The sequence below is a fragment of the Mesorhizobium sp. M0590 genome, from assembly GCF_040320905.1.
Classification (GTDB): Bacteria; Pseudomonadota; Alphaproteobacteria; order Rhizobiales; family Rhizobiaceae; genus Mesorhizobium.
Genome location: NZ_JAMYQN010000029.1, coordinates 1 through 46,093 on the forward strand (window position 1 = coordinate 1; position 46,093 = coordinate 46,093).

39 protein-coding genes and 5 pseudogenes are annotated in these 46,093 nt (G+C 60.7%); 21 read left to right on the plus strand and 23 right to left on the minus strand.

The window, feature by feature from the left end:
* Window positions 1–161 precede the first annotated feature (161 nt).
* Both NKI52_RS29970 and NKI52_RS29975 read right to left on the minus strand, forming a co-directional pair.
* The gene (locus tag NKI52_RS29970) at window positions 162–1,238 is read right to left on the minus strand and encodes a glycosyltransferase family 4 protein (protein ID WP_352700551.1); all 1,077 of its coding nucleotides are present in this window, start codon (window positions 1,236–1,238) and stop codon (window positions 162–164) included.
* 911 nt (window positions 1,239–2,149) lie between these two features.
* Window positions 2,150–4,222 carry a polysaccharide biosynthesis/export family protein gene (locus NKI52_RS29975; protein WP_352700552.1) on the minus strand — a complete coding sequence of 691 codons (2,073 nt, stop codon included), beginning with the start codon at window positions 4,220–4,222 and terminating at the stop codon, window positions 2,150–2,152.
* A 1,224-nt stretch (window positions 4,223–5,446) separates the two neighbouring features.
* Between NKI52_RS29975 and NKI52_RS29980 the strand changes: the two genes are divergently transcribed.
* From NKI52_RS29980 to NKI52_RS29990, 3 genes and pseudogenes are all read left to right on the plus strand, one after another.
* Complete coding sequence (locus NKI52_RS29980; RefSeq protein WP_352700553.1) at window positions 5,447–6,286, plus strand: LuxR C-terminal-related transcriptional regulator; 840 nt, start codon at window positions 5,447–5,449, stop codon at window positions 6,284–6,286.
* A 102-nt stretch (window positions 6,287–6,388) separates the two neighbouring features.
* Window positions 6,389–6,765: pseudogene (locus NKI52_RS29985) on the plus strand (PIG-L deacetylase family protein); the annotation flags it as partial.
* A gap of 204 nt (window positions 6,766–6,969) precedes the next feature.
* Window positions 6,970–7,266 (plus strand): hypothetical protein, encoded by a 297-nt coding sequence (locus tag NKI52_RS29990; RefSeq protein WP_352700554.1) that lies wholly within the window; start codon window positions 6,970–6,972, stop codon window positions 7,264–7,266.
* Window positions 7,267–8,249: 983 nt separating this feature from the next.
* Here NKI52_RS29990 and NKI52_RS29995 read toward each other — a convergent pair.
* From NKI52_RS29995 to NKI52_RS32820, 6 genes are all read right to left on the minus strand, one after another.
* Window positions 8,250–9,002, minus strand: coding sequence for a LuxR C-terminal-related transcriptional regulator (locus NKI52_RS29995; protein WP_352700555.1), 753 nt, complete (start codon window positions 9,000–9,002; stop codon window positions 8,250–8,252).
* A 944-nt stretch (window positions 9,003–9,946) separates the two neighbouring features.
* A complete protein-coding gene (locus tag NKI52_RS30000; RefSeq protein ID WP_352700556.1) occupies window positions 9,947–10,651 on the minus strand; it encodes a Crp/Fnr family transcriptional regulator in 705 nt (234 codons plus the stop codon).
* 801 nt (window positions 10,652–11,452) lie between these two features.
* The gene (locus NKI52_RS30005) at window positions 11,453–11,797 is read right to left on the minus strand and encodes a phosphoheptose isomerase family protein (RefSeq protein WP_352700578.1); all 345 of its coding nucleotides are present in this window, start codon (window positions 11,795–11,797) and stop codon (window positions 11,453–11,455) included.
* An 11-nt stretch (window positions 11,798–11,808) separates the two neighbouring features.
* The gene (locus tag NKI52_RS30010; protein ID WP_352700557.1) at window positions 11,809–11,931 is read right to left on the minus strand and encodes a hypothetical protein; all 123 of its coding nucleotides are present in this window, start codon (window positions 11,929–11,931) and stop codon (window positions 11,809–11,811) included.
* Window positions 11,932–12,087: 156 nt separating this feature from the next.
* Window positions 12,088–12,762, minus strand: a complete 675-nt coding sequence (locus NKI52_RS30015; RefSeq protein WP_352700558.1) for a protein-L-isoaspartate(D-aspartate) O-methyltransferase — start codon at window positions 12,760–12,762, stop codon at window positions 12,088–12,090.
* Window positions 12,763–12,802: 40 nt separating this feature from the next.
* Window positions 12,803–13,177, minus strand: a complete 375-nt coding sequence (locus NKI52_RS32820; protein ID WP_502894685.1) for a recombinase family protein — start codon at window positions 13,175–13,177, stop codon at window positions 12,803–12,805.
* Window positions 13,178–13,325: 148 nt separating this feature from the next.
* Between NKI52_RS32820 and NKI52_RS30025 the strand changes: the two genes are divergently transcribed.
* Together NKI52_RS30025 and NKI52_RS30030 are read left to right on the plus strand one after the other, a co-directional pair.
* Window positions 13,326–13,715, plus strand: a complete 390-nt coding sequence (locus NKI52_RS30025) for an MbcA/ParS/Xre antitoxin family protein (protein WP_352700559.1) — start codon at window positions 13,326–13,328, stop codon at window positions 13,713–13,715.
* A pseudogene (locus NKI52_RS30030) lies at window positions 13,712–14,229 on the plus strand (RES family NAD+ phosphorylase). Before NKI52_RS30025 ends, NKI52_RS30030 begins: the two are co-directional and overlap by 4 nt.
* A 37-nt stretch (window positions 14,230–14,266) precedes the next feature.
* On the opposite strand, the pseudogene NKI52_RS30035 reads toward NKI52_RS30030, so the two are convergent.
* Window positions 14,267–14,567, minus strand: a pseudogene (locus NKI52_RS30035) (site-specific integrase); the annotation flags it as partial.
* Window positions 14,568–14,631: 64 nt separating this feature from the next.
* Between NKI52_RS30035 and NKI52_RS30040 the strand changes: the two are divergent.
* Window positions 14,632–15,093: pseudogene (locus tag NKI52_RS30040) on the plus strand (AI-2E family transporter).
* Window positions 15,094–15,182: 89 nt separating this feature from the next.
* Here the strand turns inward: NKI52_RS30040 and NKI52_RS30045 are convergent.
* Window positions 15,183–16,172: a Tim44 domain-containing protein gene (locus tag NKI52_RS30045; RefSeq protein WP_352700579.1), complete on the minus strand. Its 990-nt coding sequence runs from the start codon at window positions 16,170–16,172 to the stop codon at window positions 15,183–15,185.
* Window positions 16,173–16,540: 368 nt separating this feature from the next.
* Here NKI52_RS30045 and NKI52_RS30050 point away from each other — a divergent pair, with 368 nt between their 5' ends.
* The 5 genes from NKI52_RS30050 (at window position 16,541) to NKI52_RS30070 (ending at window position 21,413) form a co-directional block, all read left to right on the plus strand.
* Window positions 16,541–17,260, plus strand: coding sequence for a FadR/GntR family transcriptional regulator (locus tag NKI52_RS30050; RefSeq protein WP_352700560.1), 720 nt, complete (start codon window positions 16,541–16,543; stop codon window positions 17,258–17,260).
* Between the two features lie 14 nt (window positions 17,261–17,274).
* On the plus strand, window positions 17,275–18,480 hold the full coding sequence (locus tag NKI52_RS30055) for a mandelate racemase/muconate lactonizing enzyme family protein (protein ID WP_352700561.1): 1,206 nt from the start codon (window positions 17,275–17,277) through the stop codon (window positions 18,478–18,480).
* Window positions 18,481–18,519: 39 nt separating this feature from the next.
* Complete coding sequence (locus NKI52_RS30060; RefSeq protein ID WP_023678770.1) at window positions 18,520–19,503, plus strand: sugar ABC transporter substrate-binding protein; 984 nt, start codon at window positions 18,520–18,522, stop codon at window positions 19,501–19,503.
* Window positions 19,504–19,698: 195 nt separating this feature from the next.
* Window positions 19,699–20,679 carry an ABC transporter permease gene (locus NKI52_RS30065; RefSeq protein WP_352684039.1) on the plus strand — a complete coding sequence of 327 codons (981 nt, stop codon included), beginning with the start codon at window positions 19,699–19,701 and terminating at the stop codon, window positions 20,677–20,679.
* Window positions 20,680–20,681: 2 nt separating this feature from the next.
* The gene (locus NKI52_RS30070) at window positions 20,682–21,413 is read left to right on the plus strand and encodes an ATP-binding cassette domain-containing protein (RefSeq protein ID WP_352700562.1); all 732 of its coding nucleotides are present in this window, start codon (window positions 20,682–20,684) and stop codon (window positions 21,411–21,413) included.
* A gap of 52 nt (window positions 21,414–21,465) precedes the next feature.
* On the opposite strand, the gene NKI52_RS30075 is transcribed toward NKI52_RS30070, so the two are convergent.
* The 11 genes and pseudogenes from NKI52_RS30075 to NKI52_RS30125 form a co-directional block, all read right to left on the minus strand.
* Complete coding sequence (locus tag NKI52_RS30075) at window positions 21,466–22,464, minus strand: sugar-binding transcriptional regulator (protein ID WP_352700563.1); 999 nt, start codon at window positions 22,462–22,464, stop codon at window positions 21,466–21,468.
* 98 nt (window positions 22,465–22,562) lie between these two features.
* Entirely contained in the window at window positions 22,563–23,618 is a 1,056-nt protein-coding gene (locus tag NKI52_RS30080; RefSeq protein ID WP_352700564.1) for a hypothetical protein, read from the minus strand.
* A complete protein-coding gene (locus tag NKI52_RS30085) occupies window positions 23,619–24,701 on the minus strand; it encodes an ABC transporter ATP-binding protein (protein WP_352700565.1) in 1,083 nt (360 codons plus the stop codon).
* 77 nt (window positions 24,702–24,778) lie between these two features.
* A complete protein-coding gene (locus tag NKI52_RS30090; protein ID WP_352700566.1) occupies window positions 24,779–26,104 on the minus strand; it encodes an iron-containing alcohol dehydrogenase in 1,326 nt (441 codons plus the stop codon).
* The gene (locus NKI52_RS30095; protein ID WP_352700567.1) at window positions 26,097–27,626 is read right to left on the minus strand and encodes a xylulokinase; all 1,530 of its coding nucleotides are present in this window, start codon (window positions 27,624–27,626) and stop codon (window positions 26,097–26,099) included. Before NKI52_RS30095 ends, NKI52_RS30090 begins: the two co-directional genes overlap by 8 nt.
* 65 nt (window positions 27,627–27,691) lie before the next feature.
* Complete coding sequence (locus tag NKI52_RS30100; RefSeq protein WP_352700568.1) at window positions 27,692–29,221, minus strand: ABC transporter substrate-binding protein; 1,530 nt, start codon at window positions 29,219–29,221, stop codon at window positions 27,692–27,694.
* Between the two features lie 47 nt (window positions 29,222–29,268).
* On the minus strand, window positions 29,269–30,168 hold the full coding sequence (locus NKI52_RS30105; protein ID WP_031212286.1) for a carbohydrate ABC transporter permease: 900 nt from the start codon (window positions 30,166–30,168) through the stop codon (window positions 29,269–29,271).
* Window positions 30,168–31,079, minus strand: a complete 912-nt coding sequence (locus tag NKI52_RS30110; RefSeq protein WP_023678780.1) for a carbohydrate ABC transporter permease — start codon at window positions 31,077–31,079, stop codon at window positions 30,168–30,170. Before NKI52_RS30110 ends, NKI52_RS30105 begins: the two co-directional genes overlap by 1 nt.
* A 344-nt stretch (window positions 31,080–31,423) precedes the next feature.
* Complete coding sequence (locus tag NKI52_RS30115) at window positions 31,424–32,470, minus strand: NAD(P)-dependent alcohol dehydrogenase (RefSeq protein WP_352700569.1); 1,047 nt, start codon at window positions 32,468–32,470, stop codon at window positions 31,424–31,426.
* A gap of 666 nt (window positions 32,471–33,136) precedes the next feature.
* A complete protein-coding gene (locus tag NKI52_RS30120) occupies window positions 33,137–33,976 on the minus strand; it encodes a hypothetical protein (protein ID WP_352700570.1) in 840 nt (279 codons plus the stop codon).
* Between the two features lie 680 nt (window positions 33,977–34,656).
* Window positions 34,657–34,791, minus strand: a pseudogene (locus tag NKI52_RS30125) (IS110 family transposase); the annotation flags it as partial.
* A 24-nt stretch (window positions 34,792–34,815) separates the two neighbouring features.
* Here NKI52_RS30125 and NKI52_RS30130 point away from each other — a divergent pair.
* Both NKI52_RS30130 and NKI52_RS30135 read left to right on the plus strand, forming a co-directional pair.
* Window positions 34,816–35,157 carry an AbrB/MazE/SpoVT family DNA-binding domain-containing protein gene (locus NKI52_RS30130; protein ID WP_502894688.1) on the plus strand — a complete coding sequence of 114 codons (342 nt, stop codon included), beginning with the start codon at window positions 34,816–34,818 and terminating at the stop codon, window positions 35,155–35,157.
* The gene (locus tag NKI52_RS30135; protein ID WP_023678785.1) at window positions 35,154–35,552 is read left to right on the plus strand and encodes a type II toxin-antitoxin system VapC family toxin; all 399 of its coding nucleotides are present in this window, start codon (window positions 35,154–35,156) and stop codon (window positions 35,550–35,552) included. The genes NKI52_RS30130 and NKI52_RS30135 overlap by 4 nt, the downstream gene beginning before the upstream one ends.
* Window positions 35,553–35,712: 160 nt before the next feature.
* Here NKI52_RS30135 and NKI52_RS30140 read toward each other — a convergent pair whose 3' ends face one another.
* Window positions 35,713–36,504, minus strand: coding sequence for a class I SAM-dependent methyltransferase (locus NKI52_RS30140; RefSeq protein ID WP_352700571.1), 792 nt, complete (start codon window positions 36,502–36,504; stop codon window positions 35,713–35,715).
* Between the two features lie 143 nt (window positions 36,505–36,647).
* On the opposite strand from NKI52_RS30140, the gene NKI52_RS30145 reads away from it, so the two are divergent.
* Genes NKI52_RS30145 through NKI52_RS30155 form a run of 3 tightly spaced genes read left to right on the plus strand, consistent with a single transcriptional unit; the run spans window position 36,648 to window position 39,659 of the window.
* Entirely contained in the window at window positions 36,648–37,757 is a 1,110-nt protein-coding gene (locus NKI52_RS30145) for an ABC transporter substrate-binding protein (protein ID WP_352700580.1), read from the plus strand.
* The gene (locus tag NKI52_RS30150) at window positions 37,747–38,826 is read left to right on the plus strand and encodes a FecCD family ABC transporter permease (protein WP_352700572.1); all 1,080 of its coding nucleotides are present in this window, start codon (window positions 37,747–37,749) and stop codon (window positions 38,824–38,826) included. The genes NKI52_RS30145 and NKI52_RS30150 overlap by 11 nt, the downstream gene beginning before the upstream one ends.
* A complete protein-coding gene (locus NKI52_RS30155) occupies window positions 38,820–39,659 on the plus strand; it encodes an ABC transporter ATP-binding protein (RefSeq protein ID WP_352692436.1) in 840 nt (279 codons plus the stop codon). Before NKI52_RS30150 ends, NKI52_RS30155 begins: the two co-directional genes overlap by 7 nt.
* Before the next feature lie 88 nt (window positions 39,660–39,747).
* Here NKI52_RS30155 and NKI52_RS30160 read toward each other — a convergent pair whose 3' ends face one another.
* Window positions 39,748–40,626, minus strand: coding sequence for a GNAT family N-acetyltransferase (locus NKI52_RS30160; protein WP_352700573.1), 879 nt, complete (start codon window positions 40,624–40,626; stop codon window positions 39,748–39,750).
* A gap of 241 nt (window positions 40,627–40,867) precedes the next feature.
* Here NKI52_RS30160 and argE point away from each other — a divergent pair, with 241 nt between their 5' ends.
* The 5 genes from argE to NKI52_RS30185 all read left to right on the plus strand — a co-directional run bounded on the left by argE (window position 40,868) and on the right by NKI52_RS30185 (window position 46,012).
* Window positions 40,868–41,992 (plus strand): acetylornithine deacetylase, encoded by a 1,125-nt coding sequence (gene argE / locus NKI52_RS30165; RefSeq protein ID WP_352700581.1) that lies wholly within the window; start codon window positions 40,868–40,870, stop codon window positions 41,990–41,992.
* A 16-nt stretch (window positions 41,993–42,008) separates the two neighbouring features.
* Window positions 42,009–42,932, plus strand: coding sequence for a 2-hydroxyacid dehydrogenase (locus NKI52_RS30170; protein WP_352700574.1), 924 nt, complete (start codon window positions 42,009–42,011; stop codon window positions 42,930–42,932).
* A gap of 14 nt (window positions 42,933–42,946) precedes the next feature.
* The gene (locus NKI52_RS30175) at window positions 42,947–43,303 is read left to right on the plus strand and encodes a cupin domain-containing protein (RefSeq protein ID WP_352700575.1); all 357 of its coding nucleotides are present in this window, start codon (window positions 42,947–42,949) and stop codon (window positions 43,301–43,303) included.
* A gap of 171 nt (window positions 43,304–43,474) precedes the next feature.
* Complete coding sequence (locus NKI52_RS30180) at window positions 43,475–44,518, plus strand: tartrate dehydrogenase (protein ID WP_352700576.1); 1,044 nt, start codon at window positions 43,475–43,477, stop codon at window positions 44,516–44,518.
* Between the two features lie 18 nt (window positions 44,519–44,536).
* Window positions 44,537–46,012: an NAD-dependent succinate-semialdehyde dehydrogenase gene (locus NKI52_RS30185; protein ID WP_352700577.1), complete on the plus strand. Its 1,476-nt coding sequence runs from the start codon at window positions 44,537–44,539 to the stop codon at window positions 46,010–46,012.
* Window positions 46,013–46,093: the final 81 nt, after the last annotated feature.

The window sequence follows — 46,093 nt, forward strand, 5'->3', positions numbered from 1 at the left end:
TTGCGGCAAGATGGCGTCAGACATTTCTTCCGATAGGAAGACGGAGGCGCTCGCGATGTGGCCGCGCTTACGATCGGGTACCAATCGTTAGATCTACTAAGTTTCGTCAACGATTTCGAGATGCACAACAGCACTGCCGAGCGCAGGAAAGGGCAACAAGATCATGCCAAGTAATAATCATGAACTAGCGTCTCTACTAACTTTTCACCCTGGAACATTTCCTTATAACGCCTATAGCCTGCCTCTCCCATCCTCTTCCAAGCCTCTGGTTGCCTGAGCATGTCCCGGATTGCTTTGGTTAAGCTGTCCACATCATCGGGTGTACATAAGACGCCAGCTTCGCCAGCTTCTCCATCAGACATAAGTCCTACTCGAGTCGTCACGATGGGCAACTTCAATGCCATCGCCTCCATTACAGCTATCGGACCCCCTTCCGATCGAGAGGACTGAACATAGACATCGGCTGCAGTTAAAACCTTCCAGCCTTCGTCCCGAATGCCCGCCCAATGAACATGGTAGGCTATTCCTAAATCCCTTGCCAAAGCCGGCAATTTCGATGTCTCAGAATCTACACCGATAATGATCAAGCGTACCTCAGGGCAATCTCCGTGTACTTTCTGAAAGGACTTTAGCAAGATATCTAAGCCTTTGACTGGAGAATCGAAGGCGATACACGCAAGGACTTTCTCCTGGCCAGAAATTCGAAACTCACCTCTGAATTTGACTCTTAATTGCGCTGAGTTTGCTGAATTTAAAAACGCACCGTGAGATAATGTCGATAAATTACTGCTAACACCAGAATAGCTCATTATATTTCGTATTTCATTCGAAACACAGATAACCTTATCGTAAAGGCTTAGAACATATCTTCTCATTATGGGACTTGACACGCAATGCTCAGTATCAATTAACTTATTAACTCTCAACAGCCTGGCAATAATTGCAATTTCTAATAGAAGAGCTGAATTCGCAAAATTTACATGAATAATGTCTGGCTTCGCAGTGAAAATTAGTTTTAAGATTTTCAGAGGATTCCATTTCAATGTTACCGTGACAATGTCAACGTCCAGATCCTTTAGATCGTATAAATAGGCGCTGCTTCTAGGCAGGTCCTGATATTGCACAACAGTCCTGTAACCCAACTGGCGGCATTGGCGGGCCGTCTCAAGAAAAAAATGTTCTCCTCCTCCGTATTTGGTGCTTTTCGAACAGGTTATATACAGAACGGTTTTTTCCATAGTGTTCCTCAATTTCTTGAAACAGATTTGGCGCGCTGCTTATCCGCCGCGGCTTGACGATCGCGAAGACCAAGGTTCGGTACATCTGCAGCCTGCTTCTGAGGAGTCCGATCCACGCTTGATCGAGCACATGGCGATGGCGGTGATCGCACAGCCACCGACGAACAGTGGTCCTGCAAACGAACTCTCGGAGAAGAACCGACCGAGCAGTGAGAGCGAACTCGCCAGAAGACAATAACTGACCCAAAGCATAATGAGGCCATGCACGCGCCCTGGATGCGCCGCGTTTCGCCGAGCAGCAGGGTGCCGAGCCCGAACTCCCCCAGTTGAGCCAATAGCACCAATAAGAGCCGACGCCGAGCCAGTCGCCTCAGCCGAAAGCGAACGTGCGGTCAACCACCAGTATAGGAACCCCAAAGCGGCGTTAGTACAATTTCCGGTCGCTATAGCACCGGAATTTAGCTCGAAGACGGCATTTGCACTCACCGCAATCCGCAGGAATTTGGCGGTAGTTGAAAGGCCGAGCGTTCCTTGCCCGGTCGTTAGCGGACAATCGTGCGTTGAAGGCATCCGAGCGCTTTGATCAGCATTCATCAGCTAAGCCGCCAGACCTTTCTCGATCTGAGATGAGCAATAAGTTCTCAGGCGTCCGCGAGTCGCGATACAATTTCAGAATCTTTGACCAATGCCGCTTGATGGGCACCGTTGTCCCGTTCGAATTCATCTGACTGCGCTCGTGCCAGTGCTCCGAATCCCTCTGCGGAAGCGGACATGCTTGTTCACGAGGTCCTCCGATGGGAACCTCCTCATCCCTAGTCCTCCTCATTCCTGGTTGGGTCCCAACGGAGTTATCCATGTAGATGAAGCCCATTCACCAATCTCCTTGCCGGGCATCAATTCGGACCCACCCTCTACTCCCTCACGACGCGGGAGAGCTCGACATCGTTGGAGTTGGATGCGGCCGGCAAGCTCTCGCTGGTCGGCGACGAGGTCGGGACCGGCGAACCGGCCGGCTCGCTTGGCCCGTTTTCGCCCACGATGATGTTGACGAGGTCACCTGGCTGCAACAGGGTCATCCCGACGGACTCAATGCTGACCGGCCCCGCTGCCGATTGCCGCACGATTTGATAGGTTGCGCTGTTCGCGTCCTTGGCAAACTGGACGCGGGTCACCGGCAACGTGTACAGGACGCCTTCGCTGACGTTAAACTCGCGCACATTGGCCGCGATCTGGCTCTCCGTGGTCTCGATCTCGACCTCCAGATCGTTCCTGAGGTCGGCCCGGGTCCGCAACACCTCAGATTCCAGCGAAGCGAGGCGCTGATTGGCGCTCGCGTATTGGTTGAGGGCATCCTGCCGACGCTGTTCCGCGTCGGACAACTCACTCTGGATCTGATCCATCACCGCCATGCTGAGCACTTTGCGGTCCACGAGCGTGCGCATGCTGTTGACGCGCTCCTGGCGCAGCTTGACGAGTTTGTCGAGCGACTCCGTGCGTCCATAAGCGACAACATCCTGCCTGGCCGCCTCCAGCGCCCGCAGGTTCGCGCGCTCGCGATCCTTGTGCGCCGTGGCGACGGCCTTGCGCCGCTCGCTCTGCTCGTTGACGAGGTTAGCCGCTTCGGTCGCGCCGGCCAGTTCAAGCAACTGGCGCGGGATAGTGGGTGCTGTACCGTCGCGCTCGGCCTTCAGCACTGCCGCGCGCGCGAGCAATTTCAACAAGGCATCGATCGCCCCGCTCCGCTTCTGGGTCTCACGCACGGCTTCGATCTTCTGCCACGGCTCGCTCTCGGCCCGGTCGAGTCCGCCGGCCAGGGCGATCGCGTGGAGGACCGTCATGCCGGGCGCGTACTTGAACGAGCCTGGATTCTTGACCGGCCCCAGCACGTAAATGGGCGGGCGCTCCAGCGGCAGGATGTTGACCAGCCCCTTGCGGCCCAGCAGTTGATCGAAGGTTTCCACCAGGTCGGCCTGTACCTGTTGCGTTGACCGGTTGGCGACCGGAATGGAGCCAAGCAAGGGCAGGGAAATCGTGCCGTCCTCTTGGACAATATATTCGCCGCTCAGTTCCGGACGCTGCAGGATGCCGTGCAAGGCCGAGGACGCGCCCCCCCACTTGTCTTCCTCGACGTCGACGCGCTCGTAGAATGCGACCTTGAGGCGGTCGCCGACGCCGAACAGGGCTCCGGTTGGCATGCCTGGCGCGTTGCTGAGGGTTTTGGGGCGCTCGGCACTGGTGGGGACGGCAGGGACGACGGTCCGCTCGACCAACGCCGCGGCCGATGCATCCGGTCCCGTGCTGAGGATTTTGGGGGGCTCGGCACTAGTGGGGACCGCAGGGACGGCGCTCCGTTCGACGAACGTCGCGGCCGACGCATCCGGTCCCGACACGATCGCACGGGAGGGTTCGGCCATGGCTTGAACCGGTTGTTCTTGCCAGCTATCGATAGCAGCAGACACCTTCTGCGCCACGGCTCCGGAGACATCCTGGACCCCCTGCACCACGGTTCCGGAGACATCCTCGACCTTCTGCGCCACGGCTGCGGAGACAGCCTCGACCTTCTGCGCCACGACTGCGGAGGCAGCCTCGACCTTCTGCACCATGGCTGCGGAGGCATCTTCGACCTTCTGCACCATGGCTGCGGAGGCATCTTCGACCTTCTGTACCATGACTGCGGAGGCATCTTCGACCTTCTGTATCACGGTTCCGGAGGCATCCTCGACCTTCCGCATCACGGTTCCGGAGACATCCTCGACCTTCTGCGCCACGGCTCCCGAGGCAGCCTCGACCTTCTGCGCCACGGCTCTGGAAACAACCTCGATGGGTTCCCAGTTGATGGGTTCCCAGTTTCTGACTGCTCCCGCTCCCAGGACGGCGACCCCGGAGACCCCCAAGACAAGCAGGACGGCCTTCATTCCCCTGCGGCGGGCCGCCTGTGACGAGGGAGTGACGGGCTCGGAATTGTGTTTTGCATCCATGACCATGGCGCGTGGCTTTCACTTTTATTGGGTGGCCAGCCCGTCCCGAACTGGCGAGCATCGGTCGACGAGGAAGGCTCTGCCTTATCGTGACCCTTCACCGCCAGCGGCACAACTATCCCTTTGTAGGCACTCCTTCCGGATAAACACCCCCTCCGGCGAACCCGTCCAATGAGCAGATTGCTGCGCTGAAGGAGAACCTCTTTGATGGCAAACGGGACAAAGGCGATCGAACGCAACGAAGAGCCGGAAATAGTGGTCCGACGCAGCGTCTCGAACCCTCTGCGGCCCCAACATGCGTTCGCAGAATGGCTGGGCCGTCTCCAACTTCGTCGTCCAGGCCCTGGAGAACGAGCCAGTCACGACCTCAGACTCCTAGCCGCAAACCCGATCATTCTGCTATGTCGATGACCTGATCGACGGCTTGACTCGCCTGATGAATGAAGAGGCGACCTCGACGAAGCCGCAATCTTGGCAACCCTATCGAGGTAGCAATAGCAGAACTGGCCCGCCTCATCATTTCTCTCGCCGGATCTCACCAGGCTCGAATTTCGGCCTCAGCCACGGGACTTCCCCGGCAGCGCTGCCCCGATATGGGCCGCCCCAGGGGCCGCGGCAGGCAACTCCTCTATTGCTCGCTGCAGGTGCAACGCAAGGAAGGCAGACCATCGCCCATTTCGATGCCCGGAAGGTATCCGTGCTGTTGTGCGCGCTGCGGCTCATCGCGCTGGCCCACACCCAGTCGCCACGCCAGCTGTGGCACGTTGCTCCTCAAGCTGGTGAAGCTCGGGCGCTAGTCAGGATCAGCGCGCGCCGCGCCAAGATCGCCTTCTCCTCGGCCTGCGCCGTCATCCCAAAATGGCGGCTGGTCGCGGCGCGGCCCCCTGGGCCCGCGGTTCTCCCGCCTGACAGGCCGCGCCGCCCCGCGCCAGACCGGCGGCACCACCCACGCCCCACGGGAGACCAAGTCCGGCAACTCTCGCGGTCCGCGCATGTGGCGCCACGATGGTGCTGGCTGCCGCCCGGAGCGGCTGAAACCCAGGGCTCGCACTCCTCACTAAGGCCTCGGGCTTGAAAATCCGGGGTACCCATCGACGAAGTTACCCTACGCCTAAAGAGGGTGTTCTTGTCTAGGGTTTTCCTAGCGTAAGGTAACACGGTCAAAAAAGAAACTATGCGAGGAGCGCCTTGCGAGACGCGCGTACCTCAATCGCGTCAGGGGAGGCTACGATGACAACGAAATCCTTGATGATCACAAAGTCTTTTATGACAGTGCTTGTCAGCCAAAGCGAGTTACTCCGAGAGGGCCTTGTTCTAATTCTGGATGCAGCAAAGTTTCGCATTCTTTTCTCTGCGGCTTGTGTTCACGACCTGCTGCAGAAGCCGCTGCCCAAGCACCGGTCCATCTTGCTCATCATGGATGTCGACGGTATTGATGCAGATGCTGGATTCGCGCAAATTTCAGAATTTAAAGGGATTTATCCGACCAGCCATGTCGTTGCGCTAGCCGATCACTGTCGACCGAACGACATAGTTTCAGCCCTTCGTGCGGGAGCTGACGCGTATTTGACAAAAGTTGCCGCTCACGACACCTTCATCAAAGCTCTCGAATTGGTTATGCTAGGGCAGACGGTTCTACCTGCGGAAACTTCGACGTTTATTCAGGACATAAGACATGGTTTGAAATATGATGAAATAGCAGTACATGAGTTTACAAATGTGGCTGTTACAATGGAGAACGCTGATCGAAAACCATCAATGCTGTCAGCTCGGGAAGATTGTATTATACGTTGCCTGATCGGAGGGGAATCTAACAAGACAATCGCGCGCAAGATTAACATCGCCGAAGCGACGGTGAAGGTACACGTGAAGGCCATCCTTCGAAAGATTCGGGTCGGCAACCGTACCCAGGCTGCAGTTTGGGCGATGAACCATGGTATGCTCACTTCCGCTCCTGGCAAAGGTCCGTCAGGGACCGAAAACACGGCTACTCAGCCTTCTCACCATCCGCAAGAGCTACTTGAAGGACAAAAGGAGTACCACCTCCTCAAGAACACTCATCCGGTGTGAACCGCCTCCGGGTCTTGACAGCGACGGATCGAAATGGGGCGCTGAGGTGGACCCACCAACGGGACCACAACCCGGCCTTTAGTGATTGCCGTCGCGGATTTCGCAGACAGATCACGGCTTCATAGCGACGTGGTGTTAATCCAGGCCAGGTTCGACGCCCATCAGGACCACCGGGCCCATCAGGACCACCGGGAGGTTCAACCAACTGACCTGGAACGTCTTCCGCGATCATCTGGTGCTCGAATGCCACCCCGAAATGGGACGGCGACCTTTGGCACCCCAATGCCTACGTGCCGCTCACGGCCGACGTGCTGGAACGCAAGATCGAGCTCCTCGACAAGCACTTCGGAACGCGGCGCTCCAAGGACTGGTTCGACCGCCAGACACTCGCTGGGCTTGCGAGGTTGCGCTGGATGGAATGCCGGGCACCCGAGCATTTCGCCGAGGCTTTCACGCTCCGGAAGGGCAAAATTCTTTAGCAGTTTGCGAACATTCTCTCGCAAAAAAACTTACGGGGCGACCATCGAAAAATGGAGTGGGCCTTGAACTCACCGTGCGATCTGCTTAACTAGTTATTCTACAGCGGTCCGGCAAAAAGACATCTACAAGCAAAGATAGTACAGAACTAGCGATGCAAGCCGATCGTTTCTACTTTCCATTTTGAAGTTGAGGGATGTATCAAAGTGGGCAAGGCAAAAATAGCTCCTGGATTTTCGTTCAAAAAAGCGCGGATCGGAACGGTCGAGGGCGGAGAATCCGGGGTTCTGGTGTGGAAATGGGATCAACTGGTCGCGGTCCTTACTCAGATCGACGAGGAAGCCTACTCCACGAAGGGCAAATGGTTCCTCGAGACAGGCTTCGGGCTGCTGAGCGGGCAGCACAGGAATTTCGATACGATCGAAGAAGCCATAAGATGGGTGGCCAGCCACACTTTCCCTGACACTGCAGATGGATCGGCGGACTCAGCGGCAGAAAGTTAACCCGATTTGCGGTCAGCTTCCGGCTTGGCGGAAGTCGCGCATTCCCTTCTCAATCGGTCGTCCGCGAGGCAAGTTTCCTGTCGGCTGGAAGCTTCTAGGCTTGCGTGCCGATGCAGGTGCCGGCGAAGTCTTTCGGCCCATGTCTGATATCTACCCCGCGCTGGCGGGACTTAGACCCGTTTGTCAGACGGCCGTCACCTTATTGGTCCGCAACCGAAGTGAGGCGTGCTATCACCGGCAGTGCACCGTCGGCGGCCTATATCTTCTTCCTGACAGCCGCCTCGGCGCGGTGTAGCTGACGACGAGAGCGGCATGAGCACTCCACGCCTGAACATCCTGCAGGAACAGGGGACGGTATGTCTACGCCGGCTTGCCGTGGGGTCGAGCGCAGAGAGCTTCTGCGGCCGCACCCGGGGAGCATCTGTATTGGACGCACTTGTTCCTGTCGGCGTCCCAGACATGGCACTCCAAACCGCGCTCGAGGAAGCTCGGCGCGAGGACGGGACACTGGTTCTCGCCTTTCGTGGACGTGTGGCTGCCTGCCCGGGATCAGTTCACGGCCGCCTTCCTGCAGGGGGACGGATTTGGGCAAACGAAGGCTTTGCTCAGACATGCGGACCCCTCCATTCCGGCAGCAAGGTCTACATGCTCGGCTGAGGATTTACGCCTTCCCTGTAGGGTCTCGGATAGCATCTATGGTGGAGGCCCGAGGCGGACACACTGCCGATACTGCGCCCCTTGGAACAGCTTTCCAGAGGACTGCAGAACAAGATCATCGCGACGAAGCCGGGGCTTCGGAGCGCCCCGCCAAAATCCCCCTACAGCATGCTATCAGGAAGCTCGGGGCAACGAATCCGCACCGGGGCGCCCTGTATCTCGGGCGACTTCCAGATACCATTCAATGCAACGGAGATCCCGCGACTGTCACTAAGACGGCCCGCGGGATTCACCCGAGGCGGGCCGTCACATTGCTTGGGAACGCTTCAGGAAGAGTTCCTTCTCGCGAAGAGATCGTTGACCTTGTAGGCGACTTCCGTGCGGTTGGTCGCCTTCAGCTTCTTCATGATGTTTCGGATGTGGACCTTCACGGTGCTTTCGCGCAGGTTCAGTTCGTAGGCGATGATCTTGTTCGCTTTTCCGCGCCGGAGCGCCTGGGCGACCTCGGCCTGCCTGAGCGTGAACATGCCTTTCAAAGGCTGCGTGTCGCGGCTGTCCGAACCTATCAGGTGGCGCATGCAAAGGACACTGCTCGCAGTGACGAAGATGCCTCCCGCTGCCGCAAGGTTTATAGCCTCGACACAGACATCGATTCCGACCGAGGTCGGAATGTAGCCGCGCGCGCCGCATTCGAGAGCGGTCAGTATGTGTGCAAGATCTTCGGTGTCGGCCAGGATAACCACAGGGACTGATTTGAATTCGGACGAAATATGCCTAATCTCGTCTGCGATGCCATGATCGGTGACCTTCCGGCCGCCAAGGTTCAAGAGTATGGCTGCAAGGGGAGGGACCGAGCCCTTCTTCACGCGCCATTCATCGATTGAACCCATGGCCGCGATTTCCATGCCGAGCTCGTGGTCCGCGAGGGCAAGTGCGAGACACTCGCGGTCTAGGGGCCTTCCGTCCAGGACGAGGAGGCTTCCCCTGCCTGCTTGGCCGTGGACGCTTTCCGTTCCGCTGGACAGGACTCCTGACCGATTGGCCGAAGTGTAATTATGCCGTCCTGCTGCGGAACCCATGTCAATCCCCAATCTTTTCGCACACAAGCCGCGTTGCGGCTGCCAAAACTCCCCTCATTCTCTCGCAATCTGAAAGTCTGAATACCCAGCCCTGTCTTGAATGCGCTCGTGTGTGAATACCCAGCCCCTGTGAAAGCGTGAGGTTCACCCAGCTCGGGCGCCTTCAGCAGTTCTTCGCCCCCTAGCGAGAACAGCTTGTGCAGCCTATCGTCTATTTATAAGTGTTCTCTAACATAAGTTAATTTTTGGGAAATTTCACGTCGACGGTCTCGCCTGAGAGGACACGTGTTGAGACCGCGTCACCCCGCCCTGAAGGTCCCGCGAGTTCGATCGTGACGCGCGGGACCGGCAAGATTCAATGTCTGTGGCCATGTGCCACCGGTGAAACGATATCCGACCGCTCAAGGAATGCCAAGGAAGGGGATACCTCTAGGAGGTTGATTAACCGGGTTGGCGAAGACGCCATTCTCAGGAATGGGACCGCTTAGCCAAGCCCAATCCCAGCAGCCATTCGAGGACGATCGGTAGTTCCTCGCGATTGTAGAGAATTCCTGAAGGTGGATATTGGCATGACCAGGGCGCAGTTCGTGGCATCCGGGGCCCAGCGTTTTAGTCCGAGAACACTTGGCTGTATCTGCCGCAATGTATGGGCAGCTTGCACGTATTGCGGCAGCACGTTCTCCTCATGTGATAGGCCATTTTGCCGTCGGTCATGGTAACCGGGCCTTTGCGGCTGCCCTCGTCAAGATAGACTGCGGCCCCGCCAGGTAAGCCGCGCACTACCGGCCCGGAAAACTCGTGTGGAACTGCTCCAGCGACGGCGCACTGTCGTCCAGCAGAAATCTTGCTGACGGCCCATGCACTGGCGCCCCGCACCGCGCCGCAGGGGGCGACGCGAAAGCCCCGCTAGGGACGATTGAACCCGAGCTAGAGGGGAATAACCTTTACCTGAGGTACTCGCTGTCGAATCCGGCTGTTTTGACCAGCTTCTTGCGGTTGATCACCTCTACACGGCCTGCCTTGAAAGCGACGAGATCGGCCTTGCGGAGTTCCCTCAACGTCCGATTGAGGTGAACGGTGGTCATTCCCAGGATGTCGGCCAATTCGTGCTGGGTAAGGGGACACTCATATCTTCCATGGGCCGACAGGCCAACGATCGAGAGCCTCTCCTCCAACTCGAGCAGGAAATGGGCGGTGCGACTCATCGCGTTTCGCCGCCCGGCATTCATGAGGTGTTCGGCAAGGATGGCGTTCAGGCGGGCCAGGGAGCAGGCGATAGTCTTGCCAAGGCGGCCTTCCGACAAGATGGCCTCTACTAGTTTCTTGCTGGAAATTTCATATGCAGCTAGTTCGGTTATGGACGCCAGGGACGCTAGACGGGGTCCGTCTACGGAACGGAACCCGACAATGTCCCCCGGCAGAGGAGTGTCGATGATCTGCCGTTCTCCGCCCAGTAGTCCGCGGTAAAGTAGGGCCCAACCGGATTTTACGATGAATATCCCATCGTTGTTGTCATCCTGGCGGCATATCACCGAATGGGGTTTGTAAATTCTTGGGATAATACCGAGAAAATCGTTGTTACCCCAATCGTCCTTCGAGAATGTCCCCCCTACGGGATGCGAGTGTATGAACTGCAACAGTGTTTGCATGTTGCTTCAATTTCCGCACAACCTACACTAATTGCTCCCGCACGAGTTTGACAGAAGGACCACCGACGGTAGAGGCAGGATTGCCTACTGTCCTCGTCTGTTTGAATGAGGTAGACTCCCTTGAGATCAAGGGATTGCAAGCATCATCAGGCAGTTAAGTCTTCCGGCTTCGGCGAGACGATCCACGCCAAGGCCCGCAGAAGTGTGGTAAGATCATTGCTCAGCAGCTGCTGGCCTGCGACCGGCTTCCTAGCTCTCGCCGGACCAAGTCAAGTGTCGGATCATCGGGATAAGTCGGCACAGTGAATCCCATGTCGCGTCGATCCCAATAGCAGCCCGATTTTCGTCTTGAGGCCCAGTCCTCCGGCACATCTTGCTAAGTGGGCGAGCGGATTTCGCGGCGCTGAAGCGCAGATTGCTGACCAGCAGTCGGACCATCGGCGCGACCGGAAATGGTTATCGCTGCTCCGGTGCGGCTCCGGGAGCGGCGGGAGCGGAGCCGGCGGACGGCGGGGAAGGCGGGGAAGGCGGCTGGGGAGGTTGATCGGGTCAGGTTGTGAGGGCCAGAGAAGGATTGCACGACTCTAGCGTTCCGTGGCTTTTGATCGATTCAGGAGGACGCCGAAGTATGATGTGTCAGAGCCGCACCTTTGGCAACGAACTCTCGCGAAGGTCGCTAGACGCGTGCGCTCGCAGTGTCTTTTGGACCGCATCACTATAGTTACGAGCGCAACACCAGTTGGGCATGAAGGGTTGATCACGGATCGCTTCGTCGATCCCGACTACGCCGGCGAATAGACATCAACGTGTCAATCGGCTCGGAACATTGACTCCACATTGGACTGGGCGTGAGCCCCATGTGATTTCACCCATGTCAATGATGATGTCGCTGATAAGTCGCAGGTCAGACTCTGGGTGAGACGTGACGGCAACGACCTTGTGAGGGCCTAAATGTCGGGACAACTCCACCATTCCACCACCTCTCGGGTCTTTCCAGAAGTGGAGGAATGCAAAAAGGCAATCTTCAGGGCCAATTATACCCAAGTCGCCATGTGCTGCCTCGCCCGGATGCACAAAGGCCGCAGGTGTACCAGTCGAGCAGAGGACCGCAGCAAAACGATGAGCAGAAAATCCGGCCTTGCCCATGCCCGTGATGTTCACTTTCCCTGGCAGGCTTCTACGGTTTTGATGGCGGCATCAAAGGCCGAGTTTAGCTCCACGGCTTCAATAGCTGCCGCTTCAGCCCGCAAAATTTGTGTGCCCGTTCTTGGATTTGTCATTTTCCATTTCCGATGAAACTTACGAAGACAACCTGCCTTCTATTTGGAAAGTCTGCAACGGGTTGTTTCTTCGCGTTCACCAAGGGCGAAGAAACGCGGAAGCCTGGCATCTGATTGAAGGTCGGAAAAGCGCGGCGCGCCAGTTGTCGCACCTCATTAGACCGTTTCGAGCCGGCTGAACCGAACCGGGATGAGTTTGCGAGTCTTCAGTTGCCCTGCCGAATCCTTGTCGATGACCGTCAGCAACTGCACATCTTCAGGTCCCACAGGCAGAACCAGCCGTCCCCCCGGCTTGAGCTGCTCAAGCAAGGCCGGCGGCGCGCGCCCAGCTGCGACGGTGACCAGGATCTTGTCGTATGGGGCGTGCTCAGGCCAGCCGCGCGACCCGTCTCCGACACGAATGCCGACATTGGATAAGCCGAGGTCCTGCAGCAGAGCCTCGGCATGGCTTGCGAATTCCTCGATGATTTCGACGCTCCAAACTTGCCCGGCGAGTTCCGCGAGGATTGCGGTTTGATAGCCCAGGCCGGTGCCAATCTCGAGCACCGCCTCGTGCGGTTGCGGCGCAAGGAGATCGGTCATGAGAGCGACGATGAAAGGCTGCGAGACGGTTTTATCGAAGCCGATCGGCAGCGGCATGTCCTGATATGCATAAGGTGCAACCGAGGCTGGCACGAAGAGATGCCGCGGCACTCGCCGCATCGCTGCCATCACCCGCTCATCGAGCGCCGCCTTGCCGAGTTCTTCGCTTGCAAGGTCGGTATGGATTGCAATCATCTCGACCATGTGCCTGCGTAGGACCGCTAGGTGCTCTTCGTTCATTGGCTTCATGACGGTGGGGCTTCCTCAACCAGCTTGCTGCCAGAGAGCCTTATATCCTGTTCGTCACGGTAGCGCCCGCCGTCGTTTCCATTACGGGTGTCCAGGGCAAGCGTGGGTGACAGTCTTGGCAGGCTATCGCCGGCGGCGACCCTGGAGATTCTGGGCGCCATATCGCCATAGCGGTGTGTCCCACGGCTATGGCGCGCATCAGCTTCGCCAGCCCCGGCCGGGAGCGCGAGGCGCCGGAGCCGTGCTCCTGATGGACCAAGCGGCCGCCGGCCGCCTTGTGTTCGTCGACTTGGGCGCTCGCCTGGTCCTCGGTCGAGACGCGGGCATCGCCAATGAGGCCGCAGCTGGGGGCACTCGCGATTGTGCGCGCATTCGGTCGTTTTTGACAGGGCTCTTTTTTGGGGTGTTTATACACATAAGGAATGTGCCAGAAAACGAACGTATGAATGCGTCTGGTGAGGCCTCAAGACGTCCCATCAGCCGACCGAGGCTTATAGTCCGTCGCGCAATGCCATATCTGGTGCACAAGAAATCTGTTTCTGAATGTGGCAAGGGAGACAGGGTTGACCCAAGCGTTGAAAGTTCCAGTTCAGAACGAACCGTTGGTGCTGTCCTATCTGGATCGGGCTGGGAAGATCGCTGTCGCTCAGGTTGCGGATGGATTCGGTATGTCCAAAGGTCAGCTTGCCGAAACGGCGGGTCTTGCACGGGAAACCTTCTATAGGGTTGAGCGTAGCCGTGCTGCAAAGACGCAAGGTCGCCTTCGTGAAATGCTTGAGATCATCAGCAGGGTGACCGACTGGGCTGGAGGCAAAGAGCAGGCGATGGCCTGGTACCGGGCGCAGCCGATACCGGCATTCGGCGGGCGGACGGCGGAAGCTCTGGTTAAGGAAGGCAAGGCCAGCGCGGTTCGCGACTACCTGGATCATGTCGCCGTTGGTGGCTTTGCTTGAGGTTTGCCGGAATTTGCTACCGCGCCCATGATCCGCGTTGGTTTTTCCAGCCGATCTCAGGGGACGGAGCGGCTATTCGGGGTGCCAGATTCAACGCGAAAGGTGTGCCTACGCTTTATCTGGCGCTCGACATCATGACGGCCGTGAAGGAGGGCAATTAGGGTTTTGCATATCGCATTGATCCCTGCGTGCTCTGCTCATACGAGATCGATTGCGATGACATTGTCGATCTGAGGACGGCGCAAGGCCAGGCCGACGCCGAGATCCGGTTCGAAGATATAGCTTGTGCCTGGATGAATTTTCTCGCGGATGTAAACGGCCGCCGTCATGGACCATCCATGACCGCCTCGTTGCTGAAGGCAAGTTCGGCATTCTCGTGCCAAGCTTCGCGCCAGGTGCCGACACATCCGATCAGAACCTCGTGCTATGGAGCTGGGGCGAGGTGCTCCCGCACCAGGTCAAGGTGATCGATCCCGGACGCCGGCTGCGTCGGAACCAATTGTCCTGGAGCTGACGCCGCAAGGGTCGGATCGATCTGCGACTCAGACGATTTACCGCGCCGCCCGCCCGAGCGTGCGTTCCGCGTCATTGTAGTAGTTCGAGGCCTGCTGGACGGAGCGATGCTGCGACTGCTGCATGGCTTCGTGCAACGGAATGCCGCGGCGTGCGGTTTCGGTGAGATAGCCGGAGCTAGGCCGTGGCGGAGAAGGCTTGCGGATCGAGCCCGGCCTCGGCGATGCGCCGCTTCAGGATCAGATTGACGGCCTGCGGCGTCAGGGCGCGCGCTTCGAGATTGCCCCAGCGGTCGAGGTCGCGAAACACGGCGCCTTCAGTGGTGCCGGCGCGTTTCAAACTGTTTTCGTAGCTGTTCCGGCCACGAGTGGCTGAGACCGCCCATGCAACACTGCTCGGAACCGTGTTTGTCGCCGCCGTCCAGGGAACATTGGCTGGCCTGATGTTCTGGTGGCTCGGCGTGCCCACCCCGGTCTTTTGGGGCCTTGTCATGGGACTTCTTGCCATCGTGCCTGTGCTCGGGGCATTTGTGATCTGGGTGCCGGCAGCGGTCTATCTCGCGCTGCAGGGGGCTTGGGCCAGCGCGGCGATATTGACGGTCTGAGGCGGCGTCATTGTCGGCGGCATCGACAATCTGCTCTATCCGATGCTTGTCGGGAACAGGTTGCGCCTCCACACGGTCGTGGCCTTTATCGGCTCGGTCGGCGGCATTGTCTTGTTCGGAGCATCCGGCCTTGTCCTCGGCCCCGCGGTGATCGCCATCACCATCAGCCTAATTGATGTGCTGAAGAACCGATTGACTGATCAGCCCGAGTCAGCGCCGACGCGCCCTGGTGAGCTACCGCATCAGTCCGCGACGGATTGATCAAGGGCGCGAAAAGGGCGCTGGCCCTTCGAGTGGTAGCGCGAAACCTGAACAACCTCTGGGCAGACATCTCAATGAAGGCAAGCACATCAGCCAGGCTGCTGGATCGCTGCGAGCTTCCAGTCCCCGCCGTCCTGGCGCATGAAGGTCCACAGTTCGGTTGTCTCCGTCGGCCGATCGGCCTGGCCCTCAACGATCTTGCCGCTGATGCGATCGCGGGTCACGTCGCGAGATTCATAGCGCAAAGCAGCCGTCGCGTAGTCGCGATCACCCTCCCGCCAACTTTCCGCAATATCGGCCTCCAGCAGGCCCACATCCGATACCTCGTTCCTGAGGCCCTTTTTGGCGTTATCGGCAAGTTCCTCGGACAGATAGGAGACCATTTCTGGCGTCGCCAACCGGCGCAAGGCGGCGTGGTCCTCGCGCCCGAATGCTTCCTGAACTTCCGTCAGCCGGTGCTGGAACGTGTCCAGATCGGTTTGGGTGAGAGTGATCTCATCGGAAGCATTGTCTTGGTTCGTTCCGCCATATCCTGACCCAATGCCTGGAATGGGGAACGCTGTGGTGTTGCTCGGGTCAGGCCGGGCTGCAGCGCTTCGCCCAAAGGTCCCCGTACCCCGCGAGGCCCCGGCCATAGCGGACGCCGGGCTTTGCGCCGCCTGCGAGCGGAAAAAGCGGATCGCCAGCATGATCGCGCCGCCGATCAGCAGCACTTGAAGCAAAAGACCCAACATGCCGGCCAAGCCGCCGAACCCATGGCCCAGTAGAACGCCGATCAAACCGCCGAGAAGCAGCCCACGCATCATCGATCCGCCGAGGCCGTTGAAGAAGCCCGGGCGCTGGAATGCCTGCGGCTGACGGGCCGCATTGTTCGTTGCCGCATTGGGCGTCATCGAGCGCTCGACCGGTGCGGCCGGTTGCGGCGCAACTCTGGTCGGCGGGACCGGCTGGAAAGTGCGCATGCCGCGACTGCCGAAGCTGCCGCCACGGCGCGCATCGGCGTGATCCACAGCGACCATGGAAAATGCCAGGAACAACCCCGCAAACAAAACTGCAAACCGTCCCCAACGCGAAATCAGCATAGGCAAGTCCTCAAGTGACACTCTTTCCGCTCATATGGGGTGCGTCGATCGAGATATCAGTGAATCGTCCGCCGAGATATTTTCGGGCGGCATGGTCGGCCGCCCGCCGGTGTTCACGACGAGAATGTCTGCCCTACCCAAGCGCGATGATCGCTGTTCGATCATGCAGGCTCCCGCACCCGGCCGACCGGCATCGGTCGCGTCAACAGCATCTGTCATGCAAGCCTCTGGTCATCGATCTCCCCGGCGATGATGCCGAGGGTCTCCCGGCGAAGACTCGATTGACATACAGCTTTCCTATGCACTATCAACATATCTGGAAAAACCTGCCATACAGGTTTGCCCACTCCTGAACTGGAGATTGCGTGAGCACGACCGTACCCGCAAAACATTCCGACGCAGCGAGCCTGGTCAGCAATACGATCGGCGAGATCACGCGCCATATCCGCGCGAATGAGCTCGGGCCCGGCGACCGGCTGCCCAGCGAGGCCGCGCTTTCGAGACAATTGAGCGTCTCGCGTACCGTGGTTCGCGAGGCCTTCAGCTCGCTCGCCGCCATGCGGCTTATCGACCTGAGGGCGGGCAGACGGGCTACCGTCGCCGAGCTGGATTATGGCGCCATGTCACTGGTGATCGAGCATGGCGTCCACACCGAGCAGATCACGGTGCAGCAGATCTACGACGTGCGCCGCACGATTGAGACCCGCACCGCCATGCTGGCGGCCTTGCGCAGAACAGCTGACGAAGTGGAAAGGATCAGGACGCACGCGCTCGCCATGCGCGAGAATTTCCAGCGGCCGGAACAGGTCATGGAGCACGATCTCGCCTTTCACCTTGAAATCGCCAAGGCTGCGAAGAATCCGGTTTTCAGCCTCATCGTCGGCGCGTTCGAGCGCGTATCGCGCCAGACCTGGCCGATCGGCTGGCGGAGCCGCCCTTCCGATGCCGAGCAGTTGGAGATGATCCAGATCCATATCGACCTCGCCGAAGCAATCGAGACCGGTGATCCCCAGTCGGCGCGTGACCTGATGGCGAGGCATTTTGACGAGAGCGTCAAGGCCCTGCTGGCGGCCGGCATCGCCTGAGGAGCAGGGGCGCAATGAAGATCACGAAACTGGAAACGCTGCGGCTCAAGGAGCGGCCGAACCTTCTCTGGGTCCTGGTTCACACGGACGAAGGCCTCGTCGGACTCGGCGAGACCTTCTTCATGGCTGAAACCGTCGAGACCTATCTGCACGAATATGTCGCGCCGAGCGTGATCGGGCGCGACCCCTTGCAGATCGACCTGCTCGCCGCCGACCTCGTCGGCTATCTCGGTTTCCGATCGACGGGCGCGGAAGTCAGGGGCAATTCCGCTTTCGATATCGCGCTTTGGGATCTGTTCGGAAAGGCGACGGGTCAGCCGATCGCACAGCTCCTCGGCGGTTTCACACGGCACGAGATCAGGACCTACAACACCTGTGCCGGAACCGAATACATCAAGAAGGCCACCGGGCAGACGACGGCCAACTACGGGCTCGACAAGGCCGGCGACGCCTATGATGATCTGAACGGCTTCCTTCACCGCGCCGACGAACTGGCGCATTCGTTGTTGGAGGAAGGCATCACGGCCATGAAGATCTGGCCCTTCGACATGGCCGCCGAGAAAACGCGCGGCCAGTATATATCGCAGCCCGACTTGAATTCCGCGCTGGTGCCATTCGAGAAAATCCGCAATGCGGTCGGCGACAAGATGGACATCATGGTTGAATTCCATTCAATGTGGCAGCTGCTGCCGGCCATGCAGATCGCTCGCGAGCTTGCCCCCTACAAGACCTTCTGGCACGAAGATCCGATCAGGATGGACAGCCTGTCCAGCCTGAAACGCTATGCCGAGGCTTCGCTGGCGCCGATATCGGCTTCGGAAACGCTCGGTTCCCGGTGGGCCTTCCGCGACCTTCTCGAAACCGGAGCGGCCGGTGTCATCATGCTTGATATCAGCTGGTGCGGCGGGCTCTCGGAGGCGCGCAAGATCGCTGCCATGGCTGAAGCATGGCACCTGCCGGTCGCGCCACACGACTGCACCGGTCCAGTGGTGCTCGGCGCATCGACCCACCTGTCGCTGAATGCGCCGAACGCACTTGTCCAGGAGAGTGTCAGGGCCTTTTACAAGACCTGGTACCGCGACCTTGTGACCGCTTTGCCGGAGGTGAAGAACGGCATGATCACCGTGCCTCCCGGACCGGGCCTCGGCATGGAACTGAACCCGGAGATCGATCGCGCCTTCACGGCGCTTCGACGGGTGAGCGACGCATCTACTCTCTGAAAATGAACCTGAAGCAGCTTTCTACGGAGGAGGAGAACCATGAAGAAGCTACTTATCTCGGCAGCCTTGGGAGCAGTACTGGCTGGAGGCTCGGCAATCGGCTCACGCGCACAGGAGCCGATGAACATCGTCTTCACGCATCATTCGTCGGCGTCGAACCCGTTCTGGCAGGCGGTGAAGAAGGGGTTTGACGACGCCTGCGCCAAGATCCAAGCCAATTGCCAGATGGTCTTCACGCAGACCGAAGGCTCGATCGAGCAACAATCGGCCAACATGCAGGCGGCACTCGCGGCAAAACCGGACGCGCTGATCACCTCGATCGTCGACAACAATGCCTTCGACCAGATCATCGCCGACGCCCGCGCTGCCGGCGTCACGGTCATCGCGTCCAACGTCGACGACACCGAAGGTGCAGCCGGCAATGCCCGCCAGGCTTTCATCGGCCAGGGCTTCATTCCCGCCGGCTACGAACTCGGCAAGAAGATGTCCGAGTTCTTCCCCAAGGAAGGCAAGATCAGGGCGCTCGTCGGCGTCTCCGCGCCCGGTCAGAACTGGTCGGAACAGCGCGCTGCCGGCGTCATGAAGTTCCTTGAGGAATACAAGGCCGCGAATGCCGGACGCGAAGTGGTCATTGAACGGCTCGACACCGGCACAGATGGCGCCGTCGTCGCCGATCGTGTTGGCGCCTATCTGTCTGCCCACCCGGACACCACGGTGTATTTCGACACCGGCCTTTGGCATGCCTACGTGGCCCAGGTCCTGATCGATCGCGGCATCGAGCCGGGCAAGGTGCTGATGGGCGGCTTCGACATCGTCTCGGAAGTCCTGCAACAGATGGAAGCGGGTTACATCCAGGTCCAGGTCGACCAGCAGCCCTACATGCAGGGCTTCATGCCGGTGATGGAAGCCTATCTCGCCAAGAACGTCGGTCTGCTGCCGGCAGACATCGACACCGGCAAGGGCATCATCGTCAAGGAAGACGTGCCAAAGCTCAAGGAACTGGCCGCACAAGGCGTGCGGTAGGCGCGAAGCCGGCGTCCTCTCCTCGTTCTTTACGCGGAGAGGGCGAGGGCGAGGGCCAGGGAGCAAGGCCTTGGGCGTCGGCTCCGTCCCACCTCCAACGGCATCTCCCTTGTCAAGGGCGGTAGAAGACAGACTGCCGCCATGCCCTTGCCGATGCGACAAGCCAGCGCAAACAATCCCAAGCCGGAGCGAATGATGAAGCGCTTGATGAAGATTTATCTGGAGAAGCCGGAGCTTGCGGCGGTCGTGTTCCTGCTCCTTCTCCTCCTCGTCTTTCAGATTCGCTCGAACGGAGTATTTCTGAACACACAGAACGTGCGCGGAATGCTTGGGCTGCTGCCTGAAATGGGGCTGGTCGCGATCGGCGTGACCCTGCTGATGATATGCGGCGAGTTTGATCTTTCCGTGGGCTCGGTATTTGCGCTGACCCCGATGACCATGGCGGTGATGCTGGCGGCAGGCGTGCCGTTCGCGCCAGCCTTTGCCGCCGGGCTCGCGATCGCCGCCCTGATTGGCTTCTTCAACGGGTTCATAACGATTCGTTTCGCGATACCAAGCTTCATCACCACGCTTGGCATGCTGTTCATCGCGCGTTCGCTGACGGTGGTAATCTCCGGTGGCTTCCCTCCTGTTATCCCAGCCAACGCTCTGCCCAAATGGCTGTTTACGATCTATGTGGGGCCGGGCGACCTCTTTCGCATGTCGTTCTTCTGGTTTCTCGCCGTGGCAATCCTGGTGACGGTGCTTCTGTCGCGCACGAATTTCGGCAACTGGGTGCGCGCCACCGGCGGCTTTCTGCCCGCCGCGCAATCGATGGGCATCCCGACGGCCCGGGTGAAGGTCGCCTGCTTCATGATCTGTTCGGTGCTCGCCGGCTTTGCCGGCACCATTCAGGTGATGCGGCTCGGCGCGCCGCTGCCCTCGATCGGCGAGGGGCTGGAGTTGCAAGCCGTGTCGGCTGCCGTCATCGGTGGCGCCTCGCTGGCTGGCGGCATCGGCACCATCTTCGGCGGCATCATCGGGGCTGCCCTTATCCGCGTCATCGACAACGGACTGGTGCTGAGCCAGGTTGACGCCAACTGGTTCAAGATGGCAATCGGCTTCCTGACTATCTTCGCGGTCGTCGTGAACGCCTGGCTTCGAAAGCGGGGCAGGGCAATGAAGGTGGAGACCTGATCATGGCGGTACCCATCATCGCGATCAAGGGACTCCAGAAATGGTATTCCGGCGTCCACGCCTTGAAGAACGTCACTCTGGACATTTATCCAGACGAGGCGCTGGGCCTTGTCGGCGACAACGGCGCCGGCAAATCGACGCTGATCAACATCTTGTCAGGCACCCAAAAGCCCGATGGCGGCGAGATCAGGATCGAAGGCGAACCGGTCCGCTTCTCGAACCCGCGCGACGCCATGGATCGCGGCATCGAGACGATCTACCAGTACAATTCGATGGTCCCGACCATGACCATCGCCCGCAATGTCTTCATCGGGCGCGAGCCGGTGAAGGGCTCGGTTTTCGGCATCGGCATCCTGGACCAGAAGCGCATGCGTGACGAAAGCGTCAAGGCGATCGCCGACGTCGATCTGCATCTGAGGTCGCCCGATGCGCTGGTCGGCGAACTGTCGGGCGGCCAGCGCCAAGGCGTGGCGATCGCCCGGGCCATGCACTTCAAGTCGAAAGTCATGATCCTCGACGAGCCGACCAATCATCTCTCGGTGAAGGAGACGCGAAAGGTGATCGGCTTCGTTCGCGCCCTCAAGGCCCAGAACATCACCAGCGTCTTCATCAGCCACAACATGCATCATGTTTTCGAATGCTGTGACCGGGTCGTGGCGATGGCGCGCGGCGAGATCGTTCTCGACAAGCGGATCGGCGAGACTTCGATCGAGGAAATCCACGAGGTTCTGTGACGCGAAGAAGCGATCACTCGCGAGCCGCTCTGCTGGTAGAGGTCAGTCTGCGCTACGGCTTTTCCGCAAGGATCGCCTCAGCGGTTTTCTCGTCGGTGATCAGCACATCGACGACTCCCAGACGCAACACGGCGCGCAGCACCGGAACCTTGTCGAGGCCGCCGGAGGGCAGGATCACAGTGTCGACGTCGCGCAGATGTTCGGGGGCGAGGCCGATGACACGGCTGTTTAGCGGGTGATCGACGAGTTGTCCGTCGGCGCCGATCCAGTGGCCGCAAATATCGCCGACGGCTCCGGCTTCGCGGAGCGATCTGAGATCATCGTCGCCTACCAGTCCGATCCGAAAGATGGTGGCGTCCTTGTGCACCGCGCCCACCGAAACGAAAGCGGCGTCAACGTCGCGGGCATGGGTGAAGGCGTCTTCCAGAATGGACTGGCGCATAAGCAGATCGCGCGTGGCCTCCGTATCCGTGAACACCGGTGCCGCGATGTAGAAGCATTCCGCATCGAAAAGCGCCGCGAGCCGCGAGGCGATTTCATAGATGTTGATCGCCGATCCACGCGTGAGCCCGCCGAGCAGGGAAACGACCGACATCCCTCTGACGGGGCGAACGGTCACTGACCGCAGACTAAGCTGGAGCGTCCGTCCCCATCCCACGCCCACCGATATCCCGTCACGGATTCTATGCGACAGGGCTTCACCGGCAGCGGCTGCGATGACCTGTGGCACCAGGGTAGGATCGGGCGGTGTCGGAACCACGATTGGGTCGGAAACGCCATAGGCGTCCCGCAGCCGGTTCTCCAGCTCGATGCAGTTCGCCACCTTGGAATTGATGCGAATCTGAACGATCCCCCGCTGACGGGCATGCGCCAGCATCCGGTTGACGCGAAGGCGTGTCAGGCCAAGAGACTTGGCGATTTGCGCCTGGGTGAGGTCACCGACATAAGCAAGCCAGGCGGCGCGCACGAGCAGCCCTTCCTCGCGATCGGCCGTGACGGAACTCGTGACGGCTTGGCGGCCGTCGCGTTTCTTTCGTGCTGGTTTCTCCATCAGATCATCCTGTCCACTCCGCGGCAGCGGGTCCAGAGCGGGCTCGGCGGAGCCATGTGCTCATCGATATGAGGCATCAATCGAGTTTCCCGGCTCCGCTAGCCTCGATGATAGCGGTCGAAGGACAAAACCAGCGGAGCATCATGGCAAATTGCGTCGATGATGGCCCTCGTCAGCGGCAGGCGATCGTGGGGAAGTACACCCCGGGCCATCATATTCTTCAAAGTCGGACCAAGGTCCAGCGCCAGTTGCGCGCCCTCGACCGTGTCCGAACTCATATGTTCGCGCTTCGCCACGGAATAGGGCAGGCCACGGCCGAGCAGGCGCCCCATGCGACCGTTACGGCCCGCCTGGCAGGTCACATAAAGATCGCCGGAGCCGGCCAGCCCCAGCACTGTTTCGACCTTTCCACCCAGAGCTTCGACCAGAATCGCCATCTCGGCGAGGGACTGCGAGAAAAGCGACGAGGCCAGGTTGTGCATGAGTGCGCCATTGGGCGCCTTGCCGTCGCGCTCGAGCAGCCCGACGGGAGCCCCAACGGCGAGTGTGTAGAAATTCTTGAAAGCGGCGCAGATCTCGACGCCGACGAGATCGGATGACGATCGCGCATGATAGAAAGGCGCGCGCAGAATGCGGGACGCCGCGGCGACCTGGTCGGGATCATGCCCGGCCACGATCACAGAGGTGTCGCGCTGCGCCGCCAGTTCGCCGGCAATGCACGGTCCGCCGACGGCCATCACCGGGGCAGACAAGCCAGTGCGTTGCTCGATCTCGTGGGCAAGCAGATGTGGCAGGATTTCCACGCCTTTGTCGCTTGCTGCAAGTCCTTTCGTAATCATCAATATCGGCACGGGCGACTTGATGCTTTCTGCAATGCGGTCGATCGCCCAAGCAATGCCGGCCGACGAGACGCCGAGTACAAGCAGATCGGGTCCATCGTTCATCGCCGCCCCGAATTCGGTCCAGGAACAGGCGGTTACCACATCAGGCAGAGTGATGTTGAGGCGTGGGTGATGACTTGTGCTGGCCACCGAGCCGACGATCTCCTCATCGAGATGGGTCCCGACAAGAGTGATGCGGTTACCAGCGTGAGCGGCCGGAAGCGTCATGGCAGAGCCCATGACGCCGGCGCCGAGGATAATGATCCGCGCCATTCAACTTCTTCCCTTGTCCAGCCGCTCGCCGCTACCTTGGTCGAACAGGTGGATTCGCTCAGGCGCCGGCTCCAAATGGATCACAGCTCCAGGAGAGAGCTCCATGCGGTCATGCAGCACCGAGCAGATCGCGGTGTTGCCCATGCTGGCAAAGATGTGGATTTCGGGGCCGGTCGGCTCGACAACCGTAATCCTCGCCGGAATGCCGCGCCCGTCGGCCACTGGTCGAAGATGTTCGGGGCGAATGCCGTAGATCACCTTTTGGCCGGGCCGGACCGCAGCCCCTGGCGGGAGCGGGAGGGATAGCTCGTCGGTCCGCACCACCCAGGCGTCGCGCTCGGAAGCCACCTCGCCATGGAACATGTTCATTGCGGGCGAGCCGATGAAGGAGGCGACGAAGAGGTTTGCCGGGCGATCGTAGACATCGAGCGGGCGCCCGATCTGCTCGATATGGCCGTCGCGCATAATGACGATGACATCGGCCATGGTCATGGCCTCGATCTGGTCATGCGTGACATAGACGGTGGTGGTCTTCAGCCGCTGGTGGAGCTCCTTGATTTCGGTGCGCATCTGCACCCGCAGCTTGGCATCGAGATTGGACAGCGGTTCGTCGAACAGGAACACAGTTGGGTCCCGCACGATGGCGCGGCCCATGGCGACGCGCTGCCGCTGACCGCCCGAAAGCTGGCGGGGGTACCGTTCCAGATAGGGGGTCAGATTGAGGATCGCCGCCGCCCATCCGACCTTCTGTTTGATTTCTTCGGTTGGGCGTTTCTTCAACTGCATGGAAAAGGCCATGTTGTCGAAGACGGTCATGTGCGCATAAAGCGCGTAATTCTGGAAGACCATCGCGATGTTGCGGTCTTTGGGATGGAGCGTGTTGACGACCCTGTCGCCTATGGCGATCTCACCGGATGTGATGGGCTCGAGACCGGCTATCATGCGTAACAGCGTGGACTTGCCGCAGCCGGACGGCCCCAACAGAACGACGAACTGGCCATCCTCGATCGAGAGATCGAGTCCATCGATAATCGAGAGAGCGCCATAGTCCTTCTTTATGTTGCTGATGGTGACAGACGCCATAAATTGCTACCCTTCGATTGCCCTTGCCGGTTGGATCGCATTTTCGCCATGCGAGCTATTGGCGATCGGATGCGCTCTCACCATTCGCTCTCCAGAAACTCTTCCAAGAGTCCCGCATCGGCGGCCAGATTGATGAAGGACCATCGGCCGCGGATTTCCCGCGAATAGCGAATGGCGTCGTGCCAAAGCGCGCGCGGCAGGCCTAGTTCCGCGCCGGTGACCGGCCCCCCGGCAGCCTTGAGTGCTGCCTCCATGCGGGCGACCGGCATTGCCATGGGCCGAACCTCCTGGCGCAGCGCCGGCCAGATTTCCGCAAGCCTGCGGTTGAAGGTTTCCGTCTGGCTGGCGTCGAGTGCCGTCTTCTTCGTCTCGGCAATGCAAAGTGGTCCAAGCTGCGCGCCATAGCGGGCCAGCATCGCCGCTTCGTCGATGGCGGTCGGCTTCACCTGCGGCGGCTCTTTCAGGTCCAGCAGCCGCGCTTGCAGACGCGCCATGACCAGCGAGGCAACCCCAACCTGCTGGCCGTGCGTGGTGCCGGGATGACGCTCTCCCGCGAACATGTCGATCCAATGGGAAATCTGGTGCTCTCCCATGGACCCGGGATGGGAAACGCCGGCAAAGCACACGCCCATCGAGCACAGCGTCAGGACGCGCTGGAGATGCCCGACAGCGGTGACGTCATGCCTGGCAAGGCCAGGCGCATGGGCCAGCATCGGCTCCTCATCGCCCGCCTGCAGCAGGTAGGGCACCTCGGAATAGTAAGTGTCGAACAGCCGATGCGAAGCCCACCAGTCGATCTGGGCGGTGGAGCGGCAGAGGCTGTCGCCAAGCCCGGCGGCGCTGAGCCAGGCGGGCGCTGCGGCCGACACGCCAAGGTCCAGGAAGATGCCCCGGGGCGCGTGTGAGGGCAGCGAGATCTTGAGCCCGGAGGCCAAGGTCACCGACGCTGTCGAGGCGCCGTAGCCATTCATCGAGGCGGCCGTGCCGAAGACGGCATAGGGCCGCTCGTCGAGAAAGGTTGCATGCTTGCAGCTGTCGTTGAGGACGCCCGACCCGACGGCCAAGACCCCGTCGGCGTGACGCGTTTTCTCCCTGACCATCTGGATCATTGCCTCATCGCAGTCGAGGCCGTCAGGCAGCACGATTTCATCGATGTCGGCGATGGCACGCAGCGCCTTCGCGACGCGCCTGCCCATCACATCGACGGTGTTGATATCCGACACAACAGCGATGCGGCTGCCTAGCGCCAGGGGCGCAACGAGATCCGACTCGCGGCCCTCCGTCGTCTCCAGCAGTTCGATCGTCTGGAACGGCAGGACCGCGGCCGCGCCGGTCTTGGGATCTGTCCAGCGTCCCGCGACAACGTCCTCGATCAACGCGTTCCAGTTGGTCGTTTCAGCCATGATCGGCCTCCATGAAGGCAGCGAGGCGCTGGTTCCAGGCTGAAAGCGTTGGCCAAAGATCGGCATGGATCGCAAGAAGTTCGGCGTAGAGCGCGGCCCGTTTCGTGTCCGGTTCGAAGGTTTTGGCCGGCTCGCTGGCCATTGCGAGCGACGCTTCGGCGATGGTGGTAAACCAGCCCACGCCCTTTGCCGCCGCCATCGCCGCGCCAAGCGAGGAGGCTTCGACGGTCGTCGAACGCTTTATGGGACGATCGAGTGCATCCGCCAGAATTTGCATCCACAGGTCGGACTTCGCTCCTCCGCCGATGGCTATGAACTGGTCGATGGTCTGGGCGGCAGCCGCAGCGGCCCGCCGACTTGTCGCGGCCTGATGCAGCGCTATGCCTTCCAGCACGGCGCGATAGATGTCGCCGCGGCGGCTGGAGCCGGAGAGCCCGGCAATCACACCACGGGCCGCACTATCCCAGTGCGGGTCCATGACGCCCTGCCAGTAGGGCAGGAGCATTATGCCGCCTGCGCCGATCGGGCTGGCAGCGGCTTCGGCCTCGAGCGTCTCCAGGGCATCATTTGCGCCATGCAGATCGACGCCAAGCATCTCGCGCGCCATCCAGTCGACGAGAAAAGTGCCGGCGCGAAGGCACGTCTCGTAGATATAGCCATCATCGGCGACCGCCGTCTCGGTGCGGAAGGCCTGGTCGTGGACGTAGCCCGTGCCGAAGCTGCCGGAGACGACCGCCGTGCCGAGGTTGATGTAAGCGCATCGCGCCTGCAACACACCCGCGCCCGTGCCGGCGCATTGACCGTCGCCGCCGCCGGCGACGATCGGCGTGCCCTCGCGCAGGCCCGTCGAAATGGCCGCTTCCGAAGTTAGTTGGCCCAGAACGGTGCCGGGCCGCGCCAGATCCAGCATCATGCGCCGGGCGACGCCCGCTGCCCCCAGTATATCGTTCGACCAGTCCATAGCTCGCATATCGAGTATGCCCATCGGGTCGGCGGATGCGGTGGACGTCACCCACCGGCCGCTCAAGCGAAAGACCAGATAGCCGTGGACTTCGGCCATCCGCTCCACCCGGGCAAAAATCTCGGGCTCTTGCTCGCGGAACCAGATCATGCGGTAAAGGCAAGGAATGACGTCCAGCGGCTTGCCGGATATTGCGTGGACCCGTGCCGCGCCGAAACTCTCGCCGAAGCGGCGTGCCTTCCGCCGGGCGCGCTCATCGAGCCAGAGCGTCGCCGGCCCGACCGCCTGGCCCTGCTCGTCGAAAAGTCCGAAGCTTTCGCGCTGGTTGGCAATGGCAAGGGCGGCAATGCGTGCCGGCGAAACCGTTGACGTCACGGCGCGCAGCGCTGCGACCGTCGAGGTCCACCACTCGGCCGGATCCTGCTCGAAATAGCCCGAACGCGGGTTGGACATTGCAAGCGGTGCACGACCTTCGGCCACGGCCAGACCATTGCGGTCCCAGGCGATCGCCTTGGTTGCCGAGGTCGAGGAATCAATGCCGATGACGAGATCAGGAACCATTGCCGCCACGTTGCCAACGGGCGAGGGCGGTCGAAACCGCCTTCGCCCAAATCACCGACTAGCCGCTAAAGACCGGCGTCCTTGACTTTGCCGTCGACAATGCCGGCAATGGCATCCAGGCATGCCTTGGCATCGCCGCCATAGTCTTGGCCCGTAAGCAACTTGCCGAGCTCAACCGGAATGTCGTTGTTCGACAGATCCGCCCAGATCGGCATGTCCGGCTCCGATCCCATCTGGTTGTCGATAGTGTATTTGATCGCGTCGAAATGGCGTGTCGTTCCGGGGCCGACAACGGCCTTCGCCTTGACCCGAGGATCTGTAAAAGAGGAATTGCGCATCGGCGAGGCGCCGCCGCCGAGCGTCGATACCCGCGCCATCACATCCTTCGAGCAGACCCACTGCATGAACAGCCATGCTGCTTCCTTGTTCTTGGAATATTGCGACAGCGAGATCGTCGAGCCGCCCTGGTGGCCGACGGCCGGAATTTCGTTGAAGCCGCAATCGGCGGCGGCGCGACGGCCAGGAACCTCCTTGGGCGCGGGCAGGGCCTCGAACAGGCCTTTGACCTTGGAATCGTTGGCGTCGAAGCCGGGGAAATCCTCGCCCCAGGTGATTGCCATGGCGGCCTGACCCTGTGTCAACGCCTGCCCCTGACCGTCCCAGGTCCACGTCGTCGCCGACGGCGGCGAGTTCTTGACCAGCTCCTGATAGAATTGCAGCCCGGCCGCGCCGCGTTCGTCATTGCCGACAAACTTCTTGTCCTTGTTGAAGATCGAACCGCCATGGCCCCACAATGCGAAGGTCCAGTCGCATTCCAGCGAATAGTGGCCGGACTTCGCCTGGCACGCGGTGCCGAAGATGCCGTTGCTTTTTTCTGCCTCTGTGAGCGCCTGCACGGCCTTGAGGTAGGCGTCGAGGTCTGTCGGCAGCGCAATGTTGTGTTTGTCGAAAAGATCCTTGCGGTACATCAGGATGAAGATCGGAATATCGAATGGAATTCCGCACTGTTTGCCGTTGTACATGGCAATGCCGTCGACCAGCGGCTTGGAGAAATCGTCCCAGTCGAAGTTGGGCATCGCCAGTTCTTTGTTCTGGTCATAATACTCGCGCGGATCGACGACATCCTGGGCAAATGTCGCCATCCAGGACTGGTCGAGATAGTAGACGTCGTAGGTGCCAAGCTGGCCCTGTACGTCTTGCGTCGCCTTGGCGAGAACCTGCTCCAGCGGCACGATCTCGACTTCCACCTCAATGCCGGTTGCCTTGGTGAATTCACCCGCGACAAGCTGGTTGGCGACGATCGTTGGCGGCGTCGCTTCCGAAGTGTAGCGGATTTTGGTGCCGGCATATGGTTTGCCGACGTCGGCCAGCCACTTCAGCATATCGGCGTCCTGGGCGCGGGCTTCCTCAGCCCCGAGGCCCAGCATCCCCCGACTGGTGCGGCCGCCACCTAGCATGGCTGATCCGAAGGCGGAAAAGCCGACACCAGCGAGCGCCATCTTCCTCATGAAGTCGCGTTTGGTTATCCGGCGCGCCGTAAAGTCATTGCAGGTATCGGCGACGAATGTCTTCTTGTCGTGTTCACTGAAGCTCATGATCGTTCCTCCATTGCGTTTTTGTCGTCGTTCTTCTCGTCTGCGCCTCACTCCTTCAGCGATCCGAGGGTGAGGCCGCGGACCAGATGCCGTTGAACCAGCAGGATAAAGATGAAGCTGGGTATGATCGCGGATGTGCCGAGCGCTGTGATGTAGCCCCACTCGGTCGCGGTCGATGTGACAAAGGTCGAGATCTTCACCGGCACAGTGCGGATCGACGTTGTCAGGAACAGTGAGAGCAGGAACTCGGTCCACGAAAAGATGAAACACAGCACAGCCGTCGCAGCGATGCCGCCCTTGACCATGGGAAGGACGACGCGTCGGAACGTCTGCCAGCGCGTCGCGCCGTCAATCAGCGCCGCCTCATCAACCTCGCGCGGAACATCGTCGAAGAACGACTTCAAAAGCAAAACCGCCAGCGGCAGGTTGATCAGACTGTGAACGAGGATGAGCCCCGTATAAGTATCGCGCAAGCCGAGATCGCGGAACATGAAAACGATCGGAATGACGATCGCGATTGGCGGCATGAAGCGCTGCGAGAGAATCCAGAACAGGAAGGACTGCTGGCCGCTGAACTGCATTCGCGACAGGCAATAGGCGGCCAGAGTTGCCAGCAGCAGCGTCAGCGCCGTCGATCCGACGGCTATGATGGCGCTATCGAGCAACGACTGGCGGGAATCGTAGGAACTGGCGCCACCCTTGATGACCCCGGCCGCCTCGCCGCCCTGTTCCATGCCGATGTCGACGCGCGAAACGCCAAGCAACGTCACACGGTAATTGTCCGGCGTCGGCGTGAAACCGGTGTAGACCGGTCCGCTGCGGTCGAAGATCGCCGAATAGGGTTTGATGGACGACAGGGCCCACCACGCGATCGGGAACATAAAGATCGCCACCACCAGGACTGCGAGCACGTCACGGGCGATCGTTTGGGCGCGCGACGACTCCATCAGAACCTCACCTTGAACAGCCTGACGAAGAGGTTCGACACGACGATCAAGACGACGAGCACGATCAGCGACAGGGTTGCGGCATAGGGGAAGTCTCCGGTGAAGTAGATTCGACCAGCGTAGAATGAAAGCGTCTCGGTGGCCGTGCCAGGCCCGCCGGCGGTGATGATGTAGACGTAGTCGTAGATGCGAAAGAGATCGACGCCGCGGATCAGCACCGCGACCGCTATCACCTTGCGCAGCATCGGCAATGTGAGGCGCAAGAACGTCTGGATGCCGTTGGCACCGTCGATCGCCGCGGCCTCGAAAGGTTCCTTCGGCAGCGCCCTGAGCCCTGCCAGGATGATGAGCACCATGAACGGCGTCCACTGCCATATGTCTGCCAGCAGGATCGCCGCCAATGCGGTTCCGGGCTGCGTCAGGATCGGCTGTGCCGGCGAGATCAGGTCGAGGGCATAGAGGTAGAACGACAGGACACCGAAAGAACCGTCCTGCATCAGCAGGAACATCATTCCGGTCACCGCCGGCGGCACAACCAGCGGCAGTGTCATCAGCGCCCGCAGCACGCCGTAACCTTTGCGATCGGTGTCAAGCAGAAGCGCGATGAGGATGCCGAGCGCAAGCTGAACCGCAAGCGCGACGAAGGTATAGATCAGCGTGGTTTCCAGCGAATGCCACATACGCGCATCCGAGAAGGCGCGCGTCCATTGGTGGAGCCCGGCGAAGTCGAGCTGCCGGGAGACGACATTGCGTTTGTGAAACGACAGCCAGACCGAATAGGCGAGGGGATAGATGCCGAAAACGAGAAGCATCACCGTGATCGGCGCGAGCCAGGGGAAAGGATGCTCGGCCGTCATGAACCGGGGCAGGGCCCATCTGGGCGTTTCGCGGGTCACGGTCACCGTGCTCACGCGCAAATCTCCGCTCGGTCACAGAGACGCATCGGCCTTCTCCCTATCGGCCAGATTGTGCCAACTTGAACTTTTGTAAGTTTGTTGTGCCTTTTGTTAAGAACGTGTCGGACGGCCGCCGATTTGTCAAGTGTCGGTTCCGTCAGGCTCAGGGGTTTTGGTCGTAGTCCCAGAGGATGCCGTGATCGCCGGGTACGGGGTTGTTTTTGGAGGGAGCGCCGCCGGCAAATGCCGTGTGTCAGCATCAAAAGCGCTCAGGGCCGCCGCAAACTTTGGCAGCCCAAGGAAGCTACGCAACCCATTGAGGAGATCGGGAGGACAGCCCGGGGGCTTTGGAACTCGCCTTAATCCGGCAATCGGATCTGAAGCTTTACGTCCGCCGGCCGGGCTTCGACCGCGCGGTCGAAGGCGGTGATGGAATCTTCGAAGGCGAAGGTCGCCGAAATGAGTGGCTTTAGGTCGACCCGGCCCGACCCCATTAGCGCGATTGCCCGCTCATATTGGTGGGCATATCGGAACACAGTCTCGATGCGGACTTCCTTGGTCGAGGCGGTGGCGACATCGAATGCGATCGGCGCCACCGGCAGGCCGACCACCACTACCGCGCCACCGGGCCGCGGCAGATCGAGCAGGGTCTCCCATGCCTTGGACGAGCCCGAGCATTCAAACACCACGTCGGCGCCCCAGCCATCGGTCAGCCGCTTTACCTCCGCCGCCAGGTTCTTGTCGCGGACGTTGATCGGGATCACGCCTTGATAGCCGCCGGCGATGTCGAGCTTGGGTTGGGCGAGATCTGCAACAACGGCGCGGGCGCAGCCGCCGGCGAGCGCCGCGATCGCCACCATCGTGCCGATCGGCCCTGCGCCAATCACCACCGCCGTGTCACCCGGCGCAATCTTCGCTTTGGCCGCCGCCTGCATGCCGACAGCGAAGGGCTCCACCATGGCGCCTTCGGCGAAGCTGACATTGTCGGGCAGTTTGAAAGTGTAGTTGGCGGGGTGGACGACATAGGGCGTCAGCACGCCGTGGATCGGCGGCGTTGCCCAGAACCTGACCGCCGGATCGATGTTGTAGAGGCCGAGCCGGCTCGCCCGCGAATTCGGGTCGGGGATACCCGGCTCCATGCAGACGCGGTCGCCGACCTTTAGATGCTCGACGCCTTCGCCCGTTTCGATGACGGTGCCGGCGGCTTCGTGGCCAACGATCATCGGCGCTTCGACCACGAACGGGCCGATGCGGCCATGCGTGTAGTAGTGCACGTCGGAGCCGCAGATGCCGACAGTGTGGATTTTGATGCGAACTTCGCCTGGGCCTACGGTCTGTGGCAGATCGATGTCACGCAGCTTGAGTTCGTGCTGGCGTTCGAGGACAAGGGCGCGCACGTTCGTCATCGACGTAGTCTCCTCTAAAGCCGATCGTAGGGCCTTCGTAACCTTACTTGCACTCGGCGCGTTCATCATAGCCGCTCATTCACGGCTTCAAAATCCAGCTCGGAAAACAGGGGTGTTGCCTGATTCCGACTATCTGTACCAACTTCCCGGCCAAAGGACTTTGAAGGCCGGCCATGCCGCTGCCGAATGCCCTCGGCGGAATGAAATAGTCGTTCGCCCAGAGACTCCCCACTCCCCAGCCTCCAAGCCAGCAGGCCGGCATCGGTCAGTCATCAACAGGGGTCCAGCAGGTGCGCGACACACGACGCTACATTGCCATGGAACGCTTGCCCAATCCGCTTCTGGTCGATGCGGCCCACCAGGTGAAATGTCCGCTATCGTTTTTTGGGCGCCAGAAGTTCCCGGTTCGCTTCCGGCCGATAATGCTGCCGCGCGGCAATGCGCTTCATTAACGTCATTCTCCATTCGAAGCGCTCAGGCCGGAAGCTGCCCTGCGTAAGACGCCAGGTCATTGCCCGCCGCGGATAAGTTTGCAGTTGGACAATATTGGCCAGTCGGGCGATCCCGGCATTTGGCGTTGCTTCGGCGAGTCAATACTGAGCCTGCGCTTGCGCGCCATCCTTCTCGACAAGACCAACGGCTGGACCCGATCGAGCGCAGGCGGGTTCAGTTGGTGCTGGTTGTGGCGGTGAACCCGCACTGCTTCTGTTCCATATCGATCTGCTTCGTGATGCGGACGGCGTTCTGTGCGTAGGCCTCCGTCACGGAGCCACTATTCACAGTCTTGTCCTTCAGCGGGCTCACGCCTGCGCAGAGGTGGAAAACATGCGGCTCGGTGGACTTCGCGGCTCCGTTTTCGGGCGCGATCCAGTAGACGACATCCTGACCGGCGGGGTGGCTCGCGTCCCGCGTCGCCGCCGCCACGGCGGCGGTGTCCGTCGCGATCGCCTGCGCCTGAGCGGCGACATCAGGCGAACAGGCGGTGGTGGGCTGCCCCGACTTGATCTGGGCTGCGCATGCGTTCATATCCTGGGTGTACTGTTCGACCGACGGGGGTTTGAAACTGATCCCCATGACCGTCGCGAGCACGGCCAGCGCAGCGCCGACGCCGCCGGCAACCTTCTTGGTCCGCGGATCCATGTTTTTGTCGGTGAGGATCAGGAAAACCAGCGGGAGGAAGGCAATCAGTGTGATGATTGCGCCGAGCTGGTTTTGGAAGAAGAACCTGGCCGGGTCGGATGCACGAGCCGGATCGTGCCTGTTGGCCGCCTTCCATAGCAAGTTGCCGACGATTGCGAAAATCGCGATGCCGACCAGAAGGCCGATGACCAGCGGCAGGTGTCCCTGGTCGAACTTGTTCTGGCGAAGCAGCATAATTCCGTAGATCTCGCCGCCAATGGCGACGACCCACGAGAGTGCGGCGAAAAGCCGAAGACGCGTGGCGGAGGACTTCTGGCCCTGCGTCGCTTGCCAATCCTTGGTAACGTCTGGCTTGTTGTCGGTCATTGACCAGATCCCCTGATATCGACACTTCTGCGGGCGGCGTTAGACCAGAAGGCCAACCCGCCCAGCGCAGCGTCATTGAACGAGCGCCACCTGCCTCAGCGACACGGCGAAAATGTGAGCGCCACGGCAGGCCTCATCTCCATTCATAATTCATATTGCGCATGAGTGAATCCGTCCATACCCACGCAGGCAGACGCCTACGCGGTGATGGCTTCGTTCTTCTTAATCTCTGGCTCGAACTTGACGCTGCCTTCCCTCGCTTCCCGGCGCCGGTCGCGCCATTCCCGACACCAGCCGAAAATCGAAATCTCCATAGCCATCGCCCGTGGCCGGCGGTTCCTTCCTCGGGGACTTTCGTACGCCTACGGCGCCCGAAACTCTTATATGGGGATGGTCAACCACAAACAGCGTCACGTCGACATTGTCATGTACCTCCGGGCAATCCGCAGATCCATTCGATGGGTCCGTTTGCGTGACGCGGTTCGCGAGCGAACCCAGTCCACCTTATATTCGGTCAGGGCGCATGCACCTGTTCGATGATCCCGCTTGCGGCGGATTCGGACCCAAGAGACGAAACCATTCTTTAACGGCGGCTGTTTGAGGCCATGAGTTTCGTCGGTTCGTCTACCGAGGATCTGCCAGGCCTGATCGGCCTGGAGATTTTTATGATCGATTGGCGTCTACGCTGATGGTTTCGTCAGGAGAGCTCCTTCTATAACGACTCCGGCGTTCACGTATTTCCACAGCGCAACAAGCAGTTTCCGGGCGAGGGCGATGATCGCCGTCTTCTTGTACCGGCCACCATTCTGGACGATTCAGTCGCCGCACGGACGCCAAGCTTGGCCCCGACCATCTGCATTGATAATAATGCAGATTTGCATTATCTTTATCGCGATGAACAGGAAATGTTTAATATGACAACGTTGACAGTGACGACAAGGGGACAGGTGACGTTCCGCAAGGACGTGCTGCAACATCTGGGCATCAAACCGGGCGAGAAGATCGAGCTTGATCTGCTGCCCGACGGTCGGGCGGAATTGAGGGCTGCACGGGCGAAGGGGTCGTTCCGGGACCTCCACGGCTTCCTCAGAGGCAAGACGAACGGCCGGGTGCTCAGCATCGAGGAGATCAACGAGGCGATAGCGGAAGCGGGCGCTGCGGCCGGGTCCGGCAAGGAATGAGGGTTACGGCCGACACGAATGTGCTGCTGCGCGCCTATGTCGCCGATGATGAGGGGCAGGCGGCCATTGCCGTCGACCTGCTGGCCAAAGCGGACATCGTGGCCGTGAGCTTGCAGGCCTTGTGCGAGTTCGCCTGGGTTCTGGCCCGGCAGTACCAGACAGAGCGCGAAAATATTGCCGCGGCGATCCGGGCGTTGCTGAACACCGCGAATGTTGTCGTCAACCGGCCGGCAGTTGAGGCAGGGCTGTCAGTCCTCGATGCCGGCGGCGATTTCGCGGACGGCGTGATCGCTTTTGACGGCGGCTGGCTTGGCGGGGAGACTTTCGTCTCGTTTGACCGGAAGGCCGTCAAACTGCTCTCGGCGCAGGGACAATCCGTACAGCTTCTTTTCTAAGTCTTTCCGCGGTGGTCTTTCGCCCTGTGCTGTCGCGTCTTTAGAGGCCGCTGCGAGCAATCGGATTCTGTCTGCGGTACGGATGTCAGATCAAGAATGGCGCGGTGAGAGCCGATAATCGTCGATAGATGGGTTGTGGAAATCGTTAGAAATTTCCCAACTACGAGGCCGACTTGGTCGCGCAGATCGCGTAGCGATGCTGCGTCGAGCGTTCCAGCGTCCTGAGGAAGTTCATGTGCCGTGCCTGCGCGCGATGAATCGCGCCGAGCCGGGTGTCGACCACAGGCATCTCAAAGCCAGCCTCCACGAGAAGCGCGCAGACCTCGTCCGCTTTGGCGCCGTGCGAAAAGTGCAGCCGCGACAGGATGCTGCGATGGCGGTCCGCCATCACCTGATCCAGTCCGTGGACCGGCCCGACTGTCCGGCCAACGGCCCTTTCCAGGACCTGTCGCAGAGAGGTTACCCAGGTCTTACTGACGAAATCACCATCAATGATCAGCAGCCGTCCGCCAGGCTTGAGCAGCGAGAACCATTCGGCGAATGCCGCTCGCGGATCCACCAACGTCCAGACGAGATGACGAGTGACGAGGACGTCATAGCTTTCTCCGTTTTCAAGGGTGCGCTCGGCGTCGCCGATCAGAAACCGGATGCCGCTTTCCCTCTGCGTCGCCTTTGCACGCGCGCGACCAAGCATGGTCTCTGACCAATCGAGCCCGGTCACCGCATAACCCAGGTCGTGCATGAGATGAGATACGACCCCGGTGCCGCAAGCGAGGTCGAGCGCGCGACGCCCATCCCCGCGCCCCAAGTGCTTGAGCATCAGCCTGTGCCAGGCCAGGCGTTCCCGCTGTGAGAAGATTTCATGCCCCACCGAAAGATCGAATGTTCCGGCGCGCGTCGACCAATAGTCGCGTATCTCGTCCCGCAGCGAATAGTTGGGCTCGCCTGCCATTCCTGACCCCTTGTCGTCGTACCAGTCTGGAATGGCTCTAAAAGATATTTCTTGAGAATTGAAGTCATCTTTTATAAGGCACCTCTGGCTAATCCACTTCAAGAGAGGGCGCGATGAATTTTGGAAAGATCCCAGCAGGGACGATGTCGGCCGTTATCGTCGCCCTGTCGATGACGCTGGCCGCCAGGGCCGAAATGGTTGCAGTGACTGACATCACGGGCCGCCAGGTCGAGGTGAACGTCCCGGTCGAGAAGGTAATCCTGGGTGAGGGCCGGCAGATCTATCTCGTCGCGGCACTCGACACCGAGGATCCGTTCAAGCGCATCGCTGGCTGGCGCGAGGATTTCAGCCAAGCGGATCCGGACAATTACGCCGCCTATCTGGAAAAATTCCCCAGGATGGCGGAGATCCCGACTTTTGGCGGCTTCAAGGATGGTACTTTCGACGTCGAGCAGGCGGTGTCGCTCAAGCCCGACGTCATCCTGATGAATATCGAGTCGAAGCAGGCTACGGAAGACGGCAAGTATATCGAGAAGCTCGCCGCTGCCGGCATTCCGTTGGTCTATGTCGATTTCCGCGAGCGCCCCTTCACCAACACCGAACCCAGCATGCGCCTCTTTGGCAAGCTGTTCGGCAAGAAGGAGCGCGCCGAGGAATTCATCACCTGGCGCGCCGCCGAGATCGCGCGCGTTACCGATGTCATCGAGAAGGCCAAGCCGGAAAGGCCCAAGGTCTTCATCGAACGCGCCGGCGGCTATTCCGATGACTGTTGCATGAGCTTCGGCGACGACAATTTCGGCAAATTCGTCGAGATGGCAGGCGGCGACAACATCGCCAAGGACATCATCCCCGGCACGTTCGGCACGCTCAATCCCGAACAGATCATCGCATCCGACCCGGATCAGATCATCGTCACCGGCGGATGGTGGGAAGCCTATGTGCCGGGCGGTGCCTGGGTCGGCGTCGGGCCCGGCCGTGATCAGGCAGAGGCGCTGCGCAAGCTGAAGGCGCTGACCGAGCGGCCGGCGCTGACCGGCGTGAAGGCCGTCGAGGACGGCGCGGTGCATGCCATCTGGCATCAGTTCTACAACAGCCCCTATCAGTTCGTGGCCATCCAGCAGATGGCGAAGTGGCTGCATCCGGATATTTTCGCCGATCTCGATCCCGAGGCGACCTTCAGGGAGTTGCACGAGAAGTTCCTGCCCGTCGCATACCGGCCCGGCCACTGGGTCTCGCTGACCGATGTCGATTGAATCGACGGCCGTCAACACCGCGCTCGACAGCACCGATGGACGAGGGCGTTACCGCGCTCTCGTCTGGCGGCGGCAGTTGATCCTTGCCGGCCTCGGCGCTGCCCTGCTCTTCAGCCTGTGCGTCGACCTTGCGGTCGGTCCCGCCCGCTACGGACTTGGCGAGGTCGTGCGGGCGCTTGTGTTTCCCGACACGGTGCCGCAGCAGGTGCGCGTGGTGCTCTGGGACATCCGCATGCCGGTGGCCCTGATGGCCATTGTCGTCGGGGCGGCGCTCGCCGTGGCCGGCGCGCAGATGCAGACCATCCTCAACAACCCGCTGGCCAGCCCTTTCACGCTCGGCATATCCGCCGCCGCGAGCTTCGGCGCCGCGCTTGCACTTGCCTTCGGGGTGAGGCTTCTCCCCGCCGCAGTCGAGTATGTAGTGCCGATCAACGCCTTCGTGATGGCGATGCTGGCGGCCTTCCTCATTCACGTGCTGAGCGTAAAGCGCGGCGTCAGCGCGGAGACCATCGTGCTGCTCGGCATCGCGCTGGTTTTCACCTTCAACGCGCTGCTCGCGCTCGTCCAGTTTTTCGCGTCGGCGGAAGCGCTGGCGGCGGTCGTCTTCTGGACAATGGGCAGCCTCACCAAGGCCACCTGGCCCAAGCTTGCAGTCACCACATTCATTCTCCTCGCAGTCTTACCCATTTTCGGCCGGCGCGTTTGGGCGTTGACGGCGTTGAGGCTCGGTGAGGACAAGGCGGCCAGCTTCGGCGTCAAGGTCGGCCGCCTGCGGCTCGAGACACTCATTCTGGTGAGCCTCCTGGCCGCCATTCCCGTCGCCTTCGTCGGCACCATAGGTTTTATCGGTCTCGTAGGCCCGCACATTGCGCGCATGGTCATCGGCGAGGACCAACGCTTCTTCCTGCCCGCTTCGGCCCTTGCGGGCGCGCTCATCCTGTCGGCTAGCGCGGTCGTCAGCAAGTCGCTTATCCCTGGGACGGTCTTCCCGATCGGCATCGTCACCTCGCTGATCGGCATCCCGTTCTTCATCTCGCTCATCCTGTCCAGCACGAGGCGCTCATGGTGACGATCCGGCTGGAGGCGCTCGGCGCGCGCTACGGCACGAGCCTCCGGCTTCGCAATGTTACGACGCCTGCGTTCGAGGGCGGAGACATCGTGGCCGTGATCGGTCCGAATGCCGCCGGGAAGTCGACGCTCTTCAGGCGCATCGCCGGCCTCCTGGACGGACCGGGAGCAATGCATGTCGAGGGGGCCATTCGCGGGAAGAGCGGCATCTGCTACATGCCACAGGAAACGTCCGCCAACGCGGTGCTCACCGTCTATGAGTCAGTGTTGCTCGCCCGTAAGCAGGGTATGGGCTGGTCTGTGGGCGACGATGATCTGGCTCGCATCGACGAGACGCTGGCGGCGCTCGGCATCGCCGACATCGCTTTCCGCAACATTAGCGAGCTTTCCGGCGGCCAGCGGCAACTGGCCAGCCTGGCACAAACGCTGGTGCGCGAGCCGGAGATCCTGCTGATGGACGAACCGACATCAGCACTCGATCTGTCGCGGCAGGTGGAAGTGCTCGGCCTCGTGCGGGGACTTGCTCAGGCGCGAGGCATGGTCGTGCTGATCGCCCTGCACGACCTCAATCACGCCCTGCGCTTCAGCGATCAGACAATGGTCATCGCGGACGGCCGGCTGATCGCATGCGGGTCATCGCCGGACGTCATCACATCCGATCTGCTGCGGGACATTTATCACCTCAACGCCCGCATCGAGCCGTGCTCGCGCGGCATCGGCCATGTCATCGTGGATGGCGTGGCGGATGGGCGTCGGACGGCCATTATGTCGGCAGCGGAAACTGAATCCTGGATTAGGAGCAGATTCGAAGCGGCAGCCGTTCCGGCCGCGTGACGGCAACCGCATTATGCCGGTGGATCGACGCGCGCACTGATCGACCTGATTCTCTGACCGCTGGTTGAAGGCGACAGTATGCTTGCATTCAGCTCAAGGCGTGGCCGGCCAATCCATAGACCCAAGGCCCATTGTCTTGCCGGTTCAGGAAGCGGCGCCCTTTGGACATGGTCGTAACGGTCTCGGCAATGCCGAGGCCGCACTGCTGGAGAAACGCGGCAAACACGCCATCCTTCTCGCGGGTGTCGACGCGGGCGAATCGTCCTGCCAGTTCCTTCAGATGCAGGGCTGTAAGATGGACTGCGTCGAGATCGTTTCGCGCGACCATGGGGCCGATCACGTGACCACGCCCGAACTCGCGACACATGGAATAGCCGACGATTTCGCCGCCGCGGCTCAAAGTGCAGATTGAGGCATCCGCTGCGAGCAACGCGAGCAGCCTCTCGCGGTTTATCCCTAACGCGCGCGTATCCAGCGGCGTGATGTCCTTAAGCCTGTCGCTCGACAGCGCCTGCAATTCACCGTTCAAGGCCGGCATAGCCGGGAGTGTTTGTGGGACCTCCCCCTGGCGCTGGTATACGATCGCCTCGGTCGTGAAGCCGAGTGAAACGTAGAGGGGGTAGGCAGCATGGGTCGCGTTGAGCGCCAAATTGCGATCGCCGCACTGCTCAAGGACTAGGTCCATGAGCCATCGGCCGCCTCCTTGCGCTTGTGTGCGTGGCGTTGTGATCACCAGGCCAATGGTGGCAAAGTCGTCCCCGTGGGGAAACCACATCGCGCTCCCGAAAACGCGTCCAATACCATCAACGGCAACAATGCCGCGGCCGGCACGGCGCAGAAAGTCCCAATCCTTCGGCCGGTGAGGCCAGCGGACTGAGATCGACAGCGCGTGCAGTAGCTTGACGTCGACATCATCAATGTCCCGCGCGACCAGTTCGAAGGATTTCAGGCGTACTGATCTCTGCATCTCAATCGATCCGCTTCTTCAACGAATGCGCAAGGCACGCGGTGTCGATCCTGTCATCGATCGCCATGTCGCGACATACCTCTTTGCCGCAGCATTATACGGGAAAGCCAGCAGGTTTCGCTGGTTCGAGGTGCTTTTTCGCAATCTTCGGCCAAAGCACGACGCAATTCGGCAGGGAACACTGCTGCCTGCGGATAGGCTGGTTGCACCCGGTGATAGTGTGCAAGCAGAGCGGACCGCCATGAACGTGGAAGAAATCCTCGCGACCCTGGTTGCATTTCCCTCTGTTGTGGGCACGCCAAACGGCGCGATCGTCGATTGGATCCGCGACTATTGTCAGGCAGCCGGAGCCGAGGTGACGGTTCTGCCCGGTCCCGAGGGTGACCGGTCCAACCTTTTCCTTACGATCGGCCCGCGCCAGGGTCGGGGCTACATCATCTCCGGACATATGGATGTCGTGCCGGCCGGCGAGCCGGAATGGAGCTCGGACCCCTTCGTCCTGCGCCGCGAGGGTGGCAGGCTATACGGTCGCGGCACCACCGACATGAAGGGCTTCCTCGCCTGCGCATTGGCGGCGCTCCCAGGACTTGCGGTGATGAACCTGCGGCAGCCAGTTCATCTCGCATTCTCGTATGACGAAGAGGCGGGGTGCCGTGGTGTGCCGCATCTCCTAGCCGCGTTGCCGAGCTTATGCGAGAGGCCGCTTGGCGCGATTGTCGGCGAGCCGAGCGGGATGCAGCCTGTGCGCGCGCACAAGGGGAAGGCCGCCGCGCGACTCGAGGTGATCGGGCGATCAGGCCATTCGTCACGCCCCGATCTCGGACTCAATGCCGTGCATGCCATGGCCGGCGTTATCACGCACGCCGTGGCCTACGGCCGATCCCTCGCCGACGGGCCGCTCGATGACAATTTCGAGCCCCCGTATTCTTCCTTGCAGGTGGGCGTCATCGCCGGTGGACAGGCGGTCAACATCATCGCTGGCCACTGCACAGCCGATATCGAGGCGCGTGCCGTGCCCGGCGTTTCTCCAGCCTCCCTGCTTGAGCCGGTCAAGGCCCGGCTTTTCGCCCTGCGAGACAGCGGCTTCGATGTGGCGTGGCACGAGTTGACCACCTATCCCGCCCTTGCGCCCGCCAACGGGAGCGAGCTAGCGGCCGTTCTGACGGAGCTGACTGGGCAGGAGCCGCTGACAGCTGTGAGTTACGGCACGGAGGCCGGACTTTATCAGCAGGCCGGCATCGATGCGGTCGTTTGCGGACCCGGCGACATCGGCCGTGCCCATCGTCCCGACGAATATATCGAGATTGGTGAACTCGCCGCTTGCCGGAAGATGATCGAGGGGCTCGGCGCGCGTCTTGCGGCCTGAAGGAAGGGCGGTCACCATGGCGTTTCTTTTCAATTCCGATGCGGCGCGTGCTGCGGTCTTCCGCGAGATCTTTGCGCGCCAGCTCCCGGATCTGGAATTCGTCCATTCCGGGGACGAGATGGAGCCGGAGAAGGTGCGCTATCTCATCACCTGGACGGTGCCGGACGAGATCTCGCGCTACCGCAATCTGGAAGTGCTGTTTTCCATCGGAGCGGGCGTCGACCAGTTCAAGCAGGACGTGGTGCCAAGCCATGTGAGGCTTGTGCGCATGGTCGAGGACGGCATCATACGCATGATGCAGGAATACGTCGCGCTCGGCGTGTTGGCGCTCCACCGGGAGATGCCCGCCTATCTCGAGCAGCAGAAAAGATGCCTCTGGCAACCAATTGCCGCTCGACAGGCGGCCGAACGCCGGGTTGGCTTTCTCGGCCTTGGCATGCTGGCCCAGGCGGCTATCGAGCGCTTGAAGCCCTTCCAGTTTCCGCTTGCCGGGTGGAGCCGCAGCGAAAAGCGGATAGAGGACGTCGCCTGTTTTCACGGCACGGACGAACTCGCGGGCTTTCTGAAGCAAACGGATATTCTCGTCTGCCTGCTTCCGCTCACGGAACGAACGCACGGCATGCTCGATGCAGAGTTCTTGGACTTACTGCCCGTCGGGGCGCAGCTGCTGCATGTCGGCAGGGGTCCGCAACTGGACCAGGCCGCGCTGATCAACGCGCTCGACACCGGTCACATATCTGCGGCGATGCTTGATGTCACCGATCCAGAACCGCTCCCGGAAGACCATCCGCTGTGGTCGCATCCGAAGGTGATGATAACGCCGCACATCGCCTCGGTGACGCAACCGCATACGGCGGCACAATCCGTCGTTGACAACATCCGGCGCCACCGCGCCGGAGAAGAACTGATCGGCCTCGTCGATCGGACACTCGGCTACTAACCAGGAAACATCACATGTCACTTCTGATCACGATCGACACAGTTCCAGACTTCGCGCCGAAGGAGGCACTACCGGCTCCGGAGCGGCTCATTTCCGGCAATCCATCCTTCAAGACCTGGGCGCAGGATGCCTCGAAGGGAGAAAAGGTGCTCACCGGTGTCTGGGAGGCGACGCCCGGCGAGACGCATTCGATCAAGGGCACGATCTACGAGTTCTGCCACATCGTTTCGGGTCTCGTCGAAATCCAGGAGAAGGGCGGTGAGACCAAGACCTACCGCGCCGGCGACAGTTTCGTGATGAAGCCTGGTTTCGTCGGCGTCTGGCGCACTATCGAGACCGTGCGCAAGATCTACGTCTGCGTCTATGACTGAGTTCAGTGCTTAAGGTCCGGCCGAATAGCGCGCGGCGGCTCCAGAACAATCGGCTTTTTAAGTTCCGCCTGACACGATTCGACGCCGCCGGGCGGCTCATCCTCGACGGAAAATGCGGCGGGCGGTCGACTATTCTTCCGATGACGCTAGTGCAAATGAGGACCTCCATTAATGAAGACCTACAAGATCGCGCTCATCCCCGGCGACGGCATCGGCAAGGACGTCACGCAGGCGGCATGGCAGGTGCTGCAGGCGGCGGCTAAGCGGGGCGGTTTCGCCCTTGATGACGCAAGATTCCCGTGGTCGTGCGCCTACTACCTGGAGACCGCTGCAATGATGCCGTCAGACGGCATCGAGACACTTCGAAAATTCGATGCGATCTTTCTCGGCGCTGTGGGCTGGTCCGCGGAAGTGCCCGACTCGGTATCGCTTCACGGACTGCTCCTGCCGATCCGGAAAGGGTTCACGCAGTACGCCAACATACGACCGCACCGGCTGTTGCCGGGGGTTCAGGGGCCCCTCCGCTCCGATGGCTTCGATATCCTGTGCATCCGCGAGAATACGGAAGGCGAATATTCCGGCGCCGGTGGGCGCGTTCATTCCGGCACGGCCGATGAGGTCGCGGTTGAGACTGCGATCTTCACGCGTACGGGTGTCGAACGGATCATCCGTTTCGGTTTCGAACAGGCGCGGGCGCGTCGCAGGAAGCTCGCATCTGTCACCAAATCCAACGCGCAGAAACATTCCATGGTTTTCTGGGATGAGGTCACGCGCGAGGTGGCGAAAGATTATGCCGATGTGGAGGTCTCGCACTACCACATCGACGCCATTGCCGCCCGTATGGTCCTGGCGCCGGAAAGCCTCGACGTAATCGTCGCATCGAACCTTTTCGGCGACATCCTCACCGATATTGGAGCGGCCATTCAGGGCGGGCTGGGTTACGCCGCCTCCGCCAATATCAATCCCGAACGCAGCGCGCCTTCCATGTTCGAGCCGGTCCACGGTTCGGCGCCCGACATCGCGCATCTCGGTGTCGCCAATCCGATCGCCGCGATCTGGTCCGGTGCGATGATGCTCGAGCATCTGGGCGAGGGGCAGGCTGCGGCCGAAGTGATGTCGGCAATCGAGTCCGCAACCGCGCGGGGGATTGGCACGATCGCGGGCAAGGACAGGACTGAAACAATCACGCAGGCCGTGCTGGCACGATTGAGCTGAAAGAGCAGAGGAAAGACCATGAATGCGATGACGAAGATTGGCATGTTCAACGATTCCGACCTTTTCCGCCAGCAGGCGCTGATTGGCGGTGTCTGGCGGGATGGCGAAACGAAGGGCGTGGTCGATGTCATTGACCCTGCCAGCCAAAGTGTTCTCGGCACCGTTCCCGCAATGGGCGAGAACGAGACGAGAGCGGCAATCGCTGCCGCGGCTGAGGCCTTCAAAAGCTGGAAGAAGAAGACCCATGCCGAGCGTGCAGGACTTCTGGAGCGCTGGCACGACCTCATTCGCCAGCACGAACAGGATCTCGCGCTCCTGCTGACGCTGGAACAGGGCAAGCCGCTTGCCGAGGCGGTGGCGGAAATCCGCTACGGCGCATCTTTTGTGAAATGGTTTGCGGAGGAGGCGCGCCGGATCGGTGGCTCGACCATTCCGTCACCCACGGCCGATCGCCGCATTCTGGTGCTGAAAGAACCCGTCGGCGTCTGCGCCATCATCACGCCGTGGAATTTTCCCAACGCGATGATCGCACGCAAAGTGGCACCGGCGCTGGCCGCAGGTTGTACGGTTGTCATCAAGCCGTCGGAATTTACGCCATTCTCGGCGCTGGCGCTCGGCGTTCTGGCGGAACGGGCAGGTATCCCTGCAGGCGTGATCAACATTGTGACGGGCATGCCCGTCGAAATCGGCAACGAACTGATGGCCAATCAGACGGTGCGCAAGATCTCGTTCACCGGTTCGACCCGCGTCGGTGCGCTGCTCATGCGTGGCGCGGCCGATAGTATCAAGCGGCTGAGCCTGGAGCTTGGCGGCAACGCACCCTTTATCGTCTTTGACGACGCCGATCTGGATAAGGCAGTTGAAGGGGTGATCGCATCCAAGTTCCGCAATGGCGGTCAAACCTGCGTCTGCGCGAACCGGATTCTTGTGCAGGAAGGCGTTTACGACGCTTTCGCCGAAAAGCTGAGCCGGCGCGTCACGCGGATGAAGGTTGGCGCAGGGACCGACGAGGGCACTGAGATCGGCCCGATGATCAACGCGGCCGCGATCGACAAGATCGAGCGTCACATCGCGGATGCACGGGCGAAAGGTGCGCAGATTATCGCCCAAAGCGAGACGATGCCGGAGGGTAAGCAATATGCACGGCCCGTCGTGCTGGGAGAAGCTACTACGGGGATGCTCCTGGCATCGGAAGAGACGTTCGGTCCGGTGGCGCCGCTTTTTCGCTTCGAGACGGAGGAAGAGGCCATCGCCATTGCGAACGGTACGCCGTTCGGCCTTGCCGCCTACTTCTACACCGACAACCTCAAGCGCTCATGGCGTGTTGCCGAGGCGCTGGAGTTCGGTATGGTCGGGCTCAACACAGGCATGATCTCGACCGAGGTTGCGCCTTTCGGCGGTGTCAAGCAGTCCGGAGTGGGGCGCGAAGGATCGCAGCTCGGCATCGAGGAATATCTCGAGGTCAAGGCGCTTCATGTTGGCGGGCTTAACTAGTGGATGGAATCTAACGCTTGGTGCCCGCGTTTGACGGCGGCAATGATCTTGTCGGGGTCGGCGATCCAAGAGAAGGGTTTG

What these genes read in the sequence shown, in the direction of transcription:
- NKI52_RS29970 (WP_352700551.1), bottom strand. Translation starts at nt 1,238, where the DNA reads ATGGAAAAAACCGTTCTGTATATAACCTGTTCGAAAAGCACCAAATAC.
- NKI52_RS29975 (WP_352700552.1), bottom strand. Translation starts at nt 4,222, where the DNA reads ATGGTCATGGATGCAAAACACAATTCCGAGCCCGTCACTCCCTCGTCA.
- NKI52_RS29980 (WP_352700553.1), top strand. Translation starts at nt 5,447, where the DNA reads ATGACAACGAAATCCTTGATGATCACAAAGTCTTTTATGACAGTGCTT.
- NKI52_RS29995 (WP_352700555.1), bottom strand. Translation starts at nt 9,002, where the DNA reads ATGGGTTCCGCAGCAGGACGGCATAATTACACTTCGGCCAATCGGTCA.
- NKI52_RS30000 (WP_352700556.1), bottom strand. Translation starts at nt 10,651, where the DNA reads ATGCAAACACTGTTGCAGTTCATACACTCGCATCCCGTAGGGGGGACA.
- NKI52_RS30005 (WP_352700578.1), bottom strand. Translation starts at nt 11,797, where the DNA reads ATGGGCAAGGCCGGATTTTCTGCTCATCGTTTTGCTGCGGTCCTCTGC.
- NKI52_RS30010 (WP_352700557.1), bottom strand. Translation starts at nt 11,931, where the DNA reads ATGACAAATCCAAGAACGGGCACACAAATTTTGCGGGCTGAAGCGGCA.
- NKI52_RS30015 (WP_352700558.1), bottom strand. Translation starts at nt 12,762, where the DNA reads ATGAAGCCAATGAACGAAGAGCACCTAGCGGTCCTACGCAGGCACATG.
- NKI52_RS30055 (WP_352700561.1), top strand. Translation starts at nt 17,275, where the DNA reads ATGAAGATCACGAAACTGGAAACGCTGCGGCTCAAGGAGCGGCCGAAC.
- NKI52_RS30060 (WP_023678770.1), top strand. Translation starts at nt 18,520, where the DNA reads ATGAAGAAGCTACTTATCTCGGCAGCCTTGGGAGCAGTACTGGCTGGA.
- NKI52_RS30065 (WP_352684039.1), top strand. Translation starts at nt 19,699, where the DNA reads ATGAAGCGCTTGATGAAGATTTATCTGGAGAAGCCGGAGCTTGCGGCG.
- NKI52_RS30070 (WP_352700562.1), top strand. Translation starts at nt 20,682, where the DNA reads ATGGCGGTACCCATCATCGCGATCAAGGGACTCCAGAAATGGTATTCC.
- NKI52_RS30075 (WP_352700563.1), bottom strand. Translation starts at nt 22,464, where the DNA reads ATGGAGAAACCAGCACGAAAGAAACGCGACGGCCGCCAAGCCGTCACG.
- NKI52_RS30080 (WP_352700564.1), bottom strand. Translation starts at nt 23,618, where the DNA reads ATGGCGCGGATCATTATCCTCGGCGCCGGCGTCATGGGCTCTGCCATG.
- NKI52_RS30085 (WP_352700565.1), bottom strand. Translation starts at nt 24,701, where the DNA reads ATGGCGTCTGTCACCATCAGCAACATAAAGAAGGACTATGGCGCTCTC.
- NKI52_RS30090 (WP_352700566.1), bottom strand. Translation starts at nt 26,104, where the DNA reads ATGGCTGAAACGACCAACTGGAACGCGTTGATCGAGGACGTTGTCGCG.
- NKI52_RS30095 (WP_352700567.1), bottom strand. Translation starts at nt 27,626, where the DNA reads ATGGTTCCTGATCTCGTCATCGGCATTGATTCCTCGACCTCGGCAACC.
- NKI52_RS30100 (WP_352700568.1), bottom strand. Translation starts at nt 29,221, where the DNA reads ATGAGCTTCAGTGAACACGACAAGAAGACATTCGTCGCCGATACCTGC.
- NKI52_RS30105 (WP_031212286.1), bottom strand. Translation starts at nt 30,168, where the DNA reads ATGGAGTCGTCGCGCGCCCAAACGATCGCCCGTGACGTGCTCGCAGTC.
- NKI52_RS30115 (WP_352700569.1), bottom strand. Translation starts at nt 32,470, where the DNA reads ATGACGAACGTGCGCGCCCTTGTCCTCGAACGCCAGCACGAACTCAAG.
- NKI52_RS30120 (WP_352700570.1), bottom strand. Translation starts at nt 33,976, where the DNA reads ATGACCGACAACAAGCCAGACGTTACCAAGGATTGGCAAGCGACGCAG.
- NKI52_RS30135 (WP_023678785.1), top strand. Translation starts at nt 35,154, where the DNA reads ATGAGGGTTACGGCCGACACGAATGTGCTGCTGCGCGCCTATGTCGCC.
- NKI52_RS30140 (WP_352700571.1), bottom strand. Translation starts at nt 36,504, where the DNA reads ATGGCAGGCGAGCCCAACTATTCGCTGCGGGACGAGATACGCGACTAT.
- NKI52_RS30145 (WP_352700580.1), top strand. Translation starts at nt 36,648, where the DNA reads ATGTCGGCCGTTATCGTCGCCCTGTCGATGACGCTGGCCGCCAGGGCC.
- NKI52_RS30150 (WP_352700572.1), top strand. Translation starts at nt 37,747, where the DNA reads ATGTCGATTGAATCGACGGCCGTCAACACCGCGCTCGACAGCACCGAT.
- NKI52_RS30155 (WP_352692436.1), top strand. Translation starts at nt 38,820, where the DNA reads ATGGTGACGATCCGGCTGGAGGCGCTCGGCGCGCGCTACGGCACGAGC.
- NKI52_RS30160 (WP_352700573.1), bottom strand. Translation starts at nt 40,626, where the DNA reads ATGCAGAGATCAGTACGCCTGAAATCCTTCGAACTGGTCGCGCGGGAC.
- argE (WP_352700581.1), top strand. Translation starts at nt 40,868, where the DNA reads ATGAACGTGGAAGAAATCCTCGCGACCCTGGTTGCATTTCCCTCTGTT.
- NKI52_RS30170 (WP_352700574.1), top strand. Translation starts at nt 42,009, where the DNA reads ATGGCGTTTCTTTTCAATTCCGATGCGGCGCGTGCTGCGGTCTTCCGC.
- NKI52_RS30175 (WP_352700575.1), top strand. Translation starts at nt 42,947, where the DNA reads ATGTCACTTCTGATCACGATCGACACAGTTCCAGACTTCGCGCCGAAG.
- NKI52_RS30180 (WP_352700576.1), top strand. Translation starts at nt 43,475, where the DNA reads ATGAAGACCTACAAGATCGCGCTCATCCCCGGCGACGGCATCGGCAAG.
- NKI52_RS30185 (WP_352700577.1), top strand. Translation starts at nt 44,537, where the DNA reads ATGAATGCGATGACGAAGATTGGCATGTTCAACGATTCCGACCTTTTC.